General features: G+C 73.1%; 46 protein-coding genes (2 of these 46 cut by a window edge). 32 read left to right on the top strand and 14 right to left on the bottom strand.

Annotation, left to right across the window (positions count from 1 at the left end):
* On the top strand, positions 1–1,248 hold the 3' portion of the coding sequence (locus WJM95_RS29710) for an XdhC family protein (RefSeq protein WP_339133285.1). 189 nt of this gene lie to the left of the window's left edge; only the last 1,248 of its 1,437 coding nucleotides appear in the window; its start codon lies beyond the left edge, outside the window; the stop codon is at positions 1,246–1,248.
* A 35-nt stretch (positions 1,249–1,283) separates the two neighbouring features.
* Here the strand turns inward: WJM95_RS29710 and WJM95_RS29705 are convergent, their stop codons facing one another.
* Both WJM95_RS29705 and WJM95_RS29700 read right to left on the bottom strand, forming a co-directional pair.
* Entirely contained in the window at positions 1,284–1,793 is a 510-nt protein-coding gene (locus WJM95_RS29705; RefSeq protein WP_339133283.1) for a metallophosphoesterase, read from the bottom strand.
* Between the two features lie 15 nt (positions 1,794–1,808).
* Positions 1,809–4,244: a SpoIIE family protein phosphatase gene (locus WJM95_RS29700; RefSeq protein WP_339133281.1), complete on the bottom strand. Its 2,436-nt coding sequence runs from the start codon at positions 4,242–4,244 to the stop codon at positions 1,809–1,811.
* Between the two features lie 299 nt (positions 4,245–4,543).
* On the opposite strand from WJM95_RS29700, the gene WJM95_RS29695 reads away from it, so the two are divergent.
* A complete protein-coding gene (locus WJM95_RS29695) occupies positions 4,544–6,706 on the top strand; it encodes a SpoIIE family protein phosphatase (protein WP_339133279.1) in 2,163 nt (720 codons plus the stop codon).
* Positions 6,707–7,010: 304 nt separating this feature from the next.
* Here the strand turns inward: WJM95_RS29695 and WJM95_RS29690 are convergent, their stop codons facing one another.
* Positions 7,011–8,429, bottom strand: a complete 1,419-nt coding sequence (locus WJM95_RS29690) for a S1 family peptidase (RefSeq protein ID WP_339133277.1) — start codon at positions 8,427–8,429, stop codon at positions 7,011–7,013.
* A 713-nt stretch (positions 8,430–9,142) separates the two neighbouring features.
* Here WJM95_RS29690 and WJM95_RS29685 point away from each other — a divergent pair.
* The 4 genes from WJM95_RS29685 to WJM95_RS29670 all read left to right on the top strand — a co-directional run bounded on the left by WJM95_RS29685 (position 9,143) and on the right by WJM95_RS29670 (position 15,313).
* Positions 9,143–9,358 (top strand): type A2 lantipeptide, encoded by a 216-nt coding sequence (locus WJM95_RS29685; RefSeq protein ID WP_151467086.1) that lies wholly within the window; start codon positions 9,143–9,145, stop codon positions 9,356–9,358.
* A gap of 93 nt (positions 9,359–9,451) precedes the next feature.
* A complete protein-coding gene (locus WJM95_RS29680; RefSeq protein WP_339133271.1) occupies positions 9,452–10,261 on the top strand; it encodes an HlyD family efflux transporter periplasmic adaptor subunit in 810 nt (269 codons plus the stop codon).
* Entirely contained in the window at positions 10,258–12,483 is a 2,226-nt protein-coding gene (locus WJM95_RS29675; RefSeq protein ID WP_339133269.1) for an NHLP family bacteriocin export ABC transporter peptidase/permease/ATPase subunit, read from the top strand. Before WJM95_RS29680 ends, WJM95_RS29675 begins: the two co-directional genes overlap by 4 nt.
* A 1-nt stretch (position 12,484) precedes the next feature.
* Complete coding sequence (locus WJM95_RS29670; protein ID WP_339133267.1) at positions 12,485–15,313, top strand: NHLP bacteriocin export ABC transporter permease/ATPase subunit; 2,829 nt, start codon at positions 12,485–12,487, stop codon at positions 15,311–15,313.
* Positions 15,314–15,316: 3 nt separating this feature from the next.
* On the opposite strand, the gene WJM95_RS29665 is transcribed toward WJM95_RS29670, so the two are convergent.
* Entirely contained in the window at positions 15,317–15,853 is a 537-nt protein-coding gene (locus tag WJM95_RS29665; protein ID WP_339133265.1) for an SRPBCC family protein, read from the bottom strand.
* Between the two features lie 229 nt (positions 15,854–16,082).
* On the opposite strand from WJM95_RS29665, the gene WJM95_RS29660 reads away from it, so the two are divergent.
* Positions 16,083–17,585, top strand: coding sequence for an MFS transporter (locus WJM95_RS29660; RefSeq protein ID WP_339133263.1), 1,503 nt, complete (start codon positions 16,083–16,085; stop codon positions 17,583–17,585).
* Positions 17,586–17,664: 79 nt separating this feature from the next.
* Here WJM95_RS29660 and WJM95_RS29655 read toward each other — a convergent pair whose 3' ends face one another.
* Positions 17,665–19,188 (bottom strand): phosphatase PAP2 family protein, encoded by a 1,524-nt coding sequence (locus tag WJM95_RS29655; protein ID WP_339133261.1) that lies wholly within the window; start codon positions 19,186–19,188, stop codon positions 17,665–17,667.
* Between the two features lie 330 nt (positions 19,189–19,518).
* Entirely contained in the window at positions 19,519–19,941 is a 423-nt protein-coding gene (locus WJM95_RS29650; protein ID WP_339133259.1) for a protease inhibitor, read from the bottom strand.
* Between the two features lie 342 nt (positions 19,942–20,283).
* Between WJM95_RS29650 and WJM95_RS29645 the strand changes: the two genes are divergently transcribed.
* On the top strand, positions 20,284–20,835 hold the full coding sequence (locus WJM95_RS29645; RefSeq protein WP_339133257.1) for a hypothetical protein: 552 nt from the start codon (positions 20,284–20,286) through the stop codon (positions 20,833–20,835).
* 38 nt (positions 20,836–20,873) lie between these two features.
* On the opposite strand, the gene WJM95_RS29640 is transcribed toward WJM95_RS29645, so the two are convergent.
* A complete protein-coding gene (locus WJM95_RS29640) occupies positions 20,874–22,052 on the bottom strand; it encodes a helix-turn-helix domain-containing protein (protein WP_339133255.1) in 1,179 nt (392 codons plus the stop codon).
* A gap of 113 nt (positions 22,053–22,165) precedes the next feature.
* On the opposite strand from WJM95_RS29640, the gene WJM95_RS29635 reads away from it, so the two are divergent.
* On the top strand, positions 22,166–23,335 hold the full coding sequence (locus tag WJM95_RS29635; protein WP_339133253.1) for a lactate 2-monooxygenase: 1,170 nt from the start codon (positions 22,166–22,168) through the stop codon (positions 23,333–23,335).
* Positions 23,332–24,309, top strand: coding sequence for an NAD(P)-dependent oxidoreductase (locus tag WJM95_RS29630; protein ID WP_339133251.1), 978 nt, complete (start codon positions 23,332–23,334; stop codon positions 24,307–24,309). The genes WJM95_RS29635 and WJM95_RS29630 overlap by 4 nt, the downstream gene beginning before the upstream one ends.
* Before the next feature lie 100 nt (positions 24,310–24,409).
* On the opposite strand, the gene WJM95_RS29625 is transcribed toward WJM95_RS29630, so the two are convergent.
* Entirely contained in the window at positions 24,410–26,446 is a 2,037-nt protein-coding gene (locus WJM95_RS29625) for an RICIN domain-containing protein (protein WP_339133249.1), read from the bottom strand.
* A 688-nt stretch (positions 26,447–27,134) separates the two neighbouring features.
* On the opposite strand from WJM95_RS29625, the gene WJM95_RS29620 reads away from it, so the two are divergent.
* From WJM95_RS29620 to WJM95_RS29575, 10 genes are all read left to right on the top strand, one after another.
* On the top strand, positions 27,135–29,510 hold the full coding sequence (locus WJM95_RS29620; RefSeq protein WP_339133247.1) for a SpoIIE family protein phosphatase: 2,376 nt from the start codon (positions 27,135–27,137) through the stop codon (positions 29,508–29,510).
* Positions 29,511–29,615: 105 nt separating this feature from the next.
* Positions 29,616–30,971 carry an arsenic transporter gene (locus tag WJM95_RS29615; protein WP_339133245.1) on the top strand — a complete coding sequence of 452 codons (1,356 nt, stop codon included), beginning with the start codon at positions 29,616–29,618 and terminating at the stop codon, positions 30,969–30,971.
* A gap of 5 nt (positions 30,972–30,976) precedes the next feature.
* Positions 30,977–31,483: a universal stress protein gene (locus WJM95_RS29610; RefSeq protein ID WP_339133243.1), complete on the top strand. Its 507-nt coding sequence runs from the start codon at positions 30,977–30,979 to the stop codon at positions 31,481–31,483.
* 222 nt (positions 31,484–31,705) lie between these two features.
* The gene (locus tag WJM95_RS29605) at positions 31,706–32,563 is read left to right on the top strand and encodes an endo alpha-1,4 polygalactosaminidase (RefSeq protein WP_339133241.1); all 858 of its coding nucleotides are present in this window, start codon (positions 31,706–31,708) and stop codon (positions 32,561–32,563) included.
* An 11-nt stretch (positions 32,564–32,574) separates the two neighbouring features.
* Positions 32,575–33,867, top strand: a complete 1,293-nt coding sequence (locus WJM95_RS29600; RefSeq protein WP_339133239.1) for an ABC transporter substrate-binding protein — start codon at positions 32,575–32,577, stop codon at positions 33,865–33,867.
* Between the two features lie 89 nt (positions 33,868–33,956).
* Entirely contained in the window at positions 33,957–34,919 is a 963-nt protein-coding gene (locus tag WJM95_RS29595; RefSeq protein ID WP_339133237.1) for a sugar ABC transporter permease, read from the top strand.
* Entirely contained in the window at positions 34,916–35,746 is an 831-nt protein-coding gene (locus WJM95_RS29590) for a carbohydrate ABC transporter permease (protein WP_339133235.1), read from the top strand. Before WJM95_RS29595 ends, WJM95_RS29590 begins: the two co-directional genes overlap by 4 nt.
* Positions 35,747–35,752: 6 nt before the next feature.
* Positions 35,753–36,775, top strand: a complete 1,023-nt coding sequence (locus WJM95_RS29585; protein ID WP_339133233.1) for a carbohydrate kinase family protein — start codon at positions 35,753–35,755, stop codon at positions 36,773–36,775.
* Positions 36,772–38,091, top strand: a complete 1,320-nt coding sequence (locus tag WJM95_RS29580) for an alpha-glucosidase/alpha-galactosidase (protein WP_339133231.1) — start codon at positions 36,772–36,774, stop codon at positions 38,089–38,091. The genes WJM95_RS29585 and WJM95_RS29580 overlap by 4 nt, the downstream gene beginning before the upstream one ends.
* Before the next feature lie 139 nt (positions 38,092–38,230).
* On the top strand, positions 38,231–38,653 hold the full coding sequence (locus WJM95_RS29575; protein WP_339133229.1) for a hypothetical protein: 423 nt from the start codon (positions 38,231–38,233) through the stop codon (positions 38,651–38,653).
* Positions 38,654–38,712: 59 nt separating this feature from the next.
* Here the strand turns inward: WJM95_RS29575 and WJM95_RS29570 are convergent, their stop codons facing one another.
* The gene (locus WJM95_RS29570; RefSeq protein ID WP_339133227.1) at positions 38,713–41,376 is read right to left on the bottom strand and encodes a LuxR C-terminal-related transcriptional regulator; all 2,664 of its coding nucleotides are present in this window, start codon (positions 41,374–41,376) and stop codon (positions 38,713–38,715) included.
* 270 nt (positions 41,377–41,646) lie between these two features.
* Here WJM95_RS29570 and WJM95_RS29565 point away from each other — a divergent pair, with 270 nt between their 5' ends.
* The 5 genes from WJM95_RS29565 (at position 41,647) to WJM95_RS29545 (ending at position 47,077) form a co-directional block, all read left to right on the top strand.
* Positions 41,647–43,272: an MFS transporter gene (locus WJM95_RS29565; RefSeq protein ID WP_339133225.1), complete on the top strand. Its 1,626-nt coding sequence runs from the start codon at positions 41,647–41,649 to the stop codon at positions 43,270–43,272.
* Positions 43,273–43,400: 128 nt separating this feature from the next.
* Positions 43,401–43,598, top strand: a complete 198-nt coding sequence (locus tag WJM95_RS29560) for a hypothetical protein (protein ID WP_339133223.1) — start codon at positions 43,401–43,403, stop codon at positions 43,596–43,598.
* Between the two features lie 134 nt (positions 43,599–43,732).
* A complete protein-coding gene (locus WJM95_RS29555; protein ID WP_339133221.1) occupies positions 43,733–44,395 on the top strand; it encodes an HdeD family acid-resistance protein in 663 nt (220 codons plus the stop codon).
* A gap of 205 nt (positions 44,396–44,600) precedes the next feature.
* Entirely contained in the window at positions 44,601–46,451 is a 1,851-nt protein-coding gene (locus tag WJM95_RS29550; protein ID WP_339133219.1) for a phospholipid carrier-dependent glycosyltransferase, read from the top strand.
* Between the two features lie 188 nt (positions 46,452–46,639).
* The gene (locus WJM95_RS29545) at positions 46,640–47,077 is read left to right on the top strand and encodes a glutaredoxin domain-containing protein (RefSeq protein ID WP_339133217.1); all 438 of its coding nucleotides are present in this window, start codon (positions 46,640–46,642) and stop codon (positions 47,075–47,077) included.
* Positions 47,078–47,135: 58 nt separating this feature from the next.
* Here the strand turns inward: WJM95_RS29545 and WJM95_RS29540 are convergent, their stop codons facing one another.
* Positions 47,136–47,339, bottom strand: a complete 204-nt coding sequence (locus WJM95_RS29540; RefSeq protein ID WP_339133215.1) for a ferredoxin — start codon at positions 47,337–47,339, stop codon at positions 47,136–47,138.
* A gap of 14 nt (positions 47,340–47,353) precedes the next feature.
* Complete coding sequence (locus tag WJM95_RS29535; RefSeq protein ID WP_339133213.1) at positions 47,354–48,604, bottom strand: cytochrome P450; 1,251 nt, start codon at positions 48,602–48,604, stop codon at positions 47,354–47,356.
* Between the two features lie 368 nt (positions 48,605–48,972).
* Here WJM95_RS29535 and WJM95_RS29530 point away from each other — a divergent pair, with 368 nt between their 5' ends.
* Positions 48,973–49,605 carry a LysE family transporter gene (locus WJM95_RS29530; RefSeq protein ID WP_339133211.1) on the top strand — a complete coding sequence of 211 codons (633 nt, stop codon included), beginning with the start codon at positions 48,973–48,975 and terminating at the stop codon, positions 49,603–49,605.
* 159 nt (positions 49,606–49,764) lie between these two features.
* The gene (locus WJM95_RS29525; RefSeq protein ID WP_339133209.1) at positions 49,765–50,208 is read left to right on the top strand and encodes a nitroreductase family deazaflavin-dependent oxidoreductase; all 444 of its coding nucleotides are present in this window, start codon (positions 49,765–49,767) and stop codon (positions 50,206–50,208) included.
* Between the two features lie 88 nt (positions 50,209–50,296).
* Here WJM95_RS29525 and WJM95_RS29520 read toward each other — a convergent pair whose 3' ends face one another.
* The gene (locus WJM95_RS29520) at positions 50,297–51,421 is read right to left on the bottom strand and encodes a cation diffusion facilitator family transporter (protein ID WP_339133207.1); all 1,125 of its coding nucleotides are present in this window, start codon (positions 51,419–51,421) and stop codon (positions 50,297–50,299) included.
* A 121-nt stretch (positions 51,422–51,542) separates the two neighbouring features.
* On the opposite strand from WJM95_RS29520, the gene WJM95_RS29515 reads away from it, so the two are divergent.
* Positions 51,543–51,848, top strand: a complete 306-nt coding sequence (locus WJM95_RS29515; RefSeq protein ID WP_339133206.1) for a DUF4235 domain-containing protein — start codon at positions 51,543–51,545, stop codon at positions 51,846–51,848.
* A gap of 409 nt (positions 51,849–52,257) precedes the next feature.
* Here WJM95_RS29515 and WJM95_RS29510 read toward each other — a convergent pair whose 3' ends face one another.
* Both WJM95_RS29510 and WJM95_RS29505 read right to left on the bottom strand, forming a co-directional pair.
* Positions 52,258–52,719 carry a pyridoxamine 5'-phosphate oxidase family protein gene (locus WJM95_RS29510; protein ID WP_339133204.1) on the bottom strand — a complete coding sequence of 154 codons (462 nt, stop codon included), beginning with the start codon at positions 52,717–52,719 and terminating at the stop codon, positions 52,258–52,260.
* Between the two features lie 154 nt (positions 52,720–52,873).
* Entirely contained in the window at positions 52,874–53,638 is a 765-nt protein-coding gene (locus WJM95_RS29505) for a TetR/AcrR family transcriptional regulator (protein WP_339133202.1), read from the bottom strand.
* Between the two features lie 155 nt (positions 53,639–53,793).
* On the opposite strand from WJM95_RS29505, the gene WJM95_RS29500 reads away from it, so the two are divergent.
* The 4 genes from WJM95_RS29500 to WJM95_RS29485 form a co-directional block, all read left to right on the top strand.
* Positions 53,794–55,287, top strand: a complete 1,494-nt coding sequence (locus tag WJM95_RS29500; RefSeq protein ID WP_339133200.1) for an APC family permease — start codon at positions 53,794–53,796, stop codon at positions 55,285–55,287.
* A 32-nt stretch (positions 55,288–55,319) separates the two neighbouring features.
* On the top strand, positions 55,320–56,951 hold the full coding sequence (locus WJM95_RS29495; RefSeq protein WP_339133198.1) for an amidohydrolase: 1,632 nt from the start codon (positions 55,320–55,322) through the stop codon (positions 56,949–56,951).
* A gap of 89 nt (positions 56,952–57,040) precedes the next feature.
* Positions 57,041–57,403, top strand: coding sequence for a DUF1304 domain-containing protein (locus WJM95_RS29490; RefSeq protein WP_339135930.1), 363 nt, complete (start codon positions 57,041–57,043; stop codon positions 57,401–57,403).
* Positions 57,400–57,671, top strand: partial view of a TetR/AcrR family transcriptional regulator gene (locus tag WJM95_RS29485; protein ID WP_339133196.1) — the beginning only. It continues 304 nt past the right edge of the window; the window shows 272 of its 576 coding nt (coding positions 1–272); it begins with the start codon at positions 57,400–57,402; the stop codon falls past the right edge of the window. Before WJM95_RS29490 ends, WJM95_RS29485 begins: the two co-directional genes overlap by 4 nt.

The raw sequence follows: 57,671 nt of genomic DNA, 5'->3' as shown, positions 1-57,671 counted from the left end.
CGCGAGGTGATCTCCTCGGGCGAGGCCCGTCTGGAGACGTTCGGGTACAGCGCCGAGGACGCCTTCGCCGTGGGGCTGACCTGCGGCGGAGAGATCACCGTGCTGGTCCGCCGGGTGTCGGCCTCCGATGACCGGACCATCCCGGCGGTGGCCCGGTCCGTGGCGACGGGCCGTCCGGTGACGCTGGCGACGGTCCTCGACGGCCCGGCCCCACGGGGGGCGGCACTGGCCGTACGGCCCCGCGCGGACGGGTCCGGGGACGAGCGAGTGCCCCCTGCGGTCCGGGCAGCGGCCCCGTTCGGCGCTCTGCCCTGCCCTGCGGGCGGCGGGTCCGACGGGGACGGCGCGGCAGACGGCACCGGCACGGACGGCCCGGCGGGCGGCTCCGACGCGGACGGCCCGGCGGGCGGCTCCGACGCGGACGGCCCGGCGGGCGGCTCCGACGTGGACGGCCCGGCAGAGGGATCCGGCACCGGCACGGACGGCCCGGCGGACGCCACAGGCACGGACGGCCCGGCAGAGGGCACAGGCACTGGCACGGACGGCCCGGCAGGCGGTACCGGCGCGGACGGCCCCGGGTGCGCGGTGTTCGGTTCGCTCGGGGTGGCCGGGGTGGATCGGGCGGTCGTGGCGGACGTGTGCGGCGGGGCGGCACGGGGCTTCACCGGGCAGCGGCACTACGGTCCCGGCGGCGAACGGTGCGCGGACGACGTCACCGTCTTCCTGCACTCCTTCGCGCCGCCGCCGCGCATGCTGATCTTCGGCGCGGTCGACTACGCGGCCGCCGTGGCCCGCGTCGGCGCCTTCCTCGGCTACCGCGTCACGGTGTGCGACGCCCGCCCCGACTTCGCCGCCCCGAGGCGGTTCCCGGGGGACGTGGAGGTCGTCGTGGACTGGCCGCACCGCTATCTGAGCGGCACGACGACCGACGAGCACACGGTGGTCTGCGTCCTGACCCACGACCCCAAGTTCGACGTACCCCTGCTGGAGGAGGCGCTGCGCCGCCCGGCCGCGTACATCGGGGCGATGGGCAGCCGCCGCACGCACGAGGACCGCCTGGAGCGGCTGCGCGAGGCCGGCGTGCCGGAGAGCGGGCTGTCCCGGCTGCGCTCCCCCGTCGGCCTCGACCTCGGAGCCCGTACGCCGGAGGAGGTGGCCGTGTCCGTCGCGGCGGAGATCGTCGCCGTGCGCCGGGGCGGCAGCGGAGCACCTCTGACCTCGCGGAGCGGGACGATCCATCCCCGCTGACCCGCCGGGCACGGACCCCGGGGCGGGTGGCCGCGTCAGCCCGTGCGCGGGGGCAGCCGGTGCAGGGTCACCTCGGTGAGCCCGCCGTCCCCGGTCACCGTCGCCGTCATGTACGTGTGGTGCGGCTCGCGGCGGCGGTCCGTCGGCGAGCCGGGGTTGAGCAGCCGCAGGCCGGTGGGCGCGGTGCTGTCCCAGGGGATGTGGCTGTGTCCGAACACGAGGACGTCGAGGTCGGGGAAGCGCCGGGCGCAGCGCTGTTCACGGCCCTGCGCGGCGCCGGTCTCGTGGACGACGCCGAGGCGCAGGCCGCCGAGTTCGGCGCGGGCGATCTCGGGGAGGCGCGCTCGCAGGGCGGGGCCGTCGTTGTTGCCGTACACCCCGACCAGCCGTCGGGAGCGGGCCTCGAGGAGGTCGAGGGTGGCGGTGTCCACCCAGTCCCCGGCGTGGACGACGACGTCGGCCGACGGCAGCTCGTCGAGGAGCGCGGCGGGGAGTTCCCGGGCCCGCTTGGGCAGGTGGGTGTCGGACATGATCAGCAGACGCACGGCGCTTTCACCTCGTCAGTCGAGCGCGATCTCGCTCCAGACCTGCTTGCCGCCGCTCACCGGCACGGTGCCCCAGGTCGCCGACATCGCCTCGACGAGCAGGACCCCCCGGCCCCCGGTGGCCTCCCAGCCGATGCTGGTGGGCTTGATCGGTGTGCGGGGCGAGTTGTCGGCGACCGCGATGCGCAGGCGGTGGTTCAGGAGGGTGAGGTCGAGCCTGACCTGGCCGTCGGTGTGCACCAGGGCGTTGGTGACGAGCTCGGAGACGATGAGCAGGGCGGCGTCCGTGTACTCGGTGACGCCCCAGCTGCGCAGGGCGCGCCGGGTGTAGCGGCGGGCGTGCCGGACGGCCTCGGGGACCCGCCAGACGGTCCAGCTCTCGCGGAGCGGCAGGACCTCCATGCCGTCGTAGCGCATCAGTAGGAGCGCCACGTCGTCGCTGCGGTTGGCGCTGGTGAGCAGTTCGTCGGCGACGAGCCCGAGCTCGGCGGGGTCGGATCCCGCCAGGCCCTCGGCGAGGCGTTTCAGGCCGTCCTCGATGTCGAGCTCGACGGACTCGACCAGGCCGTCGGTGGTCAGCGCGACGATGGTGCCGGGCCGGAGCCGCAGCGGGCTCATCGGGAAGTCGGTCTGCCGGATGACGCCGAGGGGCGGCCCGGGCTCCGACTCGGGGACCTCGGTACGGCCGTCCGGGTGGCGCAGCACGGGCGGGATGTGTCCGGCGCGCACATACCAGGCGGACCCCTCCTCCATGTCGATGTCGACATAGCAGCAGGTGGCGAAGAGGTCCGTCTCCAGGTCGAGCAGGAGCCGGTTGGCGTGCGAGACCACCACGTCCGGCGGGTGGCCCTCGACGGCGTAGGCGCGCAGGGCGGTGCGCATCTGGCCCATGACGGTGGCGGCCGAGGCGTTGTGTCCCTGGACGTCGCCGATGACGAGGGCCACGTGGTTGTCGGGCAGCGGGATGACGTCGTACCAGTCGCCGCCGACGTCGAGGCCGGAGGTGGTGGGCAGATAGCGGGCGACGGCGACCGCGCCGGGCAGCCGGGGAAGCCTGCGCGGGAGCAGGGTCCGCTGGAGCATGCTGATCAGTTCGTGCTCGGCGTCGAAGGCGTGGGCGCGCACCAGCGCCTGTCCGGCGAGTCCGGCGGAGGCGGTGAGCAGGGCCCGCTCCTCGGGGGCGAACTCGTGCGGGGTGTCCCAGCCGATCAGGCAGGCGCCCGCCATGCGTCCGCCCGCGGGCAGCGGCAGGACGGCGAGGCCGCCGGGGCCGACCTCGGAGAGCGCGGGTTCCAGGTCCGCGCCCGCGGGCCAGATGGCGGGCCTGCCCTCGTTCAGGGCCGCGGCGAGCGTGGGCATGGCGCGGACGGGGGCGTCGGGCCACTCCGAGCGCCATTCGCTGCGCCACAGCTCCGGCCAGAACTCCGGCTGAGGGGGGTCCAGGAGGGTGACGACGAGGCGGTCGCCCTCCAGTTCGGCGACGGCGATCCGGTCGGCCTGGAGGGGTTTGCGCAGGGCAGCGACGACGGCCTGGCCGACGTCGCGGACGGTGCCGGCGGTGGCGAGGGCGGCGGCGAGCCGCTGGACGCGCCCCACGTCGCTGAGGCCCGAGCGCAGCTTGGAGGCGTCGAAGACCGTGCCCACGAGCCGTCCGGGACGGCCCTCCGCCGAGGGCAGCAGCCGGGCACGCAGCCGGAGCCACCTGTGTCCGCCGGACGGCTGGAGGATGCGGAACTCCAGCTCGCGGTCGCCGACGGACAGGTGGTCCGGCTCCACCGCGGACATCAGTGCCGGAAGGTCCTCGGGGACCGCCATGGACAGCAGGGTCTCGACCTTGCCGTCGAACGCGGTGGGGGACAGTCCGAACAGTTCGAGCACCTCGTGGTCGACCTCGACGTGTCCGGTGTCCATGGAGAGGCTGAACGAACTGGCGGGCAGGGCCGCCGTGTCGTCGGGCGGCGGCGCCGGGGGACAGACGACGGCCTCGACGAGCAGTCCGAGGCAGGCCCGGTCCTCGTCGCCGAATCCGTCGGGGTTCTCGCTGACGGCGACCAGGCAGCCGGTGCGGTCCCGCAGGGGCAGCACGGCCAGCGTGAAGTCCTGCGAGGACAGCCGCCGGGCGTCGGCGCAGTGGGCGAGCCGCTCGGGGCCGAGCCAGCAGGGCAGGCCGGTGCGCAGGGCCTCGGCGGCCGGGGAGCCGCCGGACAGGGGGTAGCTGTCGCGGAGCCCGTACAGCGTCCTGGGCACCCCCGCGGACTCGGCCAGATGCAGTTCGCCGCCACTCACACTGGGTGAGTACACGGCGGCCACGGTCGCACCGGTGAAGACGAGTGCCTGTTCGAGCAGGCGGTGCAGCCGTTCGCGTGGGTCGAGATCCGCGGTGAGCGTCTTCAGGGCAAGTTCGGCACGCGACGTTCTCGTTCCGCGTTCCGCAGCACCCTCACTGACCACGCCGTCATTACAGCGCTTCCCGGGCTCGGGCGCAGCCCCTGTGACCATTCCGAACGCGTCGGGCCTGCGGTGCAGCCCGTGCGGGACGGCCGATCGAACGAAATCGAATCCGTCGTGATTCCCACGTTTCCCACCGTCCCCTCACGGTGGCGGGAGACGGCTCGTGCCCCGGCCGGCCGGGGCAGGGAGCGAAGGCCCCGGGCCCGGGCCGGTTCGCCGTGCGCGATCGGCCTCCAGGGAGGAGCCTTGTCCCCTGGAGGTGCGGAGCTGTTGGACGGCCCCGCGAGGAGGTGGTCGCCGTGTCCGACGGGCAGGAGACCGCGCAGCAGGCGCCGGCGGGCCGGCCGGCCCCCGTGGGACGTCCGCTGCTGTCGCTGACACTGGCCTCGATGCTGGACGACGTGCACGCGCACTCGGGAGCCGTCTATCTGCTGGCCTCCCGCGAACCCGTACTGGAGATGGCGGTCTCGGCGGGACTGCCGCGCGCCTTCGCCGCTCCCTGGGAACGGGTGGGGCTCAACGCGCCGATCCCGGTCGCCGAGGCGGTACGAAACCGGCGGCTGGTCTGGGTGGGCGGCGAGCAGGAGATGGCCCGCAGGTATCCCCGGATCGCGGTGGTGCTCCCCTACCCCTTCGCCCTGGCCGCGCTTCCGGTGGCCACGGCGACCACCGTGTACGGCGCCGCCTATGTCACCTGGCCCGGCTCGCATCCGCCGGACCTCTCCGACCGGGAGCGCGAACGCCTCGGCGCGGCCTGCGACCGGCTCGCGCTGCGCCTGGAACGGGCCGCCGCGGAGAACCGCCCGCTGCATCCCGAGCCCGACCTGCTCACGCCGTCCGCGGCGGAGCCCGGCGGGACGCTGGGCACGGTGGAGGCCGCGCGGATGGTGGGGCGGCTGCCGTACGGGCTGTGCTCACTCGATCTGCACGGGCGGGTCGGTTTCGCGAACGCGGCGACGGCGGAACTGCTCGGCGTGCCCGTCAGCCGTCTCCTGGGCACCCAGCTGTGGGCGGCCGTGCCCTGGCTGAACGACCCGGTCTACGAGGACCGCTACCGGGCGGCGCTGATCAGCCAGCACGTGACCTCCTTCGTCGCGCTGCGCCCTCCGGGTGACTGGCTGTCGTTCCGGCTGTATCCGAGTACGAGCGGACTGAGCGTGCGGATCTCGCGGGCCAGGCCGGTGTCCGAGATGACGCGGGCGGGACCGCAGCGGCGCGACGGCAGCCCGCGCCTGGTGACGATCTCCCACGTGCTGAGTCTGGCGAGCGCGCTGACGGAGGCGGCGGGCGTGCAGGACGTGGTGCAGCTGGTGGCGGACGAGATCTCGCCCGCCGTCGGGAGCCAGTCCCTGGTCGTGCTCGCCAGCCGGGCCGGGCGGATGCACGTACTGGGGCACCGCGGGTACCCCGACGCGCACATCGTGGAGCGCTTCAACGGGCTGCCGCTGAGCGAGCCGACCCCGGGGACCCAGGCACTGAACACGGGTGTGCCCGCGTTCTTCGACTCGCGCGAGCAGCTGGAGCGGCTGTACCCGTCGCGGAACGCGACCCCGGACGGCATGGGCGCGTGGGCGTATCTGCCGCTGGTCGCCTCCGGGCGGCCGGTGGGCACGTGTGTCCTCGGGTACGCGCAGTCCCACCACTTCGCGGCCGACGAGCGGGCGGTGCTGACCAGTCTGAGCGGGCTGATCGCCCAGGCACTGGAGCGCGCCCTGCTCTACGACGCCAAGCTCCAGCTCGCGCAGGGCCTCCAGGCGGCGCTGCTGCCGGCCTCGCTGCCGCCGCTGGCCTCGATCGAGGCGGCGGCCCGCTATCTGCCGGCGACCCAGGGCATGGACATCGGCGGGGACTTCTACGACCTGGTGTCCTCCAACGGCCGGGCGGCTGCCGTGATCGGGGACGTGCAGGGGCACAACGTGACGGCGGCGGGGCTGATGGGGCAGATCCGTACCGCGGTCCGCGCGTACACGGCGGTCGGCCAGGCGCCGGAGGAGGTGATGGGGAGCACCAACCGGCTGCTCATCGACCTGGGCACCGAGCTGTTCGCCAGCTGTCTGTATCTGCGCCTGGACCCGGCGCGCCATGTCGCCGTGATGGCCCGTGCGGGGCATCCGCCGCCGCTGCTGCTGCGTCCCGACGGCAAGGTGAAGGTGCTCGACCTGGCCGGAGGGCCGCTGCTGGGGATCGACGCCCACGCCGTCTATCCGACGACCGAGGTGCCGCTGGTCCCCGGGTCCGTGCTCGCCCTGTACACCGACGGCCTGATCGAGACCCCCGGTGTCGACATCGAGGACGCGCTCGCCGATCTCGCGCGCCGGCTGGCCGCGAGCGGGCACCAGCCGCTGGACGAGCTGGCCGACACGCTGCTCCAGCGGGGCGAGGACGCCGCGCAGGAGCGGCCCGACGATGTGGCGCTGCTTCTGCTGCGGGCCCGGCCGCTCGGCGGGACCGCGCCCCTGTGAGCGCGACCGGGACCGTACGAGCGGGATCCGGACCGTAGCGGCGGGACCGGACCGTACCGGCGGCGGGGACGACCCGCGGCCGCGGGATCGGGACCTTACCGGCGGCGGGGACCCGCCATATCGGGACCGTACCGGCACGGCTCCCGGTCCCGCGGCCGCGGGACCGGGAGCCGTGCCGGCGCCACCGGGTCCGTACAAAGGGCGGTCCGGCCCTCCCGCCGGAGGGCCGGACCTGTCCACCGTCGGCCGGAATTCCCTGTTCCGTTGGCCGGTCAGTGGTTCTTGATCGCCGGGTTCACCGGCTTCACGGCGTGGACACGAGGCCCGAGCCATCGCCCGAGGCGGCGGCCGACTGCTGGGCGGCCGCGCCGGACATGTGGTGCTTCCTGTGCCGGTGGTTCGAACCGCTCTGTCCCGCGCCCGCCTGGTCGCCGGCGCCCGCCGCGTCACCGGCGCTCGCGCTCGGGTCCGCCACGGCACCGGTTCCCGGGTCCGCCGCGCTCGCGCCCGGGTCGACCGCGCCCGGGTCGGCGGCGCTCGCGCTGGGGTCGACCGCGCCCGGGTCCGCCGCGCTCGCGCTGGGGTCGGCCGCGCCGCCCGCGGCGCCGGCGTCCCCGGCGCCCAGCGTCGCGCCGACCGCGGCCAGCGCGGTGGTGACGGGCTGGAAGAAGGTCTCGCCGCCGGCCGTGCAGTCGCCGCTGCCGCCGGAGGTCAGGCCGACCGCGCCGCCGTCCTGGGTGAACAGCGAGCCGCCGCTGTCGCCGGCCTCGGCGCACACGTCCGTCTGGATGAGGCCGGTGACCGTGCCCTCCGGGTAGTTCACGGTGGCGTTGAGACCGGTCACATTGCCGTTGTGCAGACCCGTGGTGCTGCCCATCCGGAAGACCTGCTGGCCGACCGCCGCTTCCACGGCCTGGTTGATCTGGACGCTCTGCCCGTTGCCGACGTTGACGGCGCTGTTCGTCTGCGTGGCCGGGTCGTCGTACTTGACGAGGGAGAAGTCGCCGGCCCCGGGGAAGGTGGCCTGGTCGACGGTGGCGATGGACGCGCCGGTCTGCGAGTCCGACCACTTGGCGGCGGCGACACCGCAGTGGCCCGCGGTGAGGAAGGCGGGGGTTCCGTCGCCCGCGGTGACGTTGAAGCCGAGCGAACAGCGCACGTTGCCGCCGAAGATGGCGTCGCCGCCGTCAACGAAGGGCTTGAGGGTTCCCGCGGACTTCGAGAGGGTCGCCACGCCCGAACCGAGGTTCTTGACGGTCGACTGCACGGTGTTCCACTTGTCGCCGGTGACCGTGGAGTCCGCGGTCACGCGGATCTCGTTGGTCTTCGGGTCCACGGACCACGCCGTGCCCGGGACCGTCGCGTCGGCCTTGAGCGTCTTGGCGGCGGCCGCGAGCGCGGCGGTGCTGTTCTGCACCTGGTGGGCGACCGCGCCGGCCTTCTCGATCTGGTCGACGGCGTTGCTGTTGTTACCGACGACGTTCACCACGAGCTGCTTCGCCTGCGCGTCGTAGTACGAGCCGGCGAAGGTGTCGCCTAGCTGGTTGGCCAGCATGGAGGCGACGTTCGAGACGTCGTTCGCCTTGAAGGTTCTCGGAGTGGCGGCTTCCCCGTTCGACTGCGACGCGTTGGCGTTGGGCAGCAGCAGAGCCGCCGCTCCGAGCGCCGCGACGCCTCCTACCGCGATGGCGGCCTTGCGCTTGGGTATCCGTTTGTGACTCAACTCTTGACCTCCTGGGGACGGGGACGGTGCCGCGTCCGGCAGCTGACTGGGGGGCGCCTGCTTGCCCGTTGATACGCGTGTGTCGCCCGGGGTGTTCAACTGCCATTGCAAATTGCGGGAGTTGGACTCGCCAAAGACATCGATTGCGGAGACAACCGGGGCATTTCACTCGCGGAGCGGGGTTCGGCGGAGATCGCCGCGCGGGCGGACGCGGTGCACGCGATCCCCGACTGGACGACGGCCACGCACCCCGGGAGGACACGGAGCGCGACCACCCGGAGACACTCCGTCGACGGGCGGCGACGGAATCCCGGATTCAGGGAATCTGCACAGCCCATGCCCACCGGGGTCACCTCGGACGGGGGATCTGCACAGTCGCGCGCCCCCCGCACGCCCCTGGGACGCGGCCGCCCCCTTCGGCGCGGCCGTGGCAAGGGTTCCGGTGAACCGATGCGGCGCAGCATGTGAAGAAGTGGCCGCAAAGGAGTGTGCGCCCCTGCACGCTTCCCCGCTCATGGAGCACAAATCCGCAGGTGAGGGCCCTGGTTGATTGGAAGGGCGCCCCGCGGCCGTGCTTTGATCCGTGGCATCGCACAGGTCACGGCACCGTTCCCGGGAACGGGCGCCGCGCCCTGCGGTGGCGGCCGTCGTCTGTCCCCCAGAGGGGGCCGCTCTCCCCCCTTGTGAATATCCATATGAAGGGAAGTTCCATCATGAACTCCACCCCCCGTGTCGAGACCGCCGAGATCTCCGACGCCGACCTCGACAACGTCTCCGGCGGCCTCTCGCTGAACGCCGTCGGCACCGTCACCGGCCTGGTGGACGGCGTTGCCCCGGTCTCCGGCGTCGTGGGCACGGCCATCGGCACCGTCGAGGGTGTGACCGGCCTGAACACCGCCCCGGTCACCGGCCTGGTCGCCGGTCTCTGATCGCGTTTCAAGCCGCCGAGAGTCCCGGAACCGCCCCACAGGTTCCGGGACTCTCGGGTGCCGCGAGCCCCCCGAACAGGTGAGAAGCAACCCGTGCAGTTCCGCCAGCAGGCCCTCGCCCGACTGCGGTCGCCCGAGGAACTCGACCTTCCGGTCCGCTTCGCCCGCCCGCAGGGCCGGCTCGTCCTGGCCGTGACGGTCCTCGCCATGGCCGCCGCCTCCGTATGGGCCGTGACGGGCACCGTCACGTCCACCGTCGACGCGCCCGCCGTCCTCACCCACGCCGAGGGCAGTTACATCCTCCAGAGCCCGGTCGCCGGACAGGTCACCGCGGTCCTCGCGAAGGAGGGCGAACGGCTCCCCGCGAACGCGCCCGTACTGAAGGTGCGTACGGCGCGAGGTGAGATCGCCGTCGTGCGCACGGTCGCCGCGGGCCGTGTCACCGCCCTGGCCGCCGCGATCGGCGCGATCATCTCGACCGGCGCGAACGTGGCCGCCGTGGAGAAGGTCGCCCACGCCGACGACCCCCTGTACGCGACCGTCTACGTCCCCGCCGCGAGCGCCGTCGCCATCCCCGCGGACGCCGCCGTCGACCTCACCGTCCAGTCGGTGCCGGCCCAGCGGTACGGAGTGCTGCGCGGCCATGTGAAAGCGGTGGGCCGCACCGTGCAGACCCGGCAGCAGATAGCCGCCTACCTCGGTGACGCCCAACTGGGCGAGCAGTTCAGCCGGAAGGGCAGGCCGGTCGCCGTCCTGGTCCGGCTCGACCGGTCCTCCGCATCGCCCAGCGGACTGAAGTGGTCGTCCGCCGACGGGCCGCCCTACGCCCCTGACTCCATGACCTCGGCGACGGCCTCGGTCCGCCTGGCCGGTCAGCGCCCCGTCGACTGGCTCCTGCCGTGAGCCCCGCACCGGAGACCCGCGGCAGACGCCGCGCCGCCGCACCGGCCCGGCGCAGCGTGCCCAGGACCCGGGTCGGGAGCGTGCGCACCCCCACCGTGCTCCAGATGGAGGCCGTGGAGTGCGGTGCCGCGTCCCTCGCCATGGTGCTCGGCCATCACGGCCGGCACGTCCCGCTCGAAGAACTGCGCATCGCGTGCGGTGTCTCGCGGGACGGTTCGCGCGCGAGCAACCTGCTGAAGGCGGCGCGGGGTTACGGTCTGACCGCCAAGGGCATGCAGATGGACACGGCCGCGCTCGCCGAGGTGCGGGGGCCCGCGATCCTGTTCTGGGAGTTCAACCACTACGTCGTGTACGACGGCATGGGCCGCCGCTTCGGACGCCGGGGCGTGCACATCAACGACCCCGGCAAGGGACGCCGTTTCGTGCCGATGGAGGACTTCGACTCCAGCTTCACCGGAGTCGTCCTCGTCATGGAACCCGGAGCCGGGTTCCGCAAGGGAGGCCGCAGACCGGGAGTGCTGGGCGCCATGCCGGCCCGGCTGCGCGGCACTTCGGGCACGATGCCCGCAGCCGTGCTGGCGAGTCTGCTGCTGGTCGCGGTCGGCGCGGCCGTGCCCGCGCTGAGCCGCACGTTCATCGACCAGTACCTGATCGGCGGTCGGAGTTCGCTCCTCGGTGTGCTGTTCGCGTCGATGGGCGCCTCCGTGCTGCTGACGGTGGTGCTGACGTGGCTCCAGCAGGCGAACCTGCTGCGCGGCCGCATCATCTCCTCGACGCTCTCCAGCGCCCGGTTCCTGCGGCATCTGCTGCGGCTGCCGGTCACCTTCTTCTCCCAGCGCAGCCCGGCCGACCTCGTGCAGCGGCTCCAGTCGAACGACGCTGTGGCCGAGACCCTGGCGCGCGACCTGGCCGCCGCGGGTGTGGACGCGGTCGTCGTCGTTCTGTACGCCGTGCTGCTCTACACGTACGACCCGCAGCTGACGGCCGTCGGCATCGGTGTCGCGCTGCTCAACGTGGTGGCGATGCGCGTGGTCGTCCGGCTGCGCGCCACCCGCACGGCCAAGCTCCGCGCCGACACCGCCCGGCTGACCAACACCGCCTACACCGGGCTCCAGTTGATCGAGACGATGAAGGCCACCGGCGGCGAGGACGGCTACTTCCGCAAGTGGGCCGGCCAGCACGCCACCACGCTGGAGGAGCAGCAGCGCCTCGGTGTGCCGAGCGCGTGGCTCGGCGTCGTCGCCCCGACCCTGGCGATGCTCAACAGCGCGCTGATCCTGTGGATCGGCGGTCTGCGCGCGGTCGACGGCCAGGTCTCGGTGGGTCTGCTCGTCGCCTTCCAGGCGCTCGTCACCCGTTTCACCGCGCCGGTGACCCGGCTCAACGGCGTGGCCGGCCGCATCCAGGACTTCGCGGCCGACGTGGCGCGGCTCAAGGACGTGGAGAACTTCCGCGCCGATCCGCTCTACGCCCGCTCGGGCACGGGCGAGTCGACCCGGCGGCTGCGGGGTCATGTCGAGCTGGAGAACATCACGTTCGGCTACAGCCCGCTCGACGAGCCGCTGCTCACGGGGTTCTCGCTGACGGTCGGCCCGGGTCAGCAGGTCGCCCTCGTCGGCGGTTCGGGCAGCGGCAAGTCGACGGTGTCCCGGCTCATCTCGGGCCTGTACACACCGTGGGAGGGCACCATCCGGATCGACGGCCGCCGCCTTGAGGACATCCCGCGCGGAGCGCTCGCCTCCTCCGTGTCGTTCGTGGACCAGGACGTGTTCCTCTTCGAGGGGACGGTCCGCGACAACGTGGCGCTGTGGGATCCGTCGATCCCCGACGACGCGGTGACCGCCGCCCTCCAGGACGCGGCCCTGTACGACGTCGTCACGCGCCGTCCCGGCGGGATCCACAGCCGCGTCGAGCAGGACGGACGGAACTTCTCCGGCGGTCAGCGGCAACGCCTGGAGATTGCGCGGGCGTTGGTGCGCAGGCCCAGCATCCTGGTGCTCGACGAGGTCACCAGCGCCCTGGACGCGGAGACGGAGCAGACCGTCATGGACAACCTGCGCCGGCGCGGCTGTGCCTGTGTGGTGATCGCCCACCGGCTCAGCACCGTCCGGGACAGCGACGAGATCGTCGTGCTCGAACACGGCGCGATCGTGGAACGCGGGCGGCACGAGGCACTGGTGGCGGCCGGCGGTCCGTACGCCGGTCTGGTCAGGGAGCGTTGAGATGACGACGGTTCACGAGGGCGTCCACGAGCAGGACGCGGTGCTCGGCGCGCTCGGCGGCATGGGCACCCCGGTCGGCGGCGCGGGACTGAGCCGCCTCGATCTGGAGGGCCCGCAGGTCCTGTGGCTGGTCGTCGCGGGTGCCATGGACCTGTTCGCGGTCGACGCGGCCCGCCAGGGTCACTGGCACCACCTCGGCAGGCTCGAAGCCGGTTCCCTGCTGCTCGGCCCGGTGCCGGGTCCTCAGCACACGCTGGTGGGCCGTCCGTTGCGCGGCTGCGAGCTGCGCCGGATCGGGCTGCGCGAGCTCCACCAGCAGGCGGACACGGCGACCTGGTCGTACGACGCCTACGGCAACCCGCAGTTCGTGCCGCCGGTGTCGAGCCCCCTGGAGCACGCCCTCGCGCTCGGTGCCGGACGCGGCCTGTCCGTCCTCTTCCAGGCGCCGACGGCCACGGAGCACGCCGCCGCGCCCACCGACGAGGACGTGTTCTGGATGCAGGTCCCGCCCAGGAGCGTGCAGTACGGCTCGCTGTACGGGGCCGAGGCGGCGGCCGACCTGCTGATGGACTCCGGGGTCTGGCAGGGCATGGTCGACCAGCAGTACCGGCTGCTGTCCATGCTCGACCGCTGGATCGAGGAGCTGGAGGCCGGCCACGAGGACCGTGCGGCGGCCGGTATCAAGGCGGGTGAGGCCGTCCGGGCCCAGGCCGACCGGACGCTGCTCGCCTCGATCGGGAGAACGGCGTCGAAGCGCCCGACCGCGGCGGACACGGACGCCACCTACGCGGCCTGCGAGCTGGTCGCCCGCGCGGCGGGGATCACGCTCGCGGAGCGGGCGGGCGACAGCACCGAGAGCGAGCGGCTCGACCCCGTCGAACGGATCGCGCTCGCCTCACGGCTGCGCACCCGCGCCGTGCGGCTGGACGGACGCTGGTGGCGGGACGACATCGGTCCGCTGGTCGGCAGCCGGGCGGTGTCCGGTGCGCCGGTGGCGCTGCTGTGGCGGCGGGGCGGCTATGTCGCCGTACAGCCGTCGTCCGGGCGGGAGACCCCGGTGGAGAAGGCCAACGCCTCCGAGTTCGAGCCGCGGGCCGTGATGTTCTACCGCCCGCTGCCCGAGCGCGGGCTGAGCCCACTGCGGCTGCTGCGGTTCGCCCTCGCGGGCACGGGCGGGGATCTGCGGAACCTCGCGATCAGCTCTCTGGTGACCGTGGCGATCGGCGCGCTGGTGCCGGTCGCGACCGGGAGGGTGCTCGGCAGTTACGTCCCGCGCGCCGAGCACGGGCTGATCGTGCAGGTCTGTCTCGCGCTCATGGTCACGAGCGTGGTGTCGGCGGCGTTCATGCTGCTTCAGAACCTCACCCTGCTGCGGATGGAGGGCCGGATCGAGGCGAGTCTCCAACCGGCCGTGTGGGACCGGCTGCTGAGGCTTCCCACCTCGTTCTTCGCCGAGCGCTCGACCGGTGAGCTCGCGAGCGCGGCGATGGGCGTGAGCGCGATCCGCAGACTGCTCGCGGGGGTCGGTCCCACGCTCGCGCAGGCGGGTACGGTCGGCGCGATGAACCTGGGTCTGCTGTTCTGGTACAGCGTGCCCATGGCGCTGGCCGCGATGGGCATGCTGCTCGTCGTCGCCGCCGTGTTCCTCGGGCTCGGACTGTGGCAGGTGCGTGGGCAGCGCCGCCTGGTGGTGCTGGGCAACAAGCTGAACAACCAGGCCTTCCAGACACTGCGCGGGCTGCCCAAGCTGCGGGTGGCGGCGGCCGAGAACTACGCGTACGCGGCCTGGGCGGGCTCCTTCGCCCGCAGCCGTGAGCTCCAGCAGCAGGTCGGCCGGGTCAAGAACCTGACGACGGTGATGGGTTCGGTCTATCTGCCGCTGTGCTCCCTGCTGATGTTCATGCTGCTCGCGGGTCCGGCGCGCGGCTCGCTGTCGGCGGCGGACTTCCTCACCTTCAACACGTCGGTGACGATGCTGCTGACGTCGGTCGCCCAGATCACCGGGGCGCTCGTGTCCGCGGTGGCCGCGCTGCCGATGTTCGAGGAGATCAGGCCGGTGCTCGACGCGACGCCCGAGGTGCGCGGGGCGAGTACGCGTCCCGGTGTGCTGTCGGGCGGGATCGAGGCGCGGCGGCTGTCGTTCCGCTACGCCGAGGACGGCCCGCTCGTCCTGGACGACGTGTCGTTCGCGGTCCGGCCGGGAGAGTTCGTGGCGATCGTCGGTCCGAGCGGCTGCGGCAAGTCCACCCTGCTGCGGCTGCTGATCGGCTTCGACCGGCCGGTGTCGGGCGGCGTGCTGTACGACGGCCAGGATCTGGCGGCCCTGGACCAGTCCGCGGTGCGGCGGCAGTGCGGTGTGGTGCTCCAGCACGCGCAGCCCTTCACGGGCTCGGTCCTCGACTGCATCTGCGGCACCGAGGCGTACACGCCGGAGGAGGCGATGGAGGCGGCCGAGATGGCGGGTCTCGCCGAGGACATCCGGCGGATGCCGATGGGACTGCACACGCTCGTCGCGGGCAGCGGCGCGATCTCGGGGGGCCAGCGCCAACGCCTCATGATCGCGCAGGCGTTGATACGACGGCCCCGCATCCTCTTCTTCGACGAGGCGACCAGCGCCCTGGACAACGCGACGCAGCGCACGGTGATCGAGAGCACCAAGGCGCTGAACGCCACCCGGGTGGTGATCGCGCACCGGCTGTCGACGGTGCTGGACGCGGACCGTGTCATCGTGATGGAGAACGGCCGGGTCGCTCAACAGGGCCCGCCCGCCGAGCTGTTGGCGGACACGGGCGGGCGGCTGCACGAGCTGGTGCGGCGGCAGCTGGCCTGAGCGTCAGTCCACCCCCGGGACCGGGGCACCGGAGGGGAAGCCCGCCTCGACGTAGACGTCGTAGATCTCCTTCCAGGCCGTGATCCCCCCGGAGTGCGGGCCCTCGGAGCGCTCGCCGCGGACCGCCAGGTCGAGGGCGGCCAGGCACACCTCCCAGCCGGCGCCGTTGCGGGCGGCCGTGTTCGGCTCGGCGAGCACGTCGGTGAGCGTGAAGCGGGCGCGGCCGGCGTCGAGGGCTTGGAGGTCGAAGCGCAGTTCGTCGCCGCCCCACGCGAAGGAGAGGTGGCGGGGCGGGTCGACGGCGAGGACGCGCCCCGTCGACTCCGGCATGTTCGGATCGCCGCTGAACCGGACCGTGCCGCCGGGGCGCGGTTCGATCTCGACGCGGGAGGGGAACCACGCGGCGAGCTCGCCCGGGTCGGTCACGAACCGCCAGAGGCGGTCGGCGGGGTGGTCGTAGACCCGGTGGAAGCGGACGGCGGGACGCCCGTCGTCCAGGGCGAGGTACGTTCCGGTGCCTGCGGTGACTTCGGCGGACATGGCGGCTCGGTCCTTCGGTGAGGGTGCCTTCGGTCGGGAGTGCCGGTCGTTCGGCCGCCTCCAGGTTCTCACTCCGCGGTCCGGAATCGCCGATGGGACGGACGTCACACCCGGACACCTAGCGAAACGTTGCCGTTTCGCTGGGCGGGATCTAAGGTCGGAACGTCGATGTGTACGAAACCGTTTCGTTTACGTGCACGTAACGAGCGACCTCCCTGGAGTGCCTCCCATGTCCCAGACCCTGACCAAAGGCACCGGCGCCGGTGCCGCGGACCCGGCGTCCGCGGCCGCGTCCAAGCGCCGGTGGTGGATCCTCTCGATCATCGGCATCGCCCAGCTCATGGTGGTCCTCGACGCCACCATCGTGAACATCGCCCTGCCCTCCGCCCAGGCGGACCTCGGCTTCTCCGACGGCAGCCGGCAGTGGATCGTCACCGCGTACTCCCTCGCCTTCGCCTCCCTGCTGCTGCTCGGCGGGCGCATCGCCGACCTCTTCGGCCGCAAGCCCGCCTTCCTGGTCGGTGTCGCCGGGTTCGCCGGAGCCTCCGTCCTGGGCGGCGCCTCGACCGGATTCGGGATGCTGGTCACCGCGCGCGCCCTCCAGGGCGTGTTCGGCGCCCTCCTCGCACCGGCCGCCCTCTCCCTGCTGAACACGACGTTCACCGACGCCAAGGAGCGCGCCAAGGCGTTCAGCGTGTACGGCGCCATCGCCGGCGCCGGTGGCGCGGTGGGTCTGCTGCTCGGCGGTCTCCTGACCGACGCGCTCGACTGGCGCTGGACCCTGTTCGTCAACCTCGTCTTCGCCGTCGTCGCGTTCGCGGGCGGCTGGGTCCTGCTGAGCGGCCACCGCGACGCCGCCGACTCCAAGCTCGACCTGCCGGGCACCCTGCTGGTCTCCACCGGTCTCTTCTCGCTGGTCTACGGCTTCTCCAACGCCGAGACCCACGACTGGAGTTCGCCCCTCACCTGGGGCTTCCTGGCGGCGGGCGGCGTCCTTCTGGCCGCGTTCGCCCGGTGGCAGACACGGGCCGCGCACCCGCTCCTGCCGATGCGCGTCCTGCTCGACCGCAACCGGGCCGCCTCGTTCCTCGCGGTCCTGATCACCGGCGCGGGCATGTTCGGCGTCTTCCTCTTCCTCACCTACTACCTTCAGCTGAACCTCGGCTTCAGCCCCACCAAGACCGGTGTGGCCTTCCTGCCGATGATGGCGACGCTGATGGTCATGGCCCAGGTCTCCACGACCGTCCTGGTGCCCCGGATCGGCCCGAAGGCCGTCATCCCCGCGGGCTTCGCGGTCGCCGCGCTCGGCATGGCATGGCTGACCGGCATCGGCGTCGACTCGTCCTTCTCGACCGACGTGCTGCCGCAGCTGCTGCTGATCGGCGCCGGACTCGGCATGGTGATGCCGCCCGCCATGTCCCTGGCCACCAGCGGGATCGCTCCCGAGGACGCGGGTGTCGCCTCCGCGACCGTCAACACCATGCAGCAGGTGGGCGGTTCGATCGGCACCGCGCTGCTGAACACGCTCGCGGCGAGCGCCGCGAGCAGTTACCTCGCGGGCAAGGACGCGACGGACAAGCTGGTCCAGGCGCAGTCGACGATCGAGAGCTACACCACCGCCTTCTGGTGGTCGGCCGGCTTCTTCGCCGCGGGGGCGCTCATCGCCCTCGTGCTCTACCGCCCGGGCAGGCAGGCCCAGGACCCGGACGCCGCACCCGTCGTCCACATGTGACCGGGTGCCGGCCGGGTCACGGCCCGGCCGCCGCCCACCCGGGCCGAGGGGCCGCCGTCCGCAGGGAGACGGCGGCCCCTCACCCCTCTTCGGTGAGCGGTCGCGGCGGGACCCGACCGACCTCCTGGACCGTCTCGTCCCGTGCCCGGGCGGGCCGGTACACGACGAGGGCCCGGTACTCCTTCTCCAGCCTCAACCCGGCGGCACCGGGGCGCGGTTCACCGTCGAACGCGGGGACGTCCGCGCCGAGGACACCGTCCAGCTCCACCCACGGCACACGCTCGGCCTCGTAGACCCGCGCGTGCTCAAGGGTCCCGAGGAGCGCGGCGGCCACGGCACGCGTACGGGCGAGGACGCGTCCCGCGTCGACCAGGCGCACGTCGAGCAGATCGTCGTCCAGACGCGGCCGGAACGCGGGGGCGAGCCCCTCCGGCACGAAGCGCCCGTTGCCCGCGAGGAGCAGCCAGACGCTGCGGGGCCTGCCGTTGACGTTCAGCTCGACCGGGCGGGCGGCGCCGAGCACCCGGACCAGGGCGGCGGCCGCCGCCGGGGCGCCGCCCAAGCGCCGCTCCAACCGCTCCCGCAGCCGCGCGAGTTCGGGGTACGGGCCGAGGCTGAACTCGTTCAGGAACCAGGTGTCCTCTCCCGTGCCGGTACGGGCCACGCCGATGTCGACCGAGACCGCCTCGCCGCGGGCGACCGCGAGGGAGGCGTCCTCGAAGTCGTGCACGCCCACGTCCCGGGCGAAGCGGTCGTCGGTGCCACCGGGGAACACGGCCAGCGCCAGTCCCCGCCGGGCCGCAGCGCGCGCGGCGGCGCCGAGACAGGCGTCGCCGCCGCAGACCCCGAGCGCGCCGCCCGTCTCGACGGCCCGGTCGGCCGCCACCGCGAGCAGCTCCGCCAGGTCCTCGTCGGGTCCGCGCTCGATCACCTCCGCCTGGGGCAGCAGGGCGCGCAGCCGCCGGGTGTGCAGCGCCGCCCCGGCACCGGCCGGACGGTCGACGATCAGGACGAGGCCCCTGCCGAGCGGCAGCGCGGGTGCCCGTGCGGCGGGCCGTTCCCGCTCCGGTACGACGGGGCGCGGCGGCCACCAGCGGCAGGTGAGGGCGGCGGCGCCCGCGCCGACGGCCACGCCGGCGAGGACGTCTCCCGGGTAGTGGACCCCCACGTAGACGCGGGAGAAGGCGACGGCGGCGGCCACGGGCGCGACCAGGAGGCCGTAGCGCGTGGACTCCAGGGCGACGGCGGTCGCGAAGGCCGCGGCGGAGGCGGAGTGCCCCGAGGGGAAGGAGGTGGTGTGCGGCTGGCGGGACAGGCGCCGGATCGTGGGGACGCCTTCCAGCAGCGGGCGGGGGCGGCGGGCGCTCCACTTCACCAGCGTGTTGACGGTGAACGAGGCCAGCGCCAGCGAGCCGAGCCCGCGCAGCGCCGCCCGGCGCCCGGCCGGGCCGCCCGCGAGGCCGAGCCCGGCGGCCGCGCCGAGCCAGAGGCGGCCGTGGTCGGCCGCGTGGCTGAGCCGCCGCAGCGCCGGATCGGCTCCGGGCACCCGCGCGGTGGCCACCCGTGTGAACAGCCGCTGGTCCCAGTCGAGGAGTGCACCCATGCTCCACCGCTACTCCATCCCGGCCGCGTCGGCATCCCGGGTGACCCGGAAAGGTGACGGGCCTGGGCCGTGCGGCGCAGGGATTCCCCGGGCGTGGTACCGCTCGGGGAGGGTCCGGGAAGGGCCGGCGGTCCTCGGCGGCACCTCCGGGGTGCGTCCAGACCGCCGTGGGACGGCGGCCTGGACGCGGACATGCCGAGGGCCGGTCGACGGCCCCACTCCGTCTGACCGGCCCTCGGTGCGAAATCACATGGCGCTTCGTGACGGGGCCCGCACTCCCCAGCTACGGTTCCCGGTCCATGTCCACGACGGCCACGCGATCCCGGTCTCTCAGAACGCGAAGACCGTCGTCCCGTAGGAGTTCTTCACGCACTCGTTGGAGAAGGTGTGCTCGTACGAGACGCGCTTGCCCTGCCAGACGCCTTCCACGGTGACGACCACGGGGTCGTACAGCCTGGTACAGAAGACACCGTTTCTGGGGGTCAGCGCGTCGAAGTCTCCCTTGACCGCGCGCAGTTCGGCGCAGGCGTCGGGCGCGGCCGGATGGGTCCCGGAGGCCGTGGGGGCGCAGTTGAGGGTGACGGCGCGCTCCGGAGTCGCGACGGCGGCCGTCTGGCCGTGGCCCGTGGTGAGCACCAGGGCGGAGGGGGCGTAGAGCCCGGACGGGGCCGCGTGGGCCGACCCGACAAGGGGGCCGCAGACTGCGGTGGCCGTCAGGGTGAGAGTCGCTGCCCAACGCGCGGTGTTCGGCATTGTGTGCATCCTTCCGCTCGATCGAAATGCGATACCGGCTCGGTCGGTGCCGGTTCGGCGAGCGCGAGTCTGCCGAGTCCGCACAGGAAACACACATCGACCCCACACGTTTCGGTAACTTTGAGTATTGAATCAGTGGCGCGAAGTCACAGAATTCGATCGGGTGAGGCCAGTAACCGAGCGCCCGGCGACAACTGCGGACAGCCACCTGGCCGGAATGACACGGCTCAGCAATAGGCCTGAAACATTCCGCTTGAACCGGCATGCCGCCTCGACTTCCGCTCTCGGCGGACTTCTCCGGCGTCCCTTGCGCTTCGATCGCGGCGGAGTAATGGTGATTACATGATTACATCGGAGCAACACGAGAAGCTGCGCGGCTGGTTCGCCGGCCGTCTGCCCGACGATCTCTTCGAGAGCCTGACCGAGGTGCGGGCCGACCGTGAGGAGATCACCGTCGTCGGCCGCATCCCCGAGCCGAAGCTCGCCGAGGGCGCCTCGGACGCCGAGAAGGAGGCGGCGCTCCAGGCCCGTGTCCAGGAGTTCCGCGAGCGCACCCGCGAGGACCGCGTGGAGGTCGCGCGGGAGGCGGAGCACCGCTTCCGCAAGAAGGTCTCCTGGGGCGTGGAGTGCGGCACCGAGCGCGCCCTGTTCACCCATGTCGCCGCGCCCGTCATGACCCGGCTGCGCCAGCCCGAGCGCGAGGTCCTGGACACGCTCGTCGCGGCCGGGGTGGCCCGCAGCCGCAGCGACGCCCTGGCCTGGTGCGTCCGTCTCGTGCAGCGGCACACCGACGACTGGCTCGGTGAACTGCGCGAGTCGCTCGAACACGTGCAGCGGGTCCGTTCACAGGGCCCGGACACCGGGACACGGGAAGCCCCCGGCGACGAGGAGTGACCCGGCGCGGCCGGGTGCCGTCCGGGAGCCGGGACCGCTCAGTCGCGCACCGTCCTGGCGATGTCCAGGGTGAGCCGGTGCCAGGGGTCGCGGGGGTCACGGCCCGTCAGCTCCAGGACGCGGCGCAGGCGGTAGCGCAGGGACTGGGGATGGAGGTGCAGGGCCCGCGCGGCGGCGTTCGCCGAGCCCGAGTCGATGTACGCCGTGAGGGCGTCCAGCAGATGCCCCTGGGCGGGTTCGGCGAGCGGTCCGAGCACCAGCCGCGCGATCTGGCCGGGTGTGGCGGCGGGGCGCCCGGCGAGCAGGGCGAGGACCTGCGCGTCGGCGTCGGTGAGCACGCGCCCGGACCGATGGGCGTGGGCCGGGGCGGTGTCGAGCGCGTCCGCCGCGAGCCGGTGCGCGAGGGCGATCCGGTCCGGGCTCTCGACGGTGACGACGCATCCGCGCCAGGACCGTTCGCCCAGGACCGCCGCCACGCGCGCCGAGGCCGCGAGCGGCAGCAGCAGAACCGCCCGTGACCCCCGTACCGTCGCCAGCGAGGTCACCTCTCCCCCGGGAGGGGCCAGTGCGTCGAGCAGGTCCGTCGCCGTGCCGTGCGCCGGATCGGGCCGGTCGGCGGCGGCCGGCTCGGCCACCAGGAGGCAGCAGGGATCGGGCAGTTGGACGCCGAGCCGCGCGGAGCGGTCGGCCAGCGCGCCCACCGAGGCGTGCCGCCCGGCGATCAGGTCGTCGAGCAGCAGCCGCAGCGCCCGGTTCCGGTCACCGGCCAGATCCTCGCTGGTGGCCGCGTACGCGGTGGCCATCTCCTCGGAGAGAGTGTCGAGGCTGACCAGCAGCATGCGGGCCAGCGCGAAGGCGTCGGCGGCGCCGAGGCGGGGCGCGCGGGCGGCGACCTCGTCGGTGAGGACCGTGCCCGCGACCCGGTAGGCGCGCAGCACCGCCCGCACCGGACGTCCGTCCGCCGCGCGGGCCGAGGCGATGCCCCGGAAGCGCCGCAGATCCGCCGGGCCCAGCGTGCCGTCGGTGGCCCACAGGTGGAGCAGCCGCTCCAGGCCCCAGGCGGCGATGGCCCGTACCTCGGGCAGCCGGCTGTCGTCGAGCGCCGCGTACACCGGGACCTGTTCGTGGACCGCCGCGACGATCGCCTCCACCACCTGCGGGTCGGCGACCATTTCCTGCCGGATGCGCTCCCGGATCCCGGACGGCTTGTTTGTCACACCATGATGATCCCAGCCGCACTTTGTGCGCACCACAGTGGACGTGACTTGTCACTCTCGTAAGGATCGACCCCGTACAGCGCGGTCTTGGGGACGAGAGGCGGGACGTACGGATGGCGAAGCACTGGGCCGACTTCCAGTACGAGATCTATCTGAACGGGATGACGGGCGCCGTGCCGCGGCTGCCCACCGATCTGACACGGCTGGAGGAGCTCACCGAACAGCGGCTCGGACCCGGTCCGGTCGGCTATGTGGCGGGAAGCGCGGGCGACGGCAGCACCGCGCGCGCCAACCGGGAGGCGCTGGGACGGCGCCGGATCGTGCCGCGCATGCTGCGCGACGTCCACGAACGCGACCTGTCCGTCGAGGTGCTGGGGCGGCCGCTGCCCGCGCCGCTCGCGCTCGCGCCGATCGGCGTTCTGTCGATCATGCACCCGGACGCGGAGTGCGCCGCGGCACGGGCCGCCGCCGCGCAGGGCGTCCCGTACATCCTGTCCTCGGCCTCCAGCACCCCGATGGAGCAGGTCGCCGAGGCCATGGGCGACGGGGAGCGCTGGTTCCAGCTGTACTGGGCGAAGGACCGCGAGGTCACGCGCAGCTTCCTGGACCGGGCGAAGGCGGCCGGGTTCACCGCGCTGTTCGTCACGCTCGACACCCCGCTGCTCGCCTGGCGCCCGCGCGACCTCGACCAGGCGTACCTGCCGTTCCTGCACGGCGTGGGCACCGCCAACTACTTCTCCGACCCGGCGTTCCTGGCGGGTCTGGCCAAGCCGGTGCACGAGGACCCGAACGCGGCCGTGATGCACTTCGTGAGCATGTTCGCCGACCCCGGCAAGACCTGGCCCGATCTGGCCTTCCTGCGGGAGAACTGGGACGGGCCCATCGTCCTCAAGGGCATCCTGCACCCGGACGACGCCCGTCACGCCGCCGAGGCCGGGATGGACGGCGTGGTGGTCTCCAACCACGGCGGCAGGCAGGTGGCGGGGTCCGTCGCGGCCGCCGACGCGCTGCCCCGGGTGGCGGCGGCGGTGGGCGACCGGCTCACCGTGCTCTTCGACAGCGGCATCCGCACCGGCGACGACGTCTTCAAGGCGCTCGCCCTCGGCGCGCGGGCGGTGCTCGTCGGACGTCCCTACGCCTACGGGCTCGGCCTCGACGGCCAGGCGGGCGTCGAACACGTCGTCCGCTGTCTGCTCGCCGAGTTCGACCTCACCCTCGCCCTGTCCGGCCACGCCCACCCGGCCTCCGTCGGCCCCGACGACCTGATCGAGGAACCCTCATGACCGTCATCAAGAACGTGCTCGCCGTCGTCTCCCCGCACGTGGGCGGCCGTACGGCGGGGGCGGCGCTCGCCACGCTCTTCCCCGGGCAGGCCCGTGTCACCGTCGTGGAGGCCACCGACGAGGACCCCGTCGCCCTGCGCGAGGCCCATGTCGTGGTCACCGGTCTCGGCCCGGTGACCGCCGAACACATCGCGGCCGCACCGGATCTGGAGCTGGTGCAGTGCGCCAGCCACGGCTTCGACTACGTCGATCTGGACGCGGCGCGCGAGCGGGGCGTGCCCGTGTGCAACATCGGTTCCAGCGGCGCCGAGAAGCAGAACGTGGCCGAGCAGACCTTCGCCCTCATGCTCGCCCTCGCCAAACAACTGGTGCCCGCCCACACGGCGTTGACCGAGGCGGACTGGGCGCTTCCCCGGCTCCAGCAGTCGATCACCGAGCTGTCCGGCAAGACCCTCGGCATCGTGGGGCTCGGCCACATCGGCGAGGAAGTCGCCCGGCGCGCCGTCGCGTTCGACATGAGCGTCGTCTACGCGGGACCCACGCGGGTGCCCGCGGAGACCGAGGCCCGGCTCGGCGGGGCCCGCCATGTCGAACTGGAGGAACTGCTGCGCGTATCGGACTACGTCAGTCTGCACGCGCCGCTCACGGAGACGACCCGCCATCTCCTGAACGCCGAACGGCTCGCGCTCCTCAAGCCGACCGCGTTCGTCGTCAACACCTCGCGGGGCGCCCTGATCGACCAGGACGCCCTGGCGGACGCGCTCCACGCGGGCGCGCTCGCAGGGGCCGGCCTCGACGTCTTCGACCCCGAACCGCCCACCCCGGCCCTGCGGTTGCTCAAGGCGCCGAACGTCGTGCTCTCCCCGCACGTCGCCGGTGTCACCCGCGAGACGCTCGTACGGATCGCGCTGGCCGCGGTCCGGAACGCGGCGGACTTCATCGCCGGAAAGCCGCCCCTGGACGTCGTGTCGTAGCGGCGGACGGAACCGCCCCGGCCGTGCGCGCCGGGGCGGGGGCCGCCGCGGTACGGGCGGTGTCGCGCCCGGCCATCCGCGGTGCCCCGGCGCCGTGTGCCTAGCTGCCCTCGGTGCGCCAGCGCTGGATCTCGGAGTAGTCGCGGACCTTGACCACGATGTCGGCGCCCGAGTCCTCGGACGCGGGCGCGACGGCCAGTCCGTCGCGCCCCCGGGACAGCAGCTCGCCCTCGTCGGTGAAGTCGTAGCGCAGGTTCTCCCGCTGCTTCGCGTCGTCCTGGGCGCAGCGGCTGAGGAGGAGGACACCGTCGTCGGCCCGCGCGTCGAGGCAGAGCGCGGGAGCGGCGACGCTGCGCAGCAGGCCGTCCCGCTCGTAGGCCCATTCCTGGGTGCGCGCGGACGAGCACGCGTCCAGCGTGGCCTCGGCGCCTTCCACGGCCCGGGAGTCGCGGACGTCCAGGCACAGGCCGGCGTCCGCGTTGCGCAGCCGGGTCGGGACTCCGGCCGCGGGAGGCCGCGTGGAGTTCACGGGCGGGACCTGGGCGTCCTGGGTGGGTGACAGGGTCCGGCTGCTGCTCGCGCCGATGGCCGCGGCGGGGTCGCCGCCGTCCTCGTTCGGCCACAGGCTGACCGCGAGGACGGTCGCCAGCAGGGCCGCCGACAGACCGGCCCCGGTGACCAGCACCTGCTGCGACCCCTCCGCCGGCTTGGCGGCCCGGCGTCCCGTCGACGCGAACAGGGCCTGCGGACGCCGGCGTCCGCCCGTACCGGCGCGTCCGCGGTCCACCGGTCCGGCACCGCCGTCGGACCGCCCGTCGCCGTCGGACCGCCCCTCGCTTCGGGGGTGCCCCTCGCTCCCGGAAAACCCGGGGTCTCCAGGGTGCCCGGCGCCTCCGAGCCGCTCGTCCCCTCCGAAGCGTGCCTCGCCTCCGGTGTGCCCGAGGTCTCCAGGGTGCCCGGGACCTCCGGGAAGCCCTGGCTCTTGAGGGTGTCCCGCGTCTCCGAAGCGCTCCGCGCCCTCGAAGCGGTCCTCGGCTCGGGAGTGTCCGGAGCCCGCGAGGTGTCCCGCGTCAGCGAGGTGTCCCGAATCCGCGAGGCGCTCGCCCGTGACGGGGCGTGCCCGGCCGGCCGGGGTCCCGCCCGTGTCCCGGCGCGGTTCGTCCGCGGAAGGGCCGTCCGGGCCGGGGAGATCGCGGTCCGCCGCGCGTCCGCCGCCCAGGAGACGCCCGCTCCTCCTCGGACGCTCACCGCCCCGCCGACGTCGGCCGGCGAAGGCGGAGACGCTGCGGGCCCGCAGCGCCTGCCGCCCGCGGGCCCGGCGGGAGTCGAAGTAGCGGCGAGCGCCCCAGCCCAGCACGGACTCCGCGATCAGAAGACCCAACTCGCCCTCGAAGTAGGCGAGTTGAGCCGCCGCGTGACGGCAGTAGGAGCACACCGACAGATGCTGCCGCACCTCGGGCAGCAACGCTCCGCCGCGCCGGATCGGAACGTCGAGGAGCCGGTTGTGGAACCGGCATTCCCTGGTCGGCGCGAGTTCCATATGGGCACGCAGGCACGCCTGGCGGAATTGCTCACGGGCCTGTTCCCAGGCCGCGGCGGCGCTCTCGGCGTCCAGACCCAAAAGCCCCGCGGGCACGGACAGCGACTCGGCCTCGACCTCGGTGTGCCACAACAGGCATCGGGCGGCGCCCGGAAGGCCGAGGAAAGCGTATTCGGCCAGCTTGCGGTTTTCGGCCGTCATGGACTTCGCCGCGCGCATACCGCGGCCTCCCGCGGGTTTCCTCAGGGCGGGGAGGGCTTCGCATATCCGGTCGTCGGCCGCCCAGGTGCGGACCGTGTCCCGAACGGTCACGAGGAGTTCGGGCCGCAGTGCGAGCGCGTGTTCGCCCTCCCCGAGGCCGTCGAGGACGTGATGGAAGGAGGCCTCGGCGACCATGGAGGCGACCTGCGAGGAGGTGGCGAGGCAGATCACCGCGTAGTCGTACGCCGGCCGCCAGTGCCGGGCCGTCAGCAGGGCGACGGGACGCGTGGTGTCGGCCTCCGCCCCGCCTCTCAGCAGAGCGGCCAGCTCCTCGTCGGATTCGCCGAAATATCCGCCCGGCGGACGGTCGGGCAGCGGCGGGTGGGGGGTGCGCACGGGAGCGGGTTCCTTCCGAGGTGCAAGGTGGCACACAGGACGTGCTTGCCCGTCGAAAAGGAGTCCCGATTGGTGTGGACCTTTTGACGGAGCGCCGGGAAAACGGCCGGGGACGAAGGCCGTGCGGCGACCGTCGCTCAGGGAGCCTCTTGAGCTCGTCGACAGCCGGGAATGGCGAACAGCGATTCAGACCCGGCCCTTGACCAAGCGCGGGAGGCTCACCCTCGCACAACACACTCGCCAGCAACAAGGCGCATGGGCGAGATCAGGCTTATTGAAAGAATGTCAAAAAGGAACGCCCACTCGGCGGGGGCGCCGCGGCTTTCGCAATTCCACGCGCCCCGTGTGAACCGTTCACGCACTCCGGGTTCTCGCGCACGCTCCCCGCGCACACGACTCCGTAGTCCACTGGGGACCCGGCCCTTCCCCAGGGCCCCGCGCGGGACGGCGGCTCTCCCACGCGAAACCGGCCGCCGACCCCGTTCCTCCCGCCCTCGGTCGGCGGCCCCGGGAAGGCACACCGCCGGGCGCGCGGAACCGGCCGGTACGGATCCGGCCGGTTCGGTCCGTACGAATGGCTGTCCGGGCCCTCGCCGTTCGACGGTGCGCACGACGCGCAGCCACTAGTCTGGAACCCGGACGGCGCGCTTGATCACCGCGAGTGTGCGTACAAGGGAAAGTGGCGACGATGAGCCCGGTCCACCCTCTCGACGAGGCCACCACCGCACGGGCGGTCATCGACGGGAACGGCACCCTGATCCACTGGAACGAGGGCGCCCGGCGGCTCCTTGGCTATTCGCCCGAGGAGGTCGAGGGCCGCCCGGCGGCGGACCTCCTCGCCCCCGGGACCACGACTCCGCTCCCGGGCACCGGGGGCGACCGCCGCGACGGCGTGCTCGCCCTGCGCCACCGCGACGGCCGGGTGCTGTCCGTGTGGCTGCTCGCCCATCCCCGCAAGGACACCGGCGGCTGGCTCGTGCTCACCCCGGTCGAGGGCCTGGAGCCGCGCACCCCGGACGACCCGCTGGCCCGTGCCTTCCTCGCCCAGGCGCCGTGCGCCATGGCCGTCTACGACGAGCGGCTGCGGCTGTACGGCCTCAACGACGCGATGTCCGAGGTGATCGGCATCCCCGAGGAGCGCATCCGGGGGCTGAAGGTCTCGGAGATCGGCTCCGGGGAGTCCGGGGAGCGGCTGGAGCGCGAGATGGCCGAGGTGCTCGCCTCCGGCCGGAGCCGTGACGTGGAGACGTACGCGCGCGCCGGCGGCGAGGAGCGGGCGCACCACTGGCTCGCGCGGATCGCCCCGCTCACCGACACCCACGGACGCGTCATCGGCGTGTGTGTGGCCGCGCACGACACCACCGAGCAGAACCGGGCCCGCGAGCGGCTCCAACTGGTCAACGAGGCCAGCGTGCGCATCGGCACCACCCTCGACGTCACGCGGACGGCCCAGGAACTGGCCGACGTCTGCGTCCCCGCGCTCGCCGACTTCGTCAGCGTCGATCTGCTGGACCCGCCGGAGAACGGCGCCGAGTACAGCGTCGGGCCGCCGGCCGCCCCGGTCACGCTGCGCCGCGCCGCCCACCGCTCGGTGAGCGCCGGGAACCCGGAAGCGGTCCTCGAACCCGGTGACGTCGACGTGTATCCCGCGTCCTCGCCGCAGGCCGACTCGCTGGTCGTCGGCCGTCCCCTCGTCGCGCCGAACGCGAACGGCACCCTGGCGAAGTGGCTGAGCTGGGACGGGCCGCGCGGGCAGCACGTACGGGAGTACGGCGTCCACGCCACCATGTCGGTGCCCGTCCGGGCGCGCGGCCGGACCCTCGGGGTCGTCGTCCTCAGCCGGTTCCGGCGGCCCGACCCCTTCACGGCCGACGACGTGCTGCTCGCCGAGGAGGTCACGGCCAGAGCCGCCGTCTGCATCGACAACGCCCGGCGCTTCTCCCGCGAGCGGCAGACGGCGCTGGCCCTTCAGCGCAGCCTCCTGCCCCAGTCCCTGCCCCGGACCGCGGCCCTGGAGGCGGCCTCGCGCTATCTGCCGGCGGCGCGCGCCGGGGTCGGCGGCGACTGGTTCGACGTGATCCCGCTGTCCGGGATGCGGGTCGCCATGGTCGTCGGCGACGTCATCGGCAACGGCATCCAGGCCTCGGCGACGATGGGCCGGCTGCGCACCGCCGTCCGCACGCTCGCCGACATCGATCTGGCCCCGGACGAACTGCTCACCCACCTCGACGACCTCGTCGTACGGCTGTCCGCCGAGGCCGGGGCCGAGGGGATCACCGGAGAGGTGGGCGCCACCTGCGTCTACGCGGTGTACGACCCGGTCTCCCGGCGCTGCACGCTCGCCAGCGCGGGCCATCCGCCGCCCGTCGTCCTGCCGCCGGACGGACCGCCCCGCCAGATCGACGTGCCGCCCGGTCCCGCCCTCGGCATGGGCGGGCTGCCCTTCGAGTCGGCCGAACTCGACCTGCCGGAGGGCACGGTGCTCGCGCTGTACACCGACGGTCTGCTGGAGAGCCGGGACCGGGACGTCGAAGCGGGCCTGCGGCTGTTCTGCCGGGCGCTCCAGGAGTCCTCGCGAAGCCTGGAGGGCGCGGCCCACGCGATCCTCCAGGCGCTGCTCCCCTCGGGCGGGGCGCCGGACGACGTGGCGCTGCTGCTCGCCCGTACGCAGGGCCTCGCCCCGTCCGACGTGTCCACCTGGGCCATCCCCGCGGACCCCGCCCTCGTCGCGCCGATCCGCAAGCAGGTCGCCGACCAGCTGGAGGTGTGGGGGCTCACGGCGGCCACGTTCACGGCCGAGCTGGTGGTGAGCGAGCTGGTCACCAACGCCATCCGCTACGGCGAACCGCCCATCCGGCTGCGGCTCATCCACGACACCGAGACCCTGATCTGCGAGGTCTCGGACAGCAGCCACACCGCGCCCCATCTGCGCCGGGCGAAGACCTTCGACGAGGGCGGCCGCGGGCTGCTCCTCGTCGCCCAGCTCACCCAGCGCTGGGGCAGCCGGCACACCCCCGAGGGCAAGACGATCTGGGCGGAGCTGTCCCTCCTCGGCGAGGAGTGAGCGCGCGAGGCCGGCGCGGCGACCGGTCGGCGGGGGCGAGCGCCGCGGCGGGGCGGCGACGCGAGGGGAGGGTGTTCACCGGCGAGCGCCGCCCCGTCTGATGTGATGGAGGGCGCCGTCGTCACCGCCCGAAGGAACACCATCCTGAACAGCACATTCGTCCAAGGCCTCCCCGGCGCGACCGGCACGCCCCTGGCAGCCGCTCTCGCGAGCCCGCTCGCCGAGACGCTGTCCGTCGTCCTGCTCGCGGCCGTCCTCGTCTGCGCGGTGGTGCGGCCGTTCGGCTGGCCCGAGGCGGTCGTGGCCGTGCCCGCCGCGGGGCTGGTCCTGGCCACCGGGGCGATCTCCTGGGACCACGCCCGCGCGGAGGCCGCCCATCTGGGGCCGGTGATCGGCTTCCTCGCCGCCGTCCTCGTCCTGGCCAAGTACTGCGACGACGAGGGCCTCTTCCAGGCGTGCGGCGCCTGGATGGCGCGCTGGGCCGCGGGGCAGCCCGGCCGGCTGCTGACCGCCGTGTTCGTGCTCGCCTCGGCGATCACGGCGGTGCTCAGCCTGGACGCCACCATCGTGCTGCTCACCCCCGTCGTGTTCGCGACGGCGGCGCGGATGGGGGCCCGCCCCAAGCCGCACGTGTACGCGTGCACCCACCTGTCGAACACCGCCTCGCTGCTCCTGCCGGTCTCCAACCTCACCAACCTGCTCGCGTTCACCGCCAGCGGTCTGAGCTTCACCCGGTTCGCCGCGCTGATGGTGCTGCCCTGGCTGGTGGCGATCGGCGCCGAGTACGTGGTCTTCCGGCGCTTCTTCGCCCGTGACCTCGCGGTGGGCGCGTCCTCCGGGCACACGGAGGAACCGCCGGACGTGCCGCTGTTCGCCCTGATCACCGTGGGCTGCACCCTCGCCGGGTTCGTCCTCGCCTCGGCCGTCGGCATCGACCCTGCCTGGTCCGCCGCCGCGGGGGCGCTCGTGCTGGCCGGACGAGCGCTCGTCCGCCGCCGCACCACCCCGCTCACCGTCGTGCGCGCCGCGGCGCCTTCCTTCCTCGCCTTCGTCCTGGCGCTCGGCATCGTCGTCCGCGCGGTGGTCGACAACGGTCTGGCCGGCGCCCTCGACGACCTCCTTCCGACGGGCGGCTCGCTGGCGGCACTGCTCGGTGTCGCCGCGATCGCCGCCGTCCTGGCCAACCTGATCAACAACCTGCCGGCGGTCCTCGTCCTGCTGCCGCTGGCCGCCGACTCCGGCGCGGGCGCGGTGCTGGCCGTCCTGCTCGGCGTCAACATCGGACCCAATCTGACGTACGCCGGTTCCCTCGCGACGCTGCTGTGGCGTCGTATCGTGCATCAGCACGAACACGGCGTCGACCTGAAGGAGTTCACCCGGCTGGGCCTGATCGCCGTCCCCGCGGCCCTGGTCCCCGCCGTGCTGGCGCTGTGGGTCTCGCTCCACGTCATCGGAGGCTGATGGGCATGCGGGTGGTCGTCTGGCTGGTCGAGGGAACATGGCCGGCGTGCGTGGACGCCGTACGGACGCACGCCCCCGGCGCGACGGAGGTGGTGCTGCTCCATGTCGCGGACCCCGCCGTGCCCGGTCTCGCGCACGGCGCGTTCGCGGGACTCCTCGGCCGCGGACGGTCCGAACCCGACCCCGGCGACCTGCTGGAGAGCCTCGGCACGGTCTCCGCGGCCGAGCTCCTCGACGCGGCGGCCCAGCGCCTCGGGAGCCCGGCGACCCGCCTGGAGCGCACCGGCCGGGTCGAGCGGGAGGTGGTCGCCGCGGCCGAGGGCGCCGGACTGCTGGTGCTGGCCCGCGACGGCGACCGCAGCCGGCTCGGCCCGCACAGCCTGGGCCCCGCCGGACGCTTCGTCGTCGACCACGCCCCCTGCCCCGTGCTGCTCGTCTGGCCCGAACCGGCCCCGGACGTCACGACGTTGCCGCCCCCTCCCCCGCACCCGCCGCACCCCCCGCGTCCCTGACGCCCCGGTCCGGCGGGCGTCCTCGCCGGACGACGCCCCAAGCCTTGGCCCGCACTTGACGAAGTCGGGCCTGCACGATTTGATCCTGAGCGTGCCGTGGCGCGACCCGGCACGCAGAGGTGCGCCCAGCCGGTAACGGACCAGGTTCAAGTCCGGCCAAAGTCGCCAGGATCGCTCGAAGCGTCCGAGGCGGGGACGTACTCGCGATTTGATGGAGCGGACATGCCCCCCGTCAAACGTGTTCTCCGCACCGGAGTCCTGGTCACGGCCACCGCCCTGACCGGCCTCCTGACACTGCCCGGCTGCGATCCAGGCAAGGACACCGGCGCCTCGGCGAAACCGGATCCCGGCCCCCACCGAACCGCCACCGCCGTCCAACTCCCGCCCCTGCACGCGGGGTTCGACTACCAGATCGGCGGCGCCTACACTCCGGCCGCCGACGTCCGCATCGTCAGCCGCGACCGTTCCTCCACACCGGCCCGCGGCCTCTACAACATCTGCTACGTCAACGCGTTCCAGGCCCAGCCCGAGGAACGCGCGCAGTGGCCGGCCGACCTGCTGCTGCGGGACGCGGACGGCAAGGCCGTCGTCGACAAGGACTGGAACGAGGCGCTCCTCGACATCCGGACGCCGGACAAGCGCCGCCGGGTGGCCGCGCGCGTCGACCGGTGGATCGACGAGTGCGCCGACAAGGGATTCGACGCCGTCGAGCCCGACAACTACGACAGTTACACCCGCTCCCGGAACCTGCTGACCGCGGACGACGCCACCGCGTTCATCACCCTGCTGTCCCGGCACGCGCACGCCCGGCATCTGGCGATCGCCCAGAAGAACACGGCCGAACTGGCGGGTCTCAGGTCACGGACCGGGCTCGACTTCGCGGTGGCCGAGGAGTGCGGCCAGTACGACGAGTGCGGCACGTACGCGAAGGCCTTCCACGACCGGGTGGTGGTCATCGAGTACACCGACAGCGGACTGCGCAAGGCCCGCGCGGCCTACGGCGACCGGCTGAGCATCGTGCGCCGGGACGTGATGGTCTCGACTCCCGGCAGCGCGGACTACGTCCGCAGGACGCGCTGAGGGGGCCCCGGATGACACGCGTGATCGCGCGGCGCCGACTGCTCCTCGGAGCCGCGGCCGCCGGGGCACTGGCGGGCTGCGGCGGCCCCTCGGACGGCGTCGGCGCCGACGGCAGGGTGACCGTCGAGCTGTGGCACGGCCAGAACGACACGGCCAGGAAGGCCCTGGAGGCCCTGGTCGCCGAGTTCAACCGCACCCATCCCCGCATACGGGTGGACAGTTCGGGCGGCGGAGTGGTGGCCGACGCCATGCTCCAGAAGGTGACGGCCGCGCTCGCCGCCGGCTCCTACCCCGACATCGCCTACATCTTCGGCTCGGACCTGGCGAGCGTCGCCCGCAGTCCCCGGGTCGTCGACCTCACCTCCGCGCTGCACGGGGGCACCCCGTCCTGGAGCTCCTTCTGGGCGCCGGTACGGGACGCGGTCACCGTCAACGGCAAGGTGCGCGCCGCCCCGGCGGTGCTCGACTCGCTGGCCGTCGTCTACAACAAGAAGCTGTTCCGGCGGGCCGGGGTCCCCTTCCCGAAGGCGGGCTGGAGCTGGGACGAGTTCACCGACACCGCGCGCAGGCTCACCGACCCCGGGCGCGGTGTGTTCGGCACGGGCTGGCCGGGCACCGGCGACGAGGACACCGTCTGGCGGCTGTGGCCGATGGTCTGGGACCTCGGCGGCGAGGTGATCGCCGCCGACGGCAAACGGATCGGCTTCGCCCGGCAGGGCCCCCGCGCCCTGTCGACGCTGGCCCGGCTGGCCCACGACAGGAGCGTGTACGTCGACCCGAAACCCGGCAGCGAGCAGATGTACCAGGTCTTCCTCAGCGGCCGGATGGGCATGGTGGCCACCGGTCCCTGGGAGCTCCCGGACGTCATCGGCGCCAAGGTCGACTACGGCGTCGTCCCGCTCCCCAGCTACAGCGGAAGGCCGATCACCATTTCGGGGCCGGACACCTGGACCGTGTTCGACAACGGTTCCGCCCGCTCCCGCGCGGCCGTCGAGTTCGTGCGCTGGATGATCCGGCCGTCCCAGGACGCGCGCTGGGACCTCTCGGCGGGTGGCCTCCCGCTCAGCTCGGCCACCGCCCGCCGTCCGGAGTGGCGCGAGCACTCCGCGACGACCACCGGTCTCGGGGTGTTCACCGACACGCTGGCCTCCGCCCGGGTCAGGCCCGTGCACGCCGCCTATCCGCAGATCTCCCAGGCCTTCGGCGAGGCGATCGTCTCGGTCCTGCTCGGCAAGGACTCCCCCGCCCACGCCGTCCGCCGGTGCGCCGAGACGGCCGACGCGGCCCTGCTCATCCCCCGGTGAACCCGCCTCGTCCCCGGTGACCTCGGCTCGTTCCCCGGTGACCTCGACTTCAGACGTTCCCAGCTGACTCCCAGCTGAAGGAGGCCGTCATGTCCACCCTTCCCCGCGCCCTCACCGTCGTACCGGGCCCAGCGGTGACCCCGGCCGCCGCACGGCGTGCCGCCCGCCGTCGCGGCCGGCGCGAGAGCGCCACCGCCTGGGCCTTCATCAGCCCCGCCGTCGTCGTGATCCTCGGCCTGAGCATCGTGCCCGTCGTCTGGTCGCTGCTGCTCTCCTTCCGGGCCGACGACCTCGTCACCCCGGGCCGCTGGGTCGGCCTCGACAACTACCGCGCACTGGCCCAGGACCCCAACTTCCGTACGGCCGTGGGCAACACCCTGCTGTACACGGCCCTGTACGTGCCGCTCAGCCTGGTCGGCGGGCTGGTGCTGGCCCTGGCGCTGAACCGCCGCATCCGGTTCATCGGCCTCTACCGCACGCTCGTCTTCGTCCCCTTCGTGGTCTCGGCGACCGCGCAGGGCGTGCTGTTCTCGTTCATCCTCGATCCGGAGTTCGGGGTCGCCAACTCCCTGCTGCACACGATCGGGCTGTCCCCGCAGGGCTTTCTCACCGACCCGGACCAGGCGATCTATCTGCTGGTGCTGATCTCGCTGTGGAGCGGTGTCGGCTTCTGCGTCGTCGTCTATCTCGCCGCGCTCCAGGACGTCCCGCCCGAACTGGTGGAGGCCGCGCGGATCGACGGGGCGGGCCGCGGGCGGGTGCTGCGCCACATCGTCCTGCCGACGCTCACCCCGGTCACCGTGTTCCTGCTGCTGTGGCAGCTGATCACGGCGCTCCAGGTCTTCGACCTGATCTACGTGACGACCAAGGGCGGCCCGCTGGGTTCGACCGGCGTGGTCGTCTACTTCGTCTGGCAGCAGGCGTTCCAGACGTTCACGGCGGGCTACGGGGCCGCGGCGGCGTACGTCCTCGCGGTCGCGCTGCTGGTCGCGGGCGGAGCGCTGCGTCTGGTCATGCGCCGGCAGGAACGCGGCGAAGGAGCGGTCCGATGACCTCACCCCTCACCTCCCGCAGGCCGAGCGGCTGGCATCTGCTGCTGGCGCCGATGGCGCTGTGTTTCGCGCTGCCGCTGCTCTGGCTGGTGCTCAGCTCGGTGATGTCCGACGCGGAGATCAACCGGTTCCCGCCCGCGCTGTGGCCCAAGGGGATCGACCTCGGCGGCTACCGCTACGTGCTCGGGAACGCGATGTTCCCGCGCTGGTTCGTCAACTCGCTGATCGTCGCGGTCGCGGCGGTCCTGTCGAATCTGCTGCTCGGCGCGCTCAGCGGCTACGCCTTCGCCCGGATGCGGTTCGCCGGATCGAGGATCCTGCTCGCCCTGATGCTGGCGACCATGGTGATCCCCTTCCAGCTCACGATGATCCCGACCTTCCTGGTGATGAAGGAGCTGGGGCTCATCGACACGCTCGGCGCGCTGATCGTGCCCTCGCTCGTCACCCCGTTCGCGGTCTTCCTGTTCCGGCAGTTCTTCCTGGCGCTGCCGAGGGAGATGGAGGAGGCGGCCTGGATCGACGGGTGTTCGCGGCTGCGGGTGCTGTTCTCGATCGTGCTGCCGCTGGCCCGGCCCGCGCTGGCCACGGTCGCCGTGCTGACGTTCCTGAGCACCTGGAACGACCTGTCCTGGCCGCTCATCGCGATCAACCACGACACGCAGTACACCTTGCAGCTCGGTCTGACGACGTTCCAGGGGCAGCACCACACCCGGTGGTCGGCGGTGATGGCGGGCAACGTGATCACCGTGCTGCCGGTGCTGGTCGCGTTCCTGCTGGCGCAGAAGACCTTTGTCCAGTCGCTCACTTCGAGCGGTCTGAAGGGCTAGGACACGATGAAATCCTTCGATCTCCTGGTCGTCGGCGACGCCAATCCGGACGTCGTCGTCGGCCCGCTGCGCGGCCCGCTGGAGTTCGGGCAGCGCGAGCAGCTCGTCGAGCACGCCGGACTGGTGCTCGGCGGCTCCGCGGCGATCATGGCGTGCGGGGCCGCGCGGCTCGGGCTGCGGGTCGCCTTCGCGGGCCGGGTGGGCGACGATCCCGCGGGCGCCTTCGTGCGCGAGGCGCTCGCCGGGCGCGGTGTGGACGTGGGCGCCCTGGTCACCGACCCGGTGCGGCCCACTCCGCTCACGGCGGTGGTCATGGCCGGGGACGGGGACCGGGCCATCCTCACGGCGCAGGGCTGTCTCACGGCGACCGGTCCCGAGGACGTGCCCAGGGACCTGGTCCGGGCCTCCCGGCACGTGCACGCGGCGTCGTTCTTCCTGATGCCCCGTCTGGCGCGTTGCCTGGCGGCCGTGTTCGTGCTGGCGCGGCAGTCCGGGGCGACGACCTCGCTCGACACCAACGACGACCCCGCCGGACGCTGGGACCCCGAACTCCTCGACCCGGTGCTGAAGTTCACCGACTTCCTGCTGCCCAACGCGGCGGAGGCGGCGGCATTGTCCGGGCAGCGCGAACCGGTCGCGGCCGCCGCCGCCCTGGCCGGCCGGGGACCGGTGGTCGTGGTCAAGGACGGCGCGAACGGCGCCCTCGCCCACACCGGCACCGAGCTGACGCGCGCGGCGGCGGTCGCCGTCGAGCCCGTGGACACGGTCGGCGCCGGCGACAGCTTCGACGCCGGGTTCGTCGCCGCCACCCTGCGCGGACTCGACCCGCTCTCCGCGCTCACGGTGGCCGCGGCCTGCGGTTCGCTCTCCACCCGGGCGCACGGCGGTACGGCGGCCCAACCCACCTGGGACGAAGCCCTGGCCGCCGCCCGCGCGACGCTCCCCGGCCACCCCGGCGTCCCGGACACCGCGCAGGACCCGGCCATGTCACCGACCCCACGCACCCGCGAGACCAGGAGCCGTTCATGAACGACGTCACCGCCCCGAAGATCGCCTTCATCGGAGCCGGGAGCGTGGTGTTCACCCAGGGACTGCTGGCCGACCTGCTCGCTTTCCCCGAACTCGCCCACGCCCGGGTCGCGTTGCACGACATCGACCCGGAGCGCCTGGACACGGCCGAGGGCGCGGCGCGGTACATCGCCGGCGTACGCGGCGCCAAACCCACCATCACCGCGCACCTCGACCGCCGGGCGGCCCTGGAGGACGCCGACTTCGTCATCAACATCATCCAGGTCGGCATGGACGGCGCGACCCGCACCGACTTCACCGTCCCCGCCCGCTACGGACTGCGCCAGACCATCGGCGACACGCTCGGCATCGGGGGCATCTTCCGCGCCCTGCGCACCTTCCCCGTGCTGCGCGGGCTCGCCGCCGACATGAGCGAACTCTGCCCCGACGCGCTGCTGTTGAACTACACCAACCCGATGGCGATGAACGTCCTGTATCTGAGCCGCATCGCCCCGCGGCTGCGCGTCACCGGCCTGTGCCACTCGGTGCACTGGACCGTGCACGACCTCGCCCAGCTCGTCGGCGTCCCCTTCGAGGAGGTCACCCATCTGGCGGCCGGGGTCAACCACCAGGCGTGGCTGCTGCGTTTCGAGCGCGCCGGCCAGGACCTGTACCCCCTCCTGGACGAGGCGATCGCCAAGGACCCCGGGCTGCTGCGCCGGGTCCGCGTGGACATGTACCGCCGTCTCGGCCACTACCCGACCGAGACCAGCGAGCACTCCTCGGAGTACGTGCCGTGGTACCTCCACCACGACAGCGAGATCGAGCGGCTCAGACTGCCGGTGGGCGCCTATCTGGAGATCATCGAGGAGAACGCGGCGAGCTACCGGCGCACCAGGGACGCCCTCGCCTGCGGAAGCCCCCTCCCTGTCGAGGGCACCATGGAGTACGCCCCGCAGATCATCCACAGCACGCTGACCGGCACCCCGCGCACGATCTACGGCAACGTGCCCAACCGCGGTCTGATCGACAACCTCCCGGCGGACTCCGTCGTCGAAGTCCCGTGCCTGACGGACGCGCTGGGGGTCCAGCCGACCCGGATCGGAGCGCTGCCCCCGCAGTGCGCCGCGCTGAACAGCGCGTACGTCTCCGTCACCGATCTGGTGGTGCGCGCCGCCACCGATCACGAGCCGCGCCACATCCGGCACGCCGCGATGGCCGACCCCGCGACGGCCGCGGCCCTCCCGGTCGAGCGCATCTGGGACCTGTGCGACGACCTCGTACGGGCTCACGGGGATCTGCTCCAGCCCGAGCTGAGGGCGCTGCTGGGGCACTGAGGCGCGGTCCGGGGGCCCGGGGCCCGCGGCGGGGTGTCCGTTCACCGTCACCCTTGGCGGGTGAGGCCGCGGGCGCCCGGCTGTCGCAGGCTCGGTGGTGAGTGGCTGCGGTCGCAGCCCGTGCAACGGAGGTCCCGCCATGGCAACCACCCAGCATCACAGCACCCACTCCAAGACAGCCCTGACGGCGGCCGGCGGCTTGACGATCTTCGCCTCGGTGATGTTGTTCGTCGCCGGTGTCCTGGACATCCTGCGGGGCGTCATGGCCATCGCCCAGGACGACGTCTTCGTGACCACCCAGAACTACGTCTTCAAGTTCGACCTGACGAGCTGGGGCTGGATCCACCTGGCACTCGGCGCGCTCGCCGTGGTCGTGAGCCTCGGCCTGTTCGCGGCGGCCACCTGGGCACGCGTGATCGGCGTGGGGATCGCCGCGCTGCTGATCATCGCCAACTTCCTCGACATCCCGTACTACCCCGTCTGGTCGCTGACGCTGATAGCCCTGTACGGATTCGTCATCTGGGCGCTCTGCGTGGCCCGGCCGGACAAGGACATGGGCTGAGCGAGGGCCGGCGCCGGGCGCCGGCCCGCCGTCCGCGGTGGCGTGGCACGGAGCCGCGCTCACAGGAGGTGCAGGTCGCGGGCCCGCCGTACGGCCTCGCCCCGGCGGGTGGCCGCGAGCTTGCGGTAGACGCTCTTGAGATGGGTCTTGACCGTGTTGACCGACAGATGCAGGTCGGCGGCGATCTCGTCCCTCGACATCATCTGCGCCAGCCGCTCCAGCACCTCCTGCTCGCGCTCGCTGAGCGGTTCGATCACCGGCTCGGCCACCGGTTCCCGTTCCGGCGGCCCGCCCTGCCCGGCACCACGGACCGCGGACATCCCGGGGAGCCATTCATGGCCCTGCGCCAGTACGGGCCGGTGCCGCACGAAGTTCCGCAGCCAGGGGCCCGCCTCCAGGAACGGTCTCCTCAGCTGCTCCGGTCTCGCCGTCCGCAGGGCCCGCGCCACCAGCCGCTGAGCGGTGGAGTCGTCGCCCAGCGCGTCCGCTGTCTGCGCCCGGGCGAGCAGCACCCGGACCACGACCCCCGGGCCGTCGTCCGGCTCGGGGGAGAGCGCGTCGAGCAGGGCGCGCGCCGCCTCCCGGTCACCGGTCGCGAGCCGGGCCCGGACGGCGACGGCCGCGGCCTCGGGCCCGGTCGCCCGCTCCTCCGTGAGCACCTCGGCCGCGGCGAGCGGTTCGCCCAGGGCCAGGTACGCGGTGGACATGGCCAGCGCGGCCCGGTCGCGCACCCACGGCGAGGGCTCGACCCCGTGCGGCGGACGTCTCAGCTCCTGGAGGACGCGCAGCGCCTCCTTCGGATGTCCCTTGGCCAGCAGCAGGCGGGAGCGCAGCAGCGCCAGGCCCGCCGTCGCGACGGGATCGTGCGAGGCCGGCCCGGAGACGGTCGCCCGGTCGAGGTGGTTCTGTGCGGCGGCCAGGTCGTCGCGGTCGACGCAGACGGCGGCGAGGACCAGTTCGGCGACACCCGTCCGGGCGGCGGGCGGCAGACCGGAGCGGTCCGCCTCGGCGACCGCCGCCCGCGCGTGCGACTCCGCGCGGCCCGGCCGGCCGCACAGGAGGTCGATCAGGGCGAGCCGGCTCAGGGATTCGTGCCGGGGACAGGCCGTGGACGGTCCGTCGTCGACCCGCGCGGCGGCGGACAGGGAGGCCCGGGCGGCCTCGAACCGTCCCGCCCACAGCTGCGCCGATCCGAGGCCCGTGAGCATCAGGGCGGGCAGTTCCGGGTGGCGTTCCAGCCGCTCGGCCGGGAGGGCCGGTTCCGCCGCCCTCATGTCCTCGGCCGCCGCCTGCGCCCGGTCCGCGGAACCGGTCAGCCGGGCGGCGCAGACCCGCAGCAGGGCGTGGCTCAGCCGCAGGGCCGCCGTGTCCGCCCCCTGCTCGCCCAGGTTCTCCCCGGCCCGGCGCAGATACTCCAGTCCGCGGTCGACGTCGTGGCGTACGAGTTCGCGGGCGGCGCGCACCAGACAGGCGGCCGGTCCGGCGGCGTCCGGAGGCATGGCGGCGAAGAGCAGGTCGAGGCGCTCGGCGTCGAGTCCGGTCAGCAGTTCCCCGATGGCCAGCTCGTCGACGAACCGGTCGGCGGCGAGTTCCCATTCCCCGGCCCCGGCCGCGTGCGGCAGGGCCTCGGCCAGCAGTCCCGCCTCGCTCAGCCAGCGTGCGGCGCGCCGGTGCAGTTCCGGTTCGATGCCGGGAAGTCTGACCCTGAGGTGGACCCGCAGGATCTCGGCGAACAGGGGGTGCAGCCGGTACCACGAGTGGCCGATCGCCTCCACGAAGGCGTTGGCGTGCTGGAGCCTGGCCAGCAGGGGATCCGCGTCGTCCCGGCCGGTCAGGGCGTTGGCCAGGTCCGGGTGGATCTGGTCGAGGATGCTCGACCGCAGGAGCAGGTCCTGTGTCTCCTCCGGCTGCGCCTCCAGGACCTCGGCCAGGAGGAAGTCGGCGAGCGTGCTCTGGCCGGCCTCGAAGTTCTTGAGGAAGGTGTCCGGATCGTCGACGTGCTGGGCGGCGAGGATGCACAGGCGCAGTCCGGCCGCCCAGCCTCCGGTCCACTGGGTCAGCGACCGCGCGCCGTCCTCGGACAGGCGGATGTCGTGCCGTCCGAGCAGGGCGGTCGTCTCGCCCGGGACGAACGCCAGGTCGGCGCCGCGGACCTCGGCGACCTCGCCCGCGGCCCGGTAGCGGTGCAGGGGCAGTTGCGGCTCCGTACGGCTGACGACGACCAGGCGCAGACCGCCGCCCGCGTGCCGCAGGACGAACTGGAGCTCGTCGGCGACCTCGGCGGAGGCTCCGACCCGGTCGAACTCGTCGAGCACCAGGATCACGGGTTCCGCGCGTTCGCTCAGCCAGGCGGCCAGCCGGGTGAGCAGGGAGTGGTCCACGTCTCCGGGGCTTGACGGGCTGCCGATGTCGTCCGGGACGGCGGCCCCGTGCCGTCGCAGGGCTTCCAGGACGTACGTCCAGAAGATTCCGGGGCCGGTGTCCTCGTGCTCCACGGTCAGCCAGGCCACGTCGTCCGGGCGGTCCCGCGTGGAGATCCAGTGGGCCACCAGGAGTGTCTTTCCCGCGCCCGCGGGTCCGTTGACCAGCGTCAGGGGGCCCTGGACGCCCTCGGCGAGCCGTCCGACCAGCCGCGGCCTGCGGACGAAGGTCTCCGTCAGGTCGGGGACGGTGAACCGGACGGCGAGCAGGGGGTCGCCCCCCGGGGTCAGCAGCCCGGCCACGGGACCCCGCCTCCGCGCTCTCCCGTCGGCGGTGACGCGTCCGATCCGATGTGGTCCGGGTCCACGGTTCCCTCCCCGGTGTATCTCCCGTACACCGATCGTCACCCGCTGTCCGGAATGTCGCAACGCGGACTCGGGTCCCGGCCGCGCGTCGCCCGGGTGGCGCGGGAGCGGTGCTGCGGGTGCCATGGAGGTGCGGTGCGGGCGGAGCCCGGCCGGACACCCGTCCGGCGCGAGCCCCCGCGGGCCGAATCGATGAGGTGGTCACCGGTGAGACAGTGGCGCGCTCTGGCCGTGCTGGGGACGGCTCAGTTCCTGATGGTCCTGGACACCTCCGTCATGAACGTGTCCATCAGCCAGCTGGTGGAGGACTTCGACACCGAGGTGACCGCCATCCAGGCCGTCATCACGCTCTACGCGCTGGTCATGGCGGCCTTCATGGCCACCGGCGGGCGGCTCGGCGACATCTTCGGGCGCCGGCGGCTGTTCCTGGTCGGACTCGTCGTGTACGGCACGGGGTCGGCCCTGACCGCGGTGGCGCCCACCCTGTGGGTGCTCGCCTTCGGCTGGTCGGTCGTGGAGGGGCTCGGGGCCGCCCTGGTGCTGCCGGCCATGGCGGCCCTCGTCGCGGAGTCCTACACCGGCAAGGACCGGGCCGTCGCCTACGGCGTCATCGGCGGGCTCGCCGGTGCGGGCATCGCGGTCGGACCGCTGCTGGGCGGCTGGGTGACGACGTACCTCACCTGGCGTCTGGTCTTCGCGGGCGAGGTCGTGCTCGTGATCGCGATGCTTCTCGTCCGCCGGGCGATCCCCGAGTCGCCCCGGCCCGAGCACCGCCCCCGGCTCGACGGCGTGGGCGCGTTCCTGTCGGCGGCGGGTCTCGGCCTCGGCGTCCTCGGTGTCCTCCAGAGCGGTACCTGGGGATGGGTGCAGCCCCAGAACCCTCCCTTCACGGTCTTCGGCTTCGCTCCGACCCTGTTCGTCGTCTCCGCCGGGGTGCTCGTGCTGGCCGCCTTCGCCAAGTGGGAGCGCCGCAGGGAGGCACACGGCACCGACCCGCTGATCCATCTGTCGCTGCTGCACCGGCCGCCCCTGCGCTCGGGCCTGCTGACCCTGGTGAGCCAGAACCTCATCCTGCTGGGGTTGTTCTTCGCCATCCCGCTGTATCTCCAGGTGGTGCAGGGATTCGACGCGTTCCAGACGGGACTGCGGCTGCTCCCGGTGTCCGTCACCATGCTGCTGGCCTCGGTGCTGGCCTCACGGCTCGGGCGGGTGATGGGTCCGCGGCGTGTGGTCAGACTGGCCCTGCTGACGCTGCTCGGGGCGATCACCTGGCTGCTGGCCACCATCGACCCGGTCATCGACGACGCCCAGTTCGCCGGGGCCATGGCGCTGCTGGGCGTCGGCATGGGCCTGCTCGCCTCGCAGTTGGGCAACGTCGTGCAGTCCAGCGTCGGCGAGGCCGAGCGCAGCGAGGTCGGCGGTCTCCAGTTCACGGCCCAGAACCTCGGCTCCGCGCTCGGCACCGCGCTGATCGGCTCGATCCTCGTCGGCGCCCTGGCCCACGCCTTCACCACGCAGGTGGCGAAGCACCCGGACGTGTCGCAGGAGGCGCGTGCGCAGACGAGCATCGCGCTCGAAGCCGGCATCAGCTTCGTGCCCACCGACCAGGTGCGTACCGCTGCCGAAAAGGCCGGGCTGCCGCCGGCCGAGGTCGACGCGGTCACGAGTTCCTACGCGACGGCGCAGCTGAACGGTCTGAAGGCGGCGATCCTCGCGGCCGGCGGGATCACCCTCGCCAGCTTCCTGGTGACGACGCGTCTGCCGACCGGGCCGGCGGGCCGCGCGAAGCCGCCCGGTGACGGCGCCGCGGCCGCCTCCCTCGGACAGGCGTGAGCAAGGGGGGAGGGCGCCGCGGGCCCAGGTTCACCTTTTGCGGGTGAGGGCGGCCGGGTCGCGCGGGCGGATGATCGTGGGGACGGGTGGCGTCCGCCCATCCCGGGCCACCCGCCGGGGAGCCCCGCATGCAGTACGAGATCCGCGTCGAGGGACATCTGTCGGAGACGCTTTCCGAGGCGTTCCCGGAGATGGACCACGTGCTGATCTCCGGCCAGACCATCCTGTTCGGCCCGGTCGTCGACGACGCCCATCTCTACGGCCTGCTGGCCCGCTGCCGGTCGCTCGGACTGCGCGTGGTGGAGATGCGCCAACTGCCCGGGTAGCCACCGGGACCCGAGGATCACCCGTCGGGGGTGAGCCGCCGAAGGCCCGCGCACGGGAGCGTGGATGCCGGGAATCCACCCACCGTCCCGTCGGCGGTCCGCGACCGGGCCGCTCGACCGCGTGAGGAGGAACCATGACGGAATCGCATGGTTCGGCACCGCACACCGGACCGGTATCCGGGCCCGGCGGCCCCGCGTCCGCGCCCCCGGGCGACCCCGTGGTGCTGCTGGACCGCGTCGGCGCCTCCTGGACCTGGCTCCTCGGCTCGGCCGTCGCGACGCTGATCCCCGGCATCCTGGTGCTGGTCTGGCCGGAGGAGACCCTGCACGTCCTCGCGGTGCTCCTCGGGCTCTATCTGCTGGTGATCGGCGTGTTCCGGTTCGTGTCCGTCTTCGGCCACCGCGAGCAGGGCAACCGGTTCGCCACGCTGCTGATCTCGGTGCTCTACGTCCTGGCGGGCGTCCTGTGCCTGCGCCACCCGATGCAGACGATCGCCGCCCTCTCCCTGATCCTCGGGATCGTCTGGCTCGTCTCCGGCGTGCTGACCGCGTACACCGCGCTCGCCGCCAGGGATCTGCCGCACCGCGGCTTCGTGCTGTGCGGGGCGGCGATCGGCGTCATCGCGGGCATCGTGGTCCTCGCCCTGCCGACCGAGTCGGCCCGTGCCCTGACCCGGCTGCTCGGTCTGTGGATGGTCCTGATCGGACTGGTCGAACTCGCCGTGGCCTTCGCCTGGCGGGCCGCCCTGCGCCGGGCGGTCTCCGCCGGGCCACGTGACCCGGCCTCCCCCTACTGAGGCGGGGCCGGAACGGAGGAGTCCGAGCCCGCCCGGCCGGACGCACACCGCCGCCCACGATTCCTCGAGTTGTGCGGAAGGCCGGGCATACTCGTGACTCCCCTGCCGGGCGCCGGCCGGATCTTCCGGCCGGCGCCTCGGCGCGTACCCGAATCCGCGGGCCGCCCGATGAGCAGGCACGCACGGAGCGGACGTAACAAAGGGCATGCCGACATTCCTGGCCAGCAGGCACGCCGAGCACGTGCCCGTGAACGGCGCGGTGGAACCGCACACGCTCCTCGGACGCCTGCGGCCGCACAGGCGGGCCGTGTTCGTCGTGGCCGTGGCGCTGCTGCTGGTCCAGATGGCCGCCGCCATGGTCAGTACGGCCGTGGAGCAGACTCCGACGATCGACGAGCCCGTGTACGTGGGCACCGCGACGGTCTACGTCCAGCAGCACGACCTGAGCTACAACCCCGAGCATCCGCCGCTGGGCAAGCTGATCATCGGGGCCGGGATGCTGTTCGCCCACCCGCACCTCGACCCCGCCTTCCGGGGCGATCAGACCGAACTCGGGCGGCACGTCCTGTACGAGTCGGGCAACGATCCCTGGCGGGTGATGCTGTGGGCACGGCTGCCCGTGATCGTCCTGACGCTGCTGTTCGGCCTGGTCGTCCTCGCCTTCGCCCGTGAACTCGCGGGCCGCACCGGCGCGTTGACGGCCCTCGCGCTCTACGCGTTCTCCCCCGACGTCATCGCCCACGGCTCACTGGCCACGCTCGACGTGCCCGCGACGGGTTTTCTGCTGACCTCGGTGTGGCTGGTGTGGCGGGCCAGGCGACGGCCAGCGCTGTATCTGCCCCTGTCCGCGACGGCGCTCGGCGCCGCGGTGGCGACGAAGATGAGCATGCTGCCGGCGATACCGGTGGTGCTGCTCCTCGCGGTCGCCTCCGTGTGGCACGCGGGCCGCTCCGCCCGCGGCACGGGCCCGGAGGAGGACACCCGGGCGCGCGGGGCCCGGCTGCTCGGGCTCGGCGCCGCGGCCGCCGCCGGGATGGCCGTGGTGGTCGTCGCCGTGGTGTGGGCGACGTATCTGGCCGTCGACCCCCGGCTGCGCTGGGCGGCGCCCGCGGATCTCCCGGCCGTCCACGGACTGCGCGCGTTCGTCATCGACCACCTGCCCGTGCCGAGGCCCTACCGGGACGGGATGCGGGTCCAGTTCGGCTTCGAGAACGCGAGCTGGCAGGGGTTCCTGTTCGGCCGGCTCTACCGGGGATCGCTCTGGTACTACCTGCCGGCCGCGCTGCTGGTGAAGACCCCGCTCGGCATGACGGCCCTGTGGACGGCCGGTTCGCTCACCCTGCTGACCGTACGCCGGCTGCGCCCCGTGGCCCCCTACCTCCTCATCCCGCCGCTGCTGCTCCTTGCCTCGGCGATGACGGGCTCCCGCGACCTCGGCGTGCGCTACGCCCTGTTCATACCGGTGTTCCTGGCGGTCGCGGCGGGCTGCACGGTCGCGGTGCGCGGGCACCGGCCCGCCCGGGCGCAGGCACAGCCGCCCGCCCAGGCGCAGGCACAGCCGCCCGCCCAGGCGGAGGCGCAGGCGGCGCGACGATCCTGGCCGGGGCGGGTCGGCGCCCTGCGGCGGTCCTGGTCCGAGCGGTCCGTGACCGTGACGGCGGCGCTGGTGCTGTTCGTCGCCGTCAGCTCGCTGCTGGCCTACCCGTACTACCTGCCGTACTCGAACGAGGCGTTCGGCGGTCCGGACAAGACGTATCTGCGTCTGCACGACTCGAACGTCGACTGGGGCCAGGACCTGGGCCGGCTCGCCGACCGTCTGGAGAGCCGCTACCCGCACGACAAGGTGTGGCTCGTCTACAAGGGCGCGGGCGTTCCGTCCGCGTACGGCATCGACGCGACCGACCCCCGCACGGTCCCCGCGGACCGGGTGCACGGGCTGCTGGCCGTGTCCGACACCGCGATCGACAAGGCCGACGCCCGCTTGAAGGCGCTGCTCACGACGAGCAGGCGGATCGACGAGGTGGGCCACTCGATGACGTTGTTCCGGAGGCCGTGAGCCGCGGTGGAATAGTTCCGGCCATGATCTATCGGTGTGGCCGGTTCCTGGTGCATGGTGTCCCTGTGGGTTCCGGATCCCCCGGGTGACGGCCCCGCTCGGGCCCGCCGTGCCTCCGCCGTACGCAGCCCGCCGCACCTCCCGGCTCCCCACGGGAGGCTCGCGGCACGTTGGTAGCCTGCGTCCTCATGATGCGCGCCTGGATCCTTCCGCTCCTGCTCGCGGTGTGCGGCGCGATCGCCGCGACGCGGCTGTTCGTCGACGGGAACCTCGGTGCGGGCGCGGCGCTCCTGCTGGTGTTCGGGCTGCTCGCGGCCGTGAACTCGCCCCTGGTCTTCCCGAAGTCGATCAGCACCCTTGAGGCGGAGCGGCGCAGCGCGGTCGACGGCCGGCCGGTCGTCTACTGGAGGCCGGGCTGCGCGTACTGTCTGCGCCTGCGCGTCCGGCTGGGCCTCAGGGCCCGTCGGGTGCACTGGGTCGACATCTGGCGCGACCCGGCGGGAGCCGCGGCGGTCAGGGCGGTGAACGGCGGCGACGAGACGGTGCCGACCGTCGTCGTGGACGGCCGGCCCCACACCAACCCCGATCCCGCGTGGCTCCGCGAACAGCTCTCCGCCACCCCGTGACCCGGCGGACGCCGGGGACCGGAGCGCGCTCACCGTTCGAGTGCCCGCACTCCAGGGCCTAGTGAGGATCCGTCACCGTGATCGCCCCCACCGGACAGGCCCGCGCCGCCACCCCCAGCATCGGGTCGCCGCCGTTCTCCGCGTGGCCCGGCAACAGCGTGCTGTATCCGTCGTCGTCCTGGGTGAAGACTCCCGGAGCGGCGAGGGCGCACTGGCCCGCGCCGATGCAGACGTCCTTGTCGATCGTGATTCCGGTGCCCATGGCCGCGCGCCCCCTCACCAGGTCACGGGGAGTTCGAGCATCCCCTGGATCGTGTCTCCGGGCTTGAACGGCACGGTGTCGGCCGGGACGGCGAGCCGCAGGCCGGGGAAACGGTCGAAGAGCGAGCGCAGCGCGATCTCCATCTCCGCGCGGGCCAGGTTCTGGCCGAGGCACTGGTGGACTCCGAAGCCGAACGCGACGTGGTGGCGGGCCGAGGCGTGCCGGGCCGAGCGCCGCCAGTCCAGCGTGTCCGGCTCGGGGAAGGCTCCCTCGTCACGGTTGATGACCGACGTGGAGAAGACGACTCCCTCGCCCTCCCGGATCGTCGTTCCGGCGATCTCGATGTCCTGGTCCGCGACCCGCAGCAGCCCGTCCGCGATGGACAGGAACCGCAGCAACTCCTCGACGGCGGCGGGCATCAGAGCCGGTTCGGCCCGCAGCTCCGCGAGCTGTTCCGGATGCCGGAGCAGGGTGAACGTGCCCAGCGAGATCATGTTCGCCGTCGTCTCGTGCCCGGCGACGAGCAGGATCGTCGCCAGCGAGACCAGTTCCTCCCGATCCACCCTCCCCTCGCGCAACTGGTCGCGGATGAGTTCGTCGAGGAGCCCCTCCCCCGGGTCCTTCTCCTTGCGGTCGATCAACGCGCCGAAGTAGGCGTCCAGTTGGTCGCGCGCGTCCTCGATGTCGGCGGCGGCCGGGCCCCGCAGCAGCCGGCGGGACTGCGCCTCGAAGAACGCGTGGTCGCCGTAGGGCACTCCGAGGAGCGCGCAGATCACCATGGAGGGCACGGGCAGCGCGAAGTCGTTCACCAGCTCGGCGGGCGGGCCCTGCCGGTCCATGCGGTCGAGCAGCCGGTCGACGGTCTCCTGGATGCCGGGGCGCAGCGCGCCGATCCGTTTGAGGGTGAAACTCGGTACCAGCATGCGGCGTTGGACGTGATGCTCGGGGTCGTCGACGCCGAGGAGCGCGATCCTGCGGTTCCGCGCCGCCGCGAACCGCTCGGTGACCGCGGGGAACTCCGGCCGTGTGCGGTCCGTGGACAGCCGTGGATCGGCGAGCAGTTCACGGGCCGCGCCGTGCCCGGTGACCACCCAGACGACCCGCCCGTCGAAGAGGGAGAGCCGTGAGAGCGGACGCCCCTCGCGCAGCGGCGCGTAGGCGGCGGGCGGGTGATAGGGGCAGGTCCGGTCCTGCGGGAAGGCGACCGGAGCGGTGTCCGGGGCGACGTCCGCGGAGACGTCTCGGATCAGGGGGGTTTCTGTCATGAGTGACCTCGCAAGCGACGGTTCCCTCTTACCGATCTTCATTAGATGCCCCAGGCATCTATGCGGCCACGTGAAGTTCGGCCAGATGAGCCGCCCGCGCGAACTGGCCGAAGCGCGGTGGGCGAGGTTCCGGTTCCCCCCGGGTTCAGCGCCCCGTCGGCACCCGGCCGGCGCCCCGCCCGCCCCGCGGTGGCCGGAACTCCCCGGGAGCCCCCTTCCGAAAACGGGTTGCGCGGACGCGTCCCGCGCCCCGAACATCTGCCCATGTCCACGAACGAAGCCTTCCTGCCGCCGACCTCCGCCACCGTCCTTCCGGTGCGGGTCCAGCAGCAGCCCGGCCGACCCCGGAGGCCCGAGCTTCCCCGGTCGTGACCGCCGCGCTCGTCGCGGGGCTTCTCGCGGGCTATGGCATCGCCATGCCCGTCGGAGCGGTCGCGACCTACCTCGTCTCCCTCACCGCCCGTACGTCCCTGCGGATCGGCGCCTCGGCGGCGCTGGGCGTCGCGACGGCCGACGGACTGTACGCGCTGGCCGCGGCCCTCGGGGGCGCCGCCCTCGCCGCGGCGCTCCAGCCGGTGATGCTCCCGCTGAGCCGGGCCTCCGCGCTCGTCCTCGCCGTGCTGGCCGTCCGGGGCTCGATCGGCGCGGTCCGCACGTACCGCGAACGCCTGCTCGCCGAGCGGACCGGACAGGATCCACCGCACCCGGGCCGGGCCTACCTGACCCTGCTGGGCATCACCCTGCTCAACCCCACCACCGTCGTCTACTTCGCCGCGCTGGTGCTCGGCAGCGGGACGACCGAGGCGGTACGTCCGCTGGAACAGGGGGTGTTCGTCCTCGCCGCGTTCGCCGCGTCGGCGAGCTGGCAGCTCCTGATCGCCGGCGGCGGCGCCCTGCTCGGCCGGACGCTGACCGGGCACCGGGGACGGCTGGTCACGGGGCTCGTGTCGAGCGGTGTGATCATGCTGCTGGCCGTACGGATCCTGGTGGCACCGTCATGAGAACCCGGACCGGTGGCCCGTGCACGCCGGGTACGCCCCACCGGGGGATCGGCCCGGCGCGGCGGGCCACACGGGCCGCGGTGCGGAAGATTCGCGTCCGCCCTGGTGTTGAATCGTGCCGAGACACGACCAGTCCGACGCGACGATGGGACGGAAGTCATGCCACTTGAGGGCGAGTACGAGCCCAGCCCCACGCAGTGGGTCCGGGAACAGGTGGAGTTGTACGAGAGTTCCGGCGGGACCAAGGGGAACACCCTGATGGACACCGGGATGCCCGTCATCATTCTCACGACACGCGGTGCCAAGAGCGGCAAGATCCGCAAGACCCCGCTGATGCGCGTGGAGCACGACGGACGGTACGCCGTGGTCGCGTCGCTCGGCGGCGCCCCCAAGCACCCGGTCTGGTATTACAACGTCACCTCCGACCCCCGCGTCGAGCTCCAGGACGGGCCGGAGCGCAAGGAGTTCACGGCCCGGGAGATCACGGGCGCGGAGAAGGAGCAGTGGTGGGAGCGGGCGGTCGCCGCGTATCCCCCGTACGCCGACTACCAGAAGAAGACCGACCGGGTGATCCCCGTCTTCGTCCTGGAGCCCGCCGGCTGATCCGGCTCCGCCCCGCACTCCCGGGTGGTCCGCGACACCGGTGTGCGGGAACGTGCGCATGAACCGGACGAGACCGGGCACCCGCGGATCAGGCCCCGCCGCGCTCCCCCGTCGCGGCGGGGCTTCCCGTCGTCGGGCGGCCTGTCTCGGAGACGTCGCCGGCCACGCTCCCGCCGCGGCGCGCGGCGGCCCGTGCCGCTCCCGCGTCGGTCACGTCGAGGAAGATCTGGTCGGCCTCGGGGAAGGTGTGGGCGACGGAGCGCTTGATGCGGACGGCGACCTCCTCGACCTCCTCGCTGTCGAGCCCGGGGACCAGGTCGATCCGGGCGGCCACCAGGGTGGAATCGAGGCCCAGCTCCATGGTCAGCAGCGCCTCGACGCTGTCGATCTCGGGCTGCGCCTTCAGCAGTTCGCGGATCCGGCCGCTCTGCTCCTCGTCGACGGCCCGCCCGATGAGCTGTTCGCGGGCGTCGCTGCCGAGCCAGAAGGCGATGCACACCAGCAGCAGTCCGATGGCGAAGGACGCGCAGGCCTCCCACACCACCTGGCCCGTGACCATGTGGAGCACCATGCCGACGATCGCGAGGGTCACGCCCAGCACGGCGGTGCCGTCCTCGGCGACGACCGTCCGCAGCGCCGGGTCGCGCATGCCGTCGCCCGCCTTGCCCCGGGCCTGGACGAGGGCCCGCAGCAGCGAGGCGCCCTCCGCGAGCAGGGCCACGACGAGCACCGCGATCCCCGTCATATAGCCGCCGAACGATTCGTCGGCGCCGTTGCGGAGTGCCTCGAAGCCCTGGAAGAAGGAGAAGCAGCCGCCCATGACGAAGATGCCGACGGCCGCGAGCAGTGACCAGAAGAACCGTTCCTTGCCGTAGCCGAACGGGTGCCGCCGGTCGGCAGGACGGCGGCTGCGGCGCAGCGCCGCCAGCAGGAACACCTCGTTCAGGCTGTCCGCCACGGAGTGCGCGGCCTCGGAGAGGAGCGCGGGCGATCCCGAGATCAGGCCGCCCACCGCCTTGGCCACGGCGATCAGCAGATTGGCGCCGAGCGCCACGATCACGGTGACCCTGGTCCTGCTGTCGGAGCCGTCCGATCCGTCGTCCTTCCGCCGCCGCCCTCGCGCCGCCGGGGCACGATCGGCGCGATCGGCCCCTTCCGCCGGTTGTGTCGCCTCTTGACCAGTCACACCGGCCGGTTTCCCTCGGGCCCGCACCTCACACCGGGCAAGCCGGGAGAATCGGGCCGAGGGGTACGGGGGCGGCACGCAGGGCACCCGTACCCGGAGGGAGGAGGCCGCCGCGGGTCCGGGGCCTCCGGAGCGGAGAAGGAGCCTCGTGTCGAACAAGCAGAAGAAGCGCAAACTGTCCCTGGCGTACAAGCCGATCGGCTTCGTGCTGAGCTGGGCCGGAGGTGCCCTCGCGGGTGTCGCCTTCCAGAAGACCTGGATGGCGATACGTCATGAGGAGGACGCTCCCGACGCCCTGGACCGGGACCGGGGCTGGGGCGAGGTGCTGCTCGCCGCCGCTCTCCAGGGCGCGATCTTCGCCGTCGTGCGCAGCGCGGTGGACCGCTCGGGCGCGAAGGCCATCGAACGGTCCACGGGCGTGTGGCCCTCCCCGGACAAGTCCGGCCGCGACTGAGCGGCCACGACCACGGGCCGGGCCCGGCCCGGCCGGGTTCCGACCCCTGGCGGGTTCCGGCCCGTTCCCGTCGCGGCCCGCGCAGGTTGAGGCGCGGCTCGCGCGGGTTGAGGCGCGGCTCGCGTGCTGGTTCCGTCGCGGGTCCCTTGCTGGTTCCGTCGCGGGTCCCCTGCTGCTTCTGGCGCGGCTCGCGTGCTGGTTCCGGTGCGGCTGGCGTGCTGGTTCGGTCGCGGGTCGCGTACTGGTTCTGGCGCGGCTCGCGTGCTGGTTCCGTCGCGAGTCCCTTGCTGGTTCGGTCGCGGGTCCCGTGCGGGTCCCGGTGCGGCTCCCGTGCTGGTGCCCCCACGACAGGGCGGTGGCAGCCGACCGCCACCGCCCTGCCCGTTCCGGGTTCCCCCGTCCGGGAATCTCAGTCGGCGACCAGCCATGCTCCGTCCCGCATGAGGTCGCGTCCGGAGAGCTCGTCGGCCTCGCGCCAGGCCTGCACCCGCACCGGAGTGACGCTGAAGTACTGGTAGTGCGTGGTGAGTCCGCGCGGGTCGAATCCGGTCCGGGCGGCGAACGCGTCTCCGGCCCCTTCCGGGAGTTCCTCGGCTTCGAGTGTCCGGACGGTGCCGTCGATCATGACCACGTCCCTCGTGGGCCCGAAGCCCAGCCGTACCGAGCCCGTGGCCCTCAGATTGCGGCCGGTGGGACTGGCGGCGGGGGTGGCCAGCAGGACGGTCGTTCCGTCCCAGAGGTAGGACAGCGGCACCAGCCGGGGCACTCCCCCGGCGCTGTCGGCGGTGGACACCCAGGTGTCGACGTCGGTCTCCAGCCGGTCGAGCGTGTCCTGCTTGCGCTGCTTGCGGGTGCGGACGGGCGGGTTCATCTGCGGACGGCCTCCTGGTCGACGGCGTACGGCATCGGTACGGCACACGGGCGGCACACCCGCCACCGCGGCGGGCGGGTCGCTCCGTACGTATGACGACGGAGCGGCCCCCGGTGTGACGGGCCGGGCGCGTCCGTCGCGGATCGGGAGCGGCTCACTCGCTGCCCGGACCGCCCCCGCGCCCGGGTCCCGCCGCGTACGCGCCCGGCGTGATCTCCGCGAGCCGGGCCGCCGCCGCGCTCAGCAGCATGTCGAGCGCCGTCGGGTAGGCGCTGTGCCGCATGTCGAGCACGAGATGGCGCGCGGTCGCCGCGATGTTCGGGTGGCTGTCCGCGGGCAGCCGGGCGTACAGCGCGGGCCACACGCCGGCCTCGGCCTCGCGGGCGGCGGCGGGCAGGGCGACGCTCGCGGCGTCCAGGGCCGCGAACGCGAGGGCCTGGTCGACGAAGGCGTGGTAGATCCGTACGGCCTCGGGATCCGGGAATCCGGCGCCGCGGAGCACCCCGAGGATCCGCTCCACCGCCTGGATCTCGTGGACCCGGCCGGTCACGCGGTAGGAGCTGAGCACGGCGGCCTGCGGATGGGCCAGGGACCCGGTGTGCATGCGCAGGCCGAGATCCCGGAGGTCGGCGCGCCAGTCCCCCGTGGGACGCCAGGCCCGCAGGGTGCGGCCGATGAGTTCGTCGGCGATGGCGAGCAGCAGGTCGTCGGTGTCGCGGAAGTACCGGTACAGGGCGCTGGGGTCGGCGCCGAGGGCGAGACCGAGGCGGCGGACGGTGAGGGCGTCGGCGCCGTGCTCCTTGAGCAGACGCAGCGCGGTCTCGACGATCAGTTCCTCGGAGAGGACGACACCGGTCTTGGTGGGGCGTCTGCGCCGCCTGGCGGCGGGCGGGACGACGCGGTCGTGCGTGGACGTCATGGGGTCTCCCTCCGGTGCGGTGCGCGGTCTCCCGGGTGCGGTCCTCCTCCGGTGCGGGCACCTTATGTCAACGGCGTTGACCTGTTAAGGCCCCGGGCAGTTTCATTTCCGGTCATCGGGCCGGAATCGGGCCCCGGGTGTGATCGGAGCAGGCCATGACGCAGAAGTCGTACGGTGTGGATCCCCCGTCCCTGCGCAAGACGCTGGGTGTGCTGGACGGCATCGCCATCGCCGCCTCCAGCACGGCGGCGACGACCAGCATCGGAATCGGCCTCGGAGTGACGGCGGGGGTGGTCGGGCTGCATCTGCCGGCGATCATGCTGCTGGCCTTCCTGCCGATCCTGGGGATCGCGGGCGCGTTCTCGCGGCTGAACAAGGTCGAGCCCAACGCGGGCAACGGCTATGTGTGGGTGGGCCGTTCACTCAGTCCCTGGCTGGGGTTCCTGGTCGGCTGGGTGAGCATCGTGGCCACCGTGGCGTTCCTCGCGTACACCACGGCGGTGACCGGTTCGGCGATGATCCAGCTCGCCGGGCAGGCGGGCGTGCACGAGGTGTCGGGTCTGACGCTCGATCCGGGCTCGACCGCCCAGACCACGGCGGTGGGCGTCCTGATCCTCGTCGCCGTCACCCTCACCGCGGTCACCGGGGTGAGGACGGCCGCGCGGCTCCAGGCCGGGCTGCTGGTCTTCGAGTACGTCGTCCTGCTGGGCTTCTGCGGATACGGCATCGTCACCGGTCCGCACCCCTTCAGCCTGAGCTGGTTCGACCCGTTCCAGATCCCCTCGGCGACGGCGCTGGCCCAGGGACTGCTGCTGTCGGTGTTCTGCTACTGGGGATTCGAGGCGGCCTTCACCGTGAACGAGGAGGTGCGTGACCCGCGCGACGCCTCGCGGGCCGGGACCATCACGCTGGTGACCATGCTGGGGCTGTTCCTGCTCGGTTCGGTGGCCTTCCAGCGCGTGCTCTCGGAGAACGAGCTGGCCGGGCACGGCGCCGAGGGGCTGGCCTTCCTCGGCAACCGGCTCGCCGACCAGCCGCTGGCCGCGCTGCCCCTGGTGGCCCTGATGTTCTCGGCCGTCGCCTCGCTCCAGGCCGGGGTGATCCCGACGGCGCGCGGGATGTTCGCGATGAGCCGGGACCGTACGCTCGGGCCCGTGTGGTCCAAGGTCAGCGCCCGGTACGGCACCCCGGCGGCCGGCACGCTGCTCATCGGCGCGATGGCGGTGGTGGTGGCCACGCTCTCGCTGGTGATCCCCCGGCTCGCCGACATGATCATGGCGACGGTCAACGCGGTGGGGATCGTCGTGGCGCTGTCGTACGCGCTCATCGCGCTCGCGGCGGCGGCGCGGTTCCGCGGACTGCTGCGCGAGAACCGGTGGGAGGGGATACGGGCCGTGGTCCTGCCCGCCCTGAGCGCCGTGGCGCTGCTCGGCCTCGGCGGCTATCTCGCCTGGTCCTTCTACGACTCGACCGATCACTTCGAGGTCAGCGCGGACAACGGCTGGTTCCTGCTGCTGACGCCGACCCTCATGGTCGCCTCGGGCTTCGTGGCCGGGGCATGGGCCAAGTGGGGCCGCAAGTCCGCGTACTTCACCACCGGACGGGGCACCGACGCCGACGCGCCCGAGCTCCTGGCCACGTCCGGCTGAGCGCCCGGCCACCCGACAAGGAAACGGAAACCATGCACGCTGATCTTCTCTTCACCGGCGGCCCGGTGTTCACCCCCGAGGGCCGGACCGCGACCGCGGTGGCCGTGACCGGCGACCGGATCACCGCCGTCGGCGACGCCGAGGTGCACGACCTGGCCGGTCCGCGGACCGAGGTCGTCGACCTGGCCGGGCGGCTCCTGCTGCCCGGGTTCCAGGACGCCCACGTCCACCCGCTCCCGGCGGGCCTTGAGCTCTCCCGGTGCGATCTCACGGGCGCGCGGACCGCCGAGGACACCCTGGCCGCCGTCCGCGCGTACGCCGACGCCCACCCCGAGCGGGAGTGGATCACCGGCGGCGGCTGGTCCATGGAGGCCTTCGCGGGCGGTACGCCGACCAAGGAGCTCCTGGACGCGGTCGTACCCGACCGGCCGGTGTATCTGCCCAACCGGGATCATCACGGTGCCTGGGTCAACAGCCGCGCGCTCGAACTCGCGGGTGTCACCCGGGACACGCCCGACCCCGCCGACGGGCGCTTCGAGCGGGACGCCTCGGGCGAACCCACGGGCATGCTCCAGGAAGGGGCGATGCAGGCGGTCGGCCGGCTCACTCCCCCGGCCACCTCGGCGGACCGGCTCGCCGCGCTGCTGCGTGCCCAGCGGCATCTGCACGCGCTGGGCATCACCGCCTGGCAGGACGCGATCGTCGGCACCTTCGTCGGCATGGAGGATCCGTCCGAGGCGTACGCGACGGCGGCCCGCGACGGTTCGCTGACCGCGCGGGTGGTCGGCGCCCTGTGGTGGGACCGCGCCCGGGGCGCCGAGCAGATCCCCGAACTCGTCGAGCGGCGCGCCGCGTTGGAGCACGGCAGATTCCGGGCGACCAGCGTCAAGATGATGCTGGACGGCGTCGCCGAGAACGGCACCGCCGCGCTGCTCGACCCCTATCTCGACAAGTGCGGCTGCGCCACGTCGAACCGGGGCAAGAGCTTCATCGATCCGTCTCATCTGCCTGCGTACGTGGCCGAGTTGGACGCGCTCGGCTTCCAGTGCCACTTCCACGCGCTCGGCGACGGCGCCGTACGTCACGCCCTGGACGCGGTGGAGGCGGCGCGGAAGGCGAACGGGCCGAGCGACACCCGTCCGCATCTGGCACATCTCCAGGTCGTGCACCCCGACGACGTTCCCCGCTTCGCGGCGCTCGGCGCCACGGCGAACATCCAGCCGCTGTGGGCCGCGCACGAACCACAGATGGACGAGCTGACCATCCCGTTCCTCGGGCCCGAACGCGCCGCCTGGCAGTACCCGTTCGGGTCGCTGCTGCGCTCCGGCGCGCGGCTGGCCGCGGGCAGCGACTGGCCGGTCAGCAGCCCCGACCCGCTCCAGGGCATCCATGTCGCGGTCAACCGGGTGAGCCCGGACGAGCCGGGGCCGGTGTTCCTTCCGGGCGAACGCCTGGACCTGACGGCCGCGTTGACGGCGTACACCGCGGGAACGGCGTACGTGAACCACCTCGACGACACCGGGACGCTGCGACCCGGCGCCCTCGCGGACCTCGTCGTCCTGGACCGCGACCCCTTCGCGGCACCACCGGAGGCGATCAAGGAGACGGGGGTGGCCATGACGTACGTCGGAGGAGAACGGGTGTACACGGCACCGGACGCCTGACAGCGGATGACCGTGGCTTCTTGGACAGGTGTCCAGCTATAGTGGACACCTGTCCAAGAAACGACGAGGCGTATCGGAGTCCGGTGACGATGGAGACGGCCGCGAGTGTGCTGGTGGGGCTTGTGGCCCTGTTGCACGTGTACATCCTGGTGCTGGAGATGTTCCTGTGGCAGAAGAAGCCCGGGCGCGGGCTGCACGGACTCGGCGCCGAGATGGCACGCGAGACCGCTCCGCTCGCCGCGAACCAGGGGCTCTACAACGGGTTCCTGGCCGCGGGCCTCGTGTGGGGGCTGATCGCGTCCGACCCGACTGGCCACGACGCGCAGGTCTTCTTCCTGTGCTGTGTCGTGGTCGCGGGGGTGTACGGATCGGTCACCGCGAACCGCCGCATCCTCTTCGCCCAGGCATTGCCGGGGGCGATCGCCCTCGCCGCCGTCCTGCTCGCCGGATGACCCCCGGCACGCAGTCGGCGGCACCCGACGACCCGCGCGCCGCCCGGACCCGCGCGAAGCTGCGGCAGGCGCTGCTGGAGGAATGCGCCGAGCATCCGCTGGAGGAGACCGGTGTCGCCGCGCTGGTGCGGCGGGCCGGCGTCGGCCGGGCGACCTTCTATCTGCACTACGCCGACCTGGAGGCGCTGGCGGTCGACGCCTGCGCCGATGTCGTACGGGAGGCCGTGGAGGCGCTGCACGCCTGGCGCGGCCGGCCCGACCCGGTGTC

The organism is Streptomyces sp. f51 (genome assembly GCF_037940415.1).
Lineage (GTDB): Bacteria > Actinomycetota > Actinomycetes > Streptomycetales > Streptomycetaceae > Streptomyces.
The sequence above is the reverse complement of the archived record's forward strand: the minus strand, read 5'-3'. Positions and strand labels throughout refer to the sequence as shown.

Bases quoted from the DNA above. Each gene is read 5' to 3' on its own strand.
- WJM95_RS29545 (WP_339133217.1), top strand. From the start codon at position 46,640: ATGATGCGCGCCTGGATCCTTCCGCTCCTGCTCGCGGTGTGCGGCGCG.
- WJM95_RS29685 (WP_151467086.1), top strand. From the start codon at position 9,143: ATGAACTCCACCCCCCGTGTCGAGACCGCCGAGATCTCCGACGCCGAC.
- WJM95_RS29610 (WP_339133243.1), top strand. From the start codon at position 30,977: ATGCGGGTGGTCGTCTGGCTGGTCGAGGGAACATGGCCGGCGTGCGTG.
- WJM95_RS29630 (WP_339133251.1), top strand. From the start codon at position 23,332: ATGACCGTCATCAAGAACGTGCTCGCCGTCGTCTCCCCGCACGTGGGC.
- WJM95_RS29525 (WP_339133209.1), top strand. From the start codon at position 49,765: ATGCCACTTGAGGGCGAGTACGAGCCCAGCCCCACGCAGTGGGTCCGG.
- WJM95_RS29560 (WP_339133223.1), top strand. From the start codon at position 43,401: ATGCAGTACGAGATCCGCGTCGAGGGACATCTGTCGGAGACGCTTTCC.
- WJM95_RS29650 (WP_339133259.1), bottom strand. From the start codon at position 19,941: ATGCCGAACACCGCGCGTTGGGCAGCGACTCTCACCCTGACGGCCACC.
- WJM95_RS29670 (WP_339133267.1), top strand. From the start codon at position 12,485: ATGACGACGGTTCACGAGGGCGTCCACGAGCAGGACGCGGTGCTCGGC.
- WJM95_RS29620 (WP_339133247.1), top strand. From the start codon at position 27,135: ATGAGCCCGGTCCACCCTCTCGACGAGGCCACCACCGCACGGGCGGTC.
- WJM95_RS29540 (WP_339133215.1), bottom strand. From the start codon at position 47,339: ATGGGCACCGGAATCACGATCGACAAGGACGTCTGCATCGGCGCGGGC.
- WJM95_RS29550 (WP_339133219.1), top strand. From the start codon at position 44,601: ATGCCGACATTCCTGGCCAGCAGGCACGCCGAGCACGTGCCCGTGAAC.
- WJM95_RS29615 (WP_339133245.1), top strand. From the start codon at position 29,616: ATGGAGGGCGCCGTCGTCACCGCCCGAAGGAACACCATCCTGAACAGC.
- WJM95_RS29575 (WP_339133229.1), top strand. From the start codon at position 38,231: ATGGCAACCACCCAGCATCACAGCACCCACTCCAAGACAGCCCTGACG.
- WJM95_RS29505 (WP_339133202.1), bottom strand. From the start codon at position 53,638: ATGACGTCCACGCACGACCGCGTCGTCCCGCCCGCCGCCAGGCGGCGC.
- WJM95_RS29605 (WP_339133241.1), top strand. From the start codon at position 31,706: ATGCCCCCCGTCAAACGTGTTCTCCGCACCGGAGTCCTGGTCACGGCC.
- WJM95_RS29660 (WP_339133263.1), top strand. From the start codon at position 16,083: ATGTCCCAGACCCTGACCAAAGGCACCGGCGCCGGTGCCGCGGACCCG.
- WJM95_RS29585 (WP_339133233.1), top strand. From the start codon at position 35,753: ATGAAATCCTTCGATCTCCTGGTCGTCGGCGACGCCAATCCGGACGTC.
- WJM95_RS29600 (WP_339133239.1), top strand. From the start codon at position 32,575: ATGACACGCGTGATCGCGCGGCGCCGACTGCTCCTCGGAGCCGCGGCC.
- WJM95_RS29535 (WP_339133213.1), bottom strand. From the start codon at position 48,604: ATGACAGAAACCCCCCTGATCCGAGACGTCTCCGCGGACGTCGCCCCG.
- WJM95_RS29580 (WP_339133231.1), top strand. From the start codon at position 36,772: ATGAACGACGTCACCGCCCCGAAGATCGCCTTCATCGGAGCCGGGAGC.
- WJM95_RS29495 (WP_339133198.1), top strand. From the start codon at position 55,320: ATGCACGCTGATCTTCTCTTCACCGGCGGCCCGGTGTTCACCCCCGAG.
- WJM95_RS29645 (WP_339133257.1), top strand. From the start codon at position 20,284: ATGATTACATCGGAGCAACACGAGAAGCTGCGCGGCTGGTTCGCCGGC.
- WJM95_RS29635 (WP_339133253.1), top strand. From the start codon at position 22,166: ATGGCGAAGCACTGGGCCGACTTCCAGTACGAGATCTATCTGAACGGG.
- WJM95_RS29510 (WP_339133204.1), bottom strand. From the start codon at position 52,719: ATGAACCCGCCCGTCCGCACCCGCAAGCAGCGCAAGCAGGACACGCTC.
- WJM95_RS29595 (WP_339133237.1), top strand. From the start codon at position 33,957: ATGTCCACCCTTCCCCGCGCCCTCACCGTCGTACCGGGCCCAGCGGTG.
- WJM95_RS29500 (WP_339133200.1), top strand. From the start codon at position 53,794: ATGACGCAGAAGTCGTACGGTGTGGATCCCCCGTCCCTGCGCAAGACG.
- WJM95_RS29590 (WP_339133235.1), top strand. From the start codon at position 34,916: ATGACCTCACCCCTCACCTCCCGCAGGCCGAGCGGCTGGCATCTGCTG.
- WJM95_RS29665 (WP_339133265.1), bottom strand. From the start codon at position 15,853: ATGTCCGCCGAAGTCACCGCAGGCACCGGAACGTACCTCGCCCTGGAC.
- WJM95_RS29655 (WP_339133261.1), bottom strand. From the start codon at position 19,188: ATGGGTGCACTCCTCGACTGGGACCAGCGGCTGTTCACACGGGTGGCC.
- WJM95_RS29555 (WP_339133221.1), top strand. From the start codon at position 43,733: ATGACGGAATCGCATGGTTCGGCACCGCACACCGGACCGGTATCCGGG.
- WJM95_RS29490 (WP_339135930.1), top strand. From the start codon at position 57,041: ATGGAGACGGCCGCGAGTGTGCTGGTGGGGCTTGTGGCCCTGTTGCAC.